This is a genomic window from Baaleninema simplex PCC 7105 (assembly GCF_000332355.1).
GTDB lineage: Bacteria > Cyanobacteriota > Cyanobacteriia > Cyanobacteriales > Geitlerinemataceae > Baaleninema > Baaleninema simplex.
In genome coordinates this window covers 41,918-91,023 of sequence record NZ_KB235961.1, presented here as the reverse complement: position 1 = coordinate 91,023, position 49,106 = coordinate 41,918, and the positions used below count along the sequence as shown (strand labels likewise).

General features: G+C 51.0%; 45 protein-coding genes and 3 pseudogenes. 23 read left to right on the top strand and 25 right to left on the bottom strand.

Going from position 1 to position 49,106, the window contains the following annotated elements; all coding sequences use genetic code 11:
* Positions 1-164: 164 nt before the first annotated feature.
* A complete protein-coding gene (locus tag GEI7105_RS0125210) occupies positions 165-416 on the bottom strand; it encodes a hypothetical protein (RefSeq protein ID WP_017663176.1) in 252 nt (83 codons plus the stop codon).
* Positions 417-1,706: 1,290 nt separating this feature from the next.
* Between GEI7105_RS0125210 and GEI7105_RS37910 the strand changes: the two are divergent.
* Positions 1,707-1,829 (top strand): annotated as a pseudogene (locus GEI7105_RS37910) (IS5/IS1182 family transposase); the annotation flags it as partial.
* Between the two features lie 299 nt (positions 1,830-2,128).
* Here GEI7105_RS37910 and GEI7105_RS0125200 read toward each other — a convergent pair.
* The gene (locus GEI7105_RS0125200) at positions 2,129-2,731 is read right to left on the bottom strand and encodes a manganese efflux pump MntP (RefSeq protein WP_017663174.1); all 603 of its coding nucleotides are present in this window, start codon (positions 2,729-2,731) and stop codon (positions 2,129-2,131) included.
* Positions 2,732-3,273: 542 nt separating this feature from the next.
* Here GEI7105_RS0125200 and GEI7105_RS0125185 point away from each other — a divergent pair.
* The 5 genes from GEI7105_RS0125185 (at position 3,274) to GEI7105_RS0125165 (ending at position 7,352) form a co-directional block, all read left to right on the top strand.
* Positions 3,274-3,867 carry a cytochrome b/b6 domain-containing protein gene (locus GEI7105_RS0125185; protein WP_017663171.1) on the top strand — a complete coding sequence of 198 codons (594 nt, stop codon included), beginning with the start codon at positions 3,274-3,276 and terminating at the stop codon, positions 3,865-3,867.
* Positions 3,868-4,068 carry a hypothetical protein gene (locus GEI7105_RS0125180; protein ID WP_017663170.1) on the top strand — a complete coding sequence of 67 codons (201 nt, stop codon included), beginning with the start codon at positions 3,868-3,870 and terminating at the stop codon, positions 4,066-4,068. It begins immediately after the preceding gene.
* A complete protein-coding gene (locus GEI7105_RS0125175; protein ID WP_017663169.1) occupies positions 4,061-5,011 on the top strand; it encodes a DMT family transporter in 951 nt (316 codons plus the stop codon). The genes GEI7105_RS0125180 and GEI7105_RS0125175 overlap by 8 nt, the downstream gene beginning before the upstream one ends.
* A gap of 172 nt (positions 5,012-5,183) precedes the next feature.
* On the top strand, positions 5,184-6,356 hold the full coding sequence (locus GEI7105_RS0125170; protein WP_017663168.1) for a D-alanine--D-alanine ligase family protein: 1,173 nt from the start codon (positions 5,184-5,186) through the stop codon (positions 6,354-6,356).
* A 252-nt stretch (positions 6,357-6,608) separates the two neighbouring features.
* The gene (locus tag GEI7105_RS0125165) at positions 6,609-7,352 is read left to right on the top strand and encodes a hypothetical protein (protein ID WP_017663167.1); all 744 of its coding nucleotides are present in this window, start codon (positions 6,609-6,611) and stop codon (positions 7,350-7,352) included.
* A gap of 133 nt (positions 7,353-7,485) precedes the next feature.
* Here GEI7105_RS0125165 and GEI7105_RS33960 read toward each other — a convergent pair whose 3' ends face one another.
* Positions 7,486-8,649 (bottom strand): GAF domain-containing protein, encoded by a 1,164-nt coding sequence (locus GEI7105_RS33960; RefSeq protein WP_051044237.1) that lies wholly within the window; start codon positions 8,647-8,649, stop codon positions 7,486-7,488.
* 68 nt (positions 8,650-8,717) lie between these two features.
* Here GEI7105_RS33960 and GEI7105_RS38845 point away from each other — a divergent pair, with 68 nt between their 5' ends.
* A complete protein-coding gene (locus GEI7105_RS38845) occupies positions 8,718-8,888 on the top strand; it encodes a hypothetical protein (protein WP_158413268.1) in 171 nt (56 codons plus the stop codon).
* Positions 8,889-9,185: 297 nt separating this feature from the next.
* A complete protein-coding gene (locus GEI7105_RS0125145; RefSeq protein WP_017663164.1) occupies positions 9,186-9,650 on the top strand; it encodes a hypothetical protein in 465 nt (154 codons plus the stop codon).
* Between the two features lie 6 nt (positions 9,651-9,656).
* Here GEI7105_RS0125145 and GEI7105_RS0125140 read toward each other — a convergent pair whose 3' ends face one another.
* Positions 9,657-10,610 carry a ribonuclease Z gene (locus GEI7105_RS0125140; RefSeq protein ID WP_026097956.1) on the bottom strand — a complete coding sequence of 318 codons (954 nt, stop codon included), beginning with the start codon at positions 10,608-10,610 and terminating at the stop codon, positions 9,657-9,659.
* Between the two features lie 159 nt (positions 10,611-10,769).
* Between GEI7105_RS0125140 and GEI7105_RS0125135 the strand changes: the two genes are divergently transcribed.
* Positions 10,770-11,993 carry a SpoIID/LytB domain-containing protein gene (locus GEI7105_RS0125135; RefSeq protein ID WP_017663162.1) on the top strand — a complete coding sequence of 408 codons (1,224 nt, stop codon included), beginning with the start codon at positions 10,770-10,772 and terminating at the stop codon, positions 11,991-11,993.
* 323 nt (positions 11,994-12,316) lie between these two features.
* On the opposite strand, the gene GEI7105_RS0125130 is transcribed toward GEI7105_RS0125135, so the two are convergent.
* Positions 12,317-13,441, bottom strand: a complete 1,125-nt coding sequence (locus GEI7105_RS0125130; RefSeq protein WP_017663161.1) for a THUMP domain-containing class I SAM-dependent RNA methyltransferase — start codon at positions 13,439-13,441, stop codon at positions 12,317-12,319.
* Positions 13,442-13,564: 123 nt separating this feature from the next.
* Between GEI7105_RS0125130 and GEI7105_RS0125125 the strand changes: the two genes are divergently transcribed.
* Both GEI7105_RS0125125 and ahcY read left to right on the top strand, forming a co-directional pair.
* Positions 13,565-13,984, top strand: a complete 420-nt coding sequence (locus GEI7105_RS0125125) for a peptidylprolyl isomerase (RefSeq protein ID WP_026097954.1) — start codon at positions 13,565-13,567, stop codon at positions 13,982-13,984.
* A 175-nt stretch (positions 13,985-14,159) separates the two neighbouring features.
* Positions 14,160-15,431 carry an adenosylhomocysteinase gene (gene ahcY / locus GEI7105_RS0125120; RefSeq protein WP_017663159.1) on the top strand — a complete coding sequence of 424 codons (1,272 nt, stop codon included), beginning with the start codon at positions 14,160-14,162 and terminating at the stop codon, positions 15,429-15,431.
* Between the two features lie 418 nt (positions 15,432-15,849).
* Here ahcY and GEI7105_RS0125115 read toward each other — a convergent pair whose 3' ends face one another.
* The 3 genes and pseudogenes from GEI7105_RS0125115 to GEI7105_RS0125105 form a co-directional block, all read right to left on the bottom strand.
* The gene (locus GEI7105_RS0125115; protein ID WP_017663158.1) at positions 15,850-16,875 is read right to left on the bottom strand and encodes an IS5 family transposase; all 1,026 of its coding nucleotides are present in this window, start codon (positions 16,873-16,875) and stop codon (positions 15,850-15,852) included.
* A 251-nt stretch (positions 16,876-17,126) separates the two neighbouring features.
* A pseudogene (locus GEI7105_RS32445) lies at positions 17,127-17,588 on the bottom strand (ABC transporter ATP-binding protein); the annotation flags it as partial.
* A 192-nt stretch (positions 17,589-17,780) separates the two neighbouring features.
* Positions 17,781-18,128, bottom strand: coding sequence for a hypothetical protein (locus tag GEI7105_RS0125105; protein ID WP_017663156.1), 348 nt, complete (start codon positions 18,126-18,128; stop codon positions 17,781-17,783).
* A gap of 86 nt (positions 18,129-18,214) precedes the next feature.
* Between GEI7105_RS0125105 and GEI7105_RS0125100 the strand changes: the two genes are divergently transcribed.
* Positions 18,215-18,610, top strand: coding sequence for a YccF domain-containing protein (locus tag GEI7105_RS0125100; RefSeq protein WP_017663155.1), 396 nt, complete (start codon positions 18,215-18,217; stop codon positions 18,608-18,610).
* A gap of 166 nt (positions 18,611-18,776) precedes the next feature.
* Here GEI7105_RS0125100 and GEI7105_RS0125090 read toward each other — a convergent pair whose 3' ends face one another.
* From GEI7105_RS0125090 to GEI7105_RS0125080, 3 genes are read right to left on the bottom strand one after another with little or no spacing between them, the layout of a single operon-like run.
* On the bottom strand, positions 18,777-20,810 hold the full coding sequence (locus GEI7105_RS0125090) for an ATP-binding protein (RefSeq protein ID WP_017663153.1): 2,034 nt from the start codon (positions 20,808-20,810) through the stop codon (positions 18,777-18,779).
* Positions 20,811-20,847: 37 nt separating this feature from the next.
* Positions 20,848-22,920 carry an ATP-binding protein gene (locus tag GEI7105_RS0125085; protein ID WP_017663152.1) on the bottom strand — a complete coding sequence of 691 codons (2,073 nt, stop codon included), beginning with the start codon at positions 22,918-22,920 and terminating at the stop codon, positions 20,848-20,850.
* A gap of 28 nt (positions 22,921-22,948) precedes the next feature.
* Positions 22,949-23,800, bottom strand: coding sequence for a hypothetical protein (locus GEI7105_RS0125080; RefSeq protein WP_017663151.1), 852 nt, complete (start codon positions 23,798-23,800; stop codon positions 22,949-22,951).
* A gap of 233 nt (positions 23,801-24,033) precedes the next feature.
* Between GEI7105_RS0125080 and GEI7105_RS0125075 the strand changes: the two genes are divergently transcribed.
* Positions 24,034-24,993 carry an Npun_F2552 family protein gene (locus GEI7105_RS0125075; RefSeq protein ID WP_017663150.1) on the top strand — a complete coding sequence of 320 codons (960 nt, stop codon included), beginning with the start codon at positions 24,034-24,036 and terminating at the stop codon, positions 24,991-24,993.
* A 597-nt stretch (positions 24,994-25,590) separates the two neighbouring features.
* Complete coding sequence (aroF, locus tag GEI7105_RS0125070) at positions 25,591-26,649, top strand: 3-deoxy-7-phosphoheptulonate synthase (RefSeq protein ID WP_017663149.1); 1,059 nt, start codon at positions 25,591-25,593, stop codon at positions 26,647-26,649.
* Positions 26,650-26,670: 21 nt separating this feature from the next.
* On the opposite strand, the gene GEI7105_RS0125065 is transcribed toward aroF, so the two are convergent.
* From GEI7105_RS0125065 to bcmE, 3 genes are all read right to left on the bottom strand, one after another.
* The gene (locus GEI7105_RS0125065) at positions 26,671-27,129 is read right to left on the bottom strand and encodes a DM13 domain-containing protein (RefSeq protein ID WP_017663148.1); all 459 of its coding nucleotides are present in this window, start codon (positions 27,127-27,129) and stop codon (positions 26,671-26,673) included.
* Between the two features lie 393 nt (positions 27,130-27,522).
* Complete coding sequence (locus tag GEI7105_RS40635) at positions 27,523-27,657, bottom strand: hypothetical protein (protein ID WP_281167037.1); 135 nt, start codon at positions 27,655-27,657, stop codon at positions 27,523-27,525.
* Positions 27,658-27,862: 205 nt separating this feature from the next.
* The gene (bcmE, locus tag GEI7105_RS0125060; RefSeq protein WP_026097952.1) at positions 27,863-29,257 is read right to left on the bottom strand and encodes a thiamine pyridinylase; all 1,395 of its coding nucleotides are present in this window, start codon (positions 29,255-29,257) and stop codon (positions 27,863-27,865) included.
* Between the two features lie 1,451 nt (positions 29,258-30,708).
* On the opposite strand from bcmE, the pseudogene GEI7105_RS0125055 reads away from it, so the two are divergent.
* Positions 30,709-31,033, top strand: a pseudogene (locus GEI7105_RS0125055) (3-deoxy-7-phosphoheptulonate synthase); the annotation flags it as partial.
* A gap of 3 nt (positions 31,034-31,036) precedes the next feature.
* On the opposite strand, the gene GEI7105_RS0125050 reads toward GEI7105_RS0125055, so the two are convergent.
* Positions 31,037-31,228 (bottom strand): DUF2949 domain-containing protein, encoded by a 192-nt coding sequence (locus GEI7105_RS0125050; protein WP_017663145.1) that lies wholly within the window; start codon positions 31,226-31,228, stop codon positions 31,037-31,039.
* Positions 31,229-31,460: 232 nt separating this feature from the next.
* Here GEI7105_RS0125050 and GEI7105_RS0125045 point away from each other — a divergent pair, with 232 nt between their 5' ends.
* On the top strand, positions 31,461-31,943 hold the full coding sequence (locus GEI7105_RS0125045) for a hypothetical protein (protein ID WP_017663144.1): 483 nt from the start codon (positions 31,461-31,463) through the stop codon (positions 31,941-31,943).
* Between the two features lie 231 nt (positions 31,944-32,174).
* Here GEI7105_RS0125045 and GEI7105_RS0125040 read toward each other — a convergent pair whose 3' ends face one another.
* Positions 32,175-34,127 (bottom strand): hypothetical protein, encoded by a 1,953-nt coding sequence (locus tag GEI7105_RS0125040; RefSeq protein ID WP_017663143.1) that lies wholly within the window; start codon positions 34,125-34,127, stop codon positions 32,175-32,177.
* Positions 34,128-34,577: 450 nt separating this feature from the next.
* Here GEI7105_RS0125040 and GEI7105_RS0125035 point away from each other — a divergent pair, with 450 nt between their 5' ends.
* Together GEI7105_RS0125035 and GEI7105_RS41310 are read left to right on the top strand one after the other, a co-directional pair.
* Positions 34,578-34,946 carry a response regulator transcription factor gene (locus tag GEI7105_RS0125035; protein ID WP_017663142.1) on the top strand — a complete coding sequence of 123 codons (369 nt, stop codon included), beginning with the start codon at positions 34,578-34,580 and terminating at the stop codon, positions 34,944-34,946.
* Positions 34,947-34,992: 46 nt separating this feature from the next.
* Positions 34,993-35,094 (top strand): IS1/IS1595 family N-terminal zinc-binding domain-containing protein, encoded by a 102-nt coding sequence (locus GEI7105_RS41310; protein ID WP_445958326.1) that lies wholly within the window; start codon positions 34,993-34,995, stop codon positions 35,092-35,094.
* A 219-nt stretch (positions 35,095-35,313) separates the two neighbouring features.
* Here GEI7105_RS41310 and aspS read toward each other — a convergent pair whose 3' ends face one another.
* Positions 35,314-37,113: an aspartate--tRNA ligase gene (gene aspS / locus GEI7105_RS0125030; RefSeq protein ID WP_026097950.1), complete on the bottom strand. Its 1,800-nt coding sequence runs from the start codon at positions 37,111-37,113 to the stop codon at positions 35,314-35,316.
* 323 nt (positions 37,114-37,436) lie between these two features.
* Between aspS and GEI7105_RS0125025 the strand changes: the two genes are divergently transcribed.
* Together GEI7105_RS0125025 and GEI7105_RS32440 are read left to right on the top strand one after the other, a co-directional pair.
* Positions 37,437-38,825 (top strand): PQQ-dependent sugar dehydrogenase, encoded by a 1,389-nt coding sequence (locus tag GEI7105_RS0125025; protein ID WP_017663140.1) that lies wholly within the window; start codon positions 37,437-37,439, stop codon positions 38,823-38,825.
* Positions 38,826-39,041: 216 nt separating this feature from the next.
* A complete protein-coding gene (locus GEI7105_RS32440; protein ID WP_017663139.1) occupies positions 39,042-39,869 on the top strand; it encodes a hypothetical protein in 828 nt (275 codons plus the stop codon).
* A 7-nt stretch (positions 39,870-39,876) separates the two neighbouring features.
* On the opposite strand, the gene GEI7105_RS0125015 is transcribed toward GEI7105_RS32440, so the two are convergent.
* The 5 genes from GEI7105_RS0125015 to GEI7105_RS0124990 form a co-directional block, all read right to left on the bottom strand.
* On the bottom strand, positions 39,877-41,712 hold the full coding sequence (locus GEI7105_RS0125015) for a Gldg family protein (RefSeq protein WP_017663138.1): 1,836 nt from the start codon (positions 41,710-41,712) through the stop codon (positions 39,877-39,879).
* Between the two features lie 23 nt (positions 41,713-41,735).
* Positions 41,736-42,551 carry an ABC transporter permease gene (locus GEI7105_RS0125010; RefSeq protein ID WP_017663137.1) on the bottom strand — a complete coding sequence of 272 codons (816 nt, stop codon included), beginning with the start codon at positions 42,549-42,551 and terminating at the stop codon, positions 41,736-41,738.
* Positions 42,552-42,644: 93 nt separating this feature from the next.
* Positions 42,645-43,829 carry an ABC transporter ATP-binding protein gene (locus GEI7105_RS0125005; RefSeq protein WP_017663136.1) on the bottom strand — a complete coding sequence of 395 codons (1,185 nt, stop codon included), beginning with the start codon at positions 43,827-43,829 and terminating at the stop codon, positions 42,645-42,647.
* Between the two features lie 206 nt (positions 43,830-44,035).
* On the bottom strand, positions 44,036-44,605 hold the full coding sequence (locus GEI7105_RS0125000) for an AAA family ATPase (protein ID WP_245555501.1): 570 nt from the start codon (positions 44,603-44,605) through the stop codon (positions 44,036-44,038).
* A 357-nt stretch (positions 44,606-44,962) separates the two neighbouring features.
* Positions 44,963-45,157 carry a hypothetical protein gene (locus tag GEI7105_RS0124990; protein ID WP_017663133.1) on the bottom strand — a complete coding sequence of 65 codons (195 nt, stop codon included), beginning with the start codon at positions 45,155-45,157 and terminating at the stop codon, positions 44,963-44,965.
* 338 nt (positions 45,158-45,495) lie between these two features.
* Between GEI7105_RS0124990 and GEI7105_RS0124980 the strand changes: the two genes are divergently transcribed.
* Positions 45,496-45,831 carry an STAS domain-containing protein gene (locus GEI7105_RS0124980; RefSeq protein ID WP_017663131.1) on the top strand — a complete coding sequence of 112 codons (336 nt, stop codon included), beginning with the start codon at positions 45,496-45,498 and terminating at the stop codon, positions 45,829-45,831.
* A gap of 399 nt (positions 45,832-46,230) precedes the next feature.
* On the opposite strand, the gene GEI7105_RS0124975 is transcribed toward GEI7105_RS0124980, so the two are convergent.
* Together GEI7105_RS0124975 and GEI7105_RS0124970 are read right to left on the bottom strand one after the other, a co-directional pair.
* Entirely contained in the window at positions 46,231-46,689 is a 459-nt protein-coding gene (locus GEI7105_RS0124975; protein ID WP_245555500.1) for a pentapeptide repeat-containing protein, read from the bottom strand.
* Between the two features lie 41 nt (positions 46,690-46,730).
* Positions 46,731-47,102, bottom strand: a complete 372-nt coding sequence (locus GEI7105_RS0124970; protein WP_017663129.1) for a winged helix-turn-helix transcriptional regulator — start codon at positions 47,100-47,102, stop codon at positions 46,731-46,733.
* 103 nt (positions 47,103-47,205) lie between these two features.
* Here GEI7105_RS0124970 and GEI7105_RS35490 point away from each other — a divergent pair, with 103 nt between their 5' ends.
* Together GEI7105_RS35490 and GEI7105_RS0124965 are read left to right on the top strand one after the other, a co-directional pair.
* A complete protein-coding gene (locus GEI7105_RS35490) occupies positions 47,206-47,451 on the top strand; it encodes a CDGSH iron-sulfur domain-containing protein (RefSeq protein ID WP_071592138.1) in 246 nt (81 codons plus the stop codon).
* Between the two features lie 46 nt (positions 47,452-47,497).
* Complete coding sequence (locus tag GEI7105_RS0124965) at positions 47,498-48,196, top strand: pirin family protein (protein ID WP_026097948.1); 699 nt, start codon at positions 47,498-47,500, stop codon at positions 48,194-48,196.
* A gap of 8 nt (positions 48,197-48,204) precedes the next feature.
* On the opposite strand, the gene GEI7105_RS0124960 is transcribed toward GEI7105_RS0124965, so the two are convergent.
* Positions 48,205-49,106, bottom strand: a 902-nt coding sequence (locus GEI7105_RS0124960) for a DUF362 domain-containing protein (protein WP_342662865.1), incomplete at its 5' end; no start/stop codon positions are given.

Below are 49,106 nucleotides of genomic sequence, written 5' to 3'. Positions count from 1 at the left end.
GCGCGGGGTTGACTGGCAGATGAAGGTAGAGGACGCACGCTGCAAGCTGGCCTCGGTCTACCCTAAAATTAAGTTTTGACGCTGCACTAGATTAGCTGTGGAGATCGCAGGTTAAAACGCGCCCAGCTTAAGCGGGCAGGGAACCCGCGTTGTACCGCTTGCGGTCAGCGTCGGGAGGAATGCCCGCACGGGTTGATGCCGTATTCATAACCATCCTGTTTGTGAATTACATGAATTTGCGTTTTAGCGGTTAAATCGAGCTGCTTTCCTCCGAAGGGACGCAGGGCGGGAGGGCGTTTTTCTCTCACTCTGGCGATCGCTCCGGTCCACTGTCCGCGATATTTCCCGTTCGGCACGGTCGCTTGCACGATGTCGCCTGCCTGTAAGCCGTTGACTCGTGCCTTCGTTTTTTTCACGGTGCGGGGGAATCCGTAACGGTCGATGAGAGTGCAAAATCTCGTGCTGTGACCTTTGCTCGCGATCGCTATTGGAGTTTCAGTTGCCAAATGTAACGATGGCGTCTTATACGGAATCCGAATTTCAAACACTGGTTTTTTCGGCTCTTCCGAACTTAAGATGCAGAATTAATCTGAAAAAATCATAGAAAGCTGATTCCTAAGCTCAAAGTTGCAGAAATCACGAAATCAATACGCTTTGCGTTTAATTTTAAGGGTGCATCTCAATTTCGTAGAACGACCCCTCCGCGCCTCGACTGAGCGCTCGCCGAACGTCCTTCGGCACCTCCCCGATCTCGCGGGGAGGATGGGTGGGGTTCCGGGTGCAAAAGTGAGATGCACCCCATAGGTTGTAGCTTGAGTAACTAGAGAAACTACACCATCAGGGTCAGGTGGAATAATCGCATAGTGTTGTAATAGATCCTCAGAGGCATTACTACCTAGCCTAAAGGTAACTTGTCCAGGCCATGTTTCTGCCCGTAAATTTGAAGCTTCAGTTTGGGTGCATCTCACTTTCGCAAACACACAAGTTCGGCAATTTGTCAATATCTTCCTCAAGGACTGCTAGAAGGGGATTTACTCCTTTAAGTATTTATACTTATCGAAGAATTGAGATGCACCCTTCAGTTTCCTGTGGAATCGATTTAGTATCGGAAATTTCGTCTCTCACCCGTCCCGCCTCAGCTTGCTCGCGAGTCAGAGGCAGATCGGAACGCTCGGGAAAAGATAACCCTTCCATCGAAGGTTGGTTCAAAGCGTCCTTTTGAGATGACTTGGAATTCGATCGAGAGCTTTGGGGGACGTGAGCGTCGGAGGTTTTAGACGATGGGGGAACACGCTGAAACTCAGACATACTTGTTGGACTCCATAACTCAACGGATCTATAGCAATCCTAAATGGTTTGCGGAAACAGATCGGCTGAAAACCCCATTCCGTAACGATCTATCCTGAAAACAATTCGCAAACGACGTCGTACTGCTATATATAACCTCAATGCGATAAGTAAAAATTATTTTAAATTATCGCGAACCTGATATCAGCTTATCTTCTTGCAAGTCTCTCAATTATAGTAATTTTCTTCAAATCGAGACAAATATAATATTAAATTTTTTAAGCAGTTATTTTTTTATAATTTACATATTTTAAACCTTAGCTAAGCTTACTAGGGCGTGTCATCAATTAACAGGGTTGACAAAGAGGGGGTGATGTGGATAATCTGCTGTCCGTCCACTCCAGCTTCACGAAAACACCATGACTCGGCGCTACGCTCTTCGTGATGACCAATGGGAACGTATCAAAGACCTGCTACCCGGTCGCCCCGGTACAGTCGGAGTGACCGCCGGTGATAACCGCTTGTTTGTCGAAGCGGTTGTAATTTGGTTGCTCTGATGTAATTTGGTTGCTCTGAATCCCCCTCTTACACATCACGGTGATTTAGTCAAGTTTCCTAATTGATGACACCCCCTAAATACATATTTTATGTTTTTTGTCAATTCCCGATCTCGAAAGAGTCTTCGGGAATTGCGGTGTAATTTGTTATTTTGAATGCGAAATTGGGCGGGGGAGGCATTGCCATGACGTCCCTACAGTAAGGGTTTTACTTATCATAAAATTAGCTTATCGCCTTAAACCCAGAAGACCCTCTCAAAAAGCTTTCTGCACCACTTAGGCGGTCAACCTACACTTTGAAATACCTCGACGCTGAGATGTTCCCACAGGATTTTACTGCCAATTCCCATTAAAATTAGCCCACCGACAATCTCAACTTTGCTTTGGAACCAATCGCCAAAATAGTGACCGATGTAAACACCGAGAACGCACAGACTAAAGGTCACGCTTCCCACGATCGAAATCGCCAGTAGGATTGGCATTTTTAACACCGAAAATCCCAACCCCGCAGCTAAGGCATCGAGACTCGTCGCAACGGATAGCACTAACAACGTTTCGATTCTGAGAGGGTTAAACGGTTTGTCGTCGTCCGTATCTTGCCAAGCTTCGTAAATCGTGCGTCCGCCGAGAAATACCAACAGCACAAAGACGATCCAATGGTCGATGCTGGCGATCGCCTGACGGAATCCCAACCCCATCCCCCAACCCAGTAAGGGCATGAATGCCTGAAACCCACCGAAAAACAGAGCAATTTTAAGGGCTTTGTTGAGTTTGATGTGGCGAATCGCTAAGCCGCTGGTCAGCGAAACGGCGAAGGCATCGGCTGCCAACCCGATCGCCACTAACGTTATTGTGGTGAGTTCTAGGCTTAAGAGGGTCAGTTCCATGATAGATTCGGACGTTTTTAAAAGTCTTACTGTTTTTAATCTTATCAAAAAAAATGAATTTCACAAAAATATAAAAAATATCATTTTTGATTCATTTTTACATCATAAATTATTTAAAATTTGATTTTTGAATTTTAAAAGTTATTGCGAATCAAAATTTTGATGTTATCCTAAAATTAGTTGTTTTACGAAATCAATTATTTACATTATTAAATTAATTTCAATCGTGTAGAACGCCATTTCTAACTTTGGCGCCTCTCCGTGAGTTCGGGGAAGATGGGTGGAATTCCGATCGCAAAAGTGAGATGCGCCCTTTTGGTTTTACCGTTCGATCGCATCGAAGCCGCGATTTAAACAACCGAACCAACCCAAAATCGCGATCGCTCATATTTTTAAAATATAAATATTTCAATTTTTTTGAATTTTTCTAAAAAAACTCAAGCTCGAACGTTCGGCGATCGCCCATAGAGACGAACCCAATCGAGACTTGTGCTATAAACAAATCTATCGCTCGAAAACCCGTCTGAATTTCTACATTTGCCATGTCGCGATCGCAGCCCTACCAACCTTCACTTTTGCGTCTGCTCCACGGTCTCACCGCTGTTGTTATCCTGCTGGCTTTACTCAGTGCCGCTTGGGTGTATCTGACCTACGACAGACGCTTACTGCAACTGTCCGTACCGACAATTCCCGATATCATCGGCATTCACGGAACCTTTGGCGTAGCGTTACTATTCTGTTTACCCCTCTTTGCCCTGTACAGCTTCCATTTAGGGCAAAATCGGCTCGTCGGAGCTAACACGTTGCGCCAACTCCGACAACTCCATCGTCCCGCCGGACGTAACGCCCTGCATCGCCTCGTCAATACCGTGATGCTATTGGCCGCCACCTTTGCCCTCATCACCGGGCGTATGATGAAAGAAGCGTGGTTGCCCGCCGGAGAACTATACGAAACCTGGTATACCCTACATTTGTGGGCTTGGGTAACAATGGCGATCGCCGCGATCGTTCACCTCGTAACCGCCTTTTGGGTCGGGGGTCTCTCCTTGCTGCGATCGATGTGGACGTGGCACACTCGCGATAACGACACGCCTCGCCAGTGGTGGCCGCAAATCCAGTCAATTTGGAAACCGTAAATGTCGAACCCTCCCTCTCGTCTCCTCGCGATCGCCGAAATACTCGTCTTCGGCGGCATCCTTTTCGCCCTCATCGCCCCTCTGTTTTCCTCCGACTCCGAATCTTCCCAACGTTCCTCGATCGCCGCTCCCTCGCGTTCCCCACTCGCGAGCCTACAAACGCCAAACGCTTCGATCGCAGTTCACCCACACTATGACTGACAATCTGGAACTTCACCAGAAACCCTTCTCTCTCTCCGCTTTTTCCGCTAACCTCCTCCCTCTTCTCACCCTCGCGATCGCCCTCGTCGCCGTTTCCTGTGCGGCGATTTTCATTCGATTGGCAGAACGGGAAATCGGCCCCAACGCCACGATTTTCAACCGACTCATTATCGCCACCGTGGTATTTTGGATGCTCGACGTCCTGCGACAGTGGCGAGACGATCGCGACTTTTCCCTCACACCACCCAACACCCCTTACACCACCTCAGACATTCTGCGGTTAGTGGCCGTAGCTGCTGTCGCCTCGACTTCCGTGGCATTGTGGGCGTGGTCTCTGACTCAAACGAGCGTCGCCAACTCCACCGTCTTACGGAACCTGACCCCAATTTTTACCAGTTTGGGCGGGTGGTGGCTGTTGGGACAGCAGTTCGATCGCCGCTTCGTTATCGGAACGGGTGTCGCCGTCATCGGAGCGACGTTTATCGGTTTCGACGACTTACAAATTTCGGCCGAACATCTTCTCGGCGATGCGATCGCCCTAGTTTCAGCGATGCTGTACGGGGCGAACTTGCTCCTCGTCGAGAGCTTGCGAACCAAGTATCCAGCCACGACGATTTTACTGTGGCGGTGTAGCGTGGGGGCGATGCTGGTATTTCCCGTTGCGTGGCTGTCCGAAGCTCGCCTGTTTCCCCAAACCTGGGAAGGTTGGTTTGCTGTTGCTGCTTTAGCGGTTATCTGTCAGGCTTTAGGACAAGGGTTACTCGTTTACAGCCTCAAACAGTTTTCCTCGGGATTCGTCGCGATTTTGCTGCTACTCGAACCAATTTTGACCGCGATATTCGCCTGGGCGATTTTCGGAGAAGTCTTGAATTGGACGAACTGGATCGCCTTTTTCGTTGTACTAATCGGAATCTACTTCGCTCGATCGAGCCATTCTCACTAAAAATGAGGAGATGATGAGGCTTTGTACAGTCACCAGTCACCAGTCACCAGTCACCAGTGAAGACAGCGAACAGATAACAGTTTCTCCCCCTCTCCCCCTCTCCCCGGCTCCCCCTCTCCCCGGCTCCCCCTCTCCCCCTCTCCCTTGTAGCCTTCTGAACTTTGGAATGTCGATGACGCTTGACTTAACAGAACTACATTTCACCTATTCGTTCGATCGCTTTCCAGACTATCTCGATCGCCTGCGATCGAAGCTGCGGATTGCTGTCATTCATGGCGGCGATAAGGATCGCGACGGGGCGGTCATCTACAAAACCCATAACCCGCGATCGACTAAAACTTACGAAAAAGTTGCCTGGGATATCGCCGAAGCTTTAAAAAACTTGGGGTTCGAGTACGTCAGCGTCATGCCGGACGATATGACGCTACCCCAACGCCTCAAAGAAGAAAACATTCATTTTGCGTGGCTGAACACGGGAGGCGTCCAGGGATACGATCCAGTCTGTCACACCCCTGCCATCTTAGAAATGTTAGGGGTTCCTTACGTGGGACACGATCCGCTCAACAGCTCGACTCTCGACAACAAGCACGTCTTCAAGCGAGAACTCCAGGCGTTCGGGGTGAGAACCGCACCGTTTATGACCTGGCATCCCTCCCAAGGTATTCTCAATCCTCGCACGAACCCTCGTTTTTTGACGACGTTCGGACACTATCGCGGGGCGTTCGTAGTCAAACCCGTTTCCGGGCGAGCGTCGTTAAATATTTTCGTGGTAGACGACGCCGCAGATTTACCGGATGCTGTGGCGGAGGTTCACCGGTTAACGCGCAATACCGCTTCGATCGAAACCTATTTATCGGGGCGGGAGTTTTGCGTGTCGGTGTGCGGTTACATCACCTGTGCGGGCGGAACGTTACGAAAAAACCCCGAACCCTTTGCCTTTTCGACGATCGAACGCGTCTTAGAAGCCAACGAACGGATCTTTACGTCGATGGATCGCAGGGCAATTACAGAACACCGACTGCGATTGCTCGGAAACGAGGATGCCGATATGTCTCGAGCGTTAATTTCCTTAGCCAAACAGGTATATTGGGATTTTAATTTGAATGCCTTGGTGCGAATCGATTTACGCACGGATGCCGACGGCAAACTTTACGTTCTCGAGGCCAATCCCAAACCCGATCTCAAACGTCCGACTGAAGCAGAAACGAGTTTGGTGGTTCAGGGATTGCGGGAATACGGGATGGAATACGAGGATTTAATTTTAAGTTTGTTGGTCGATCGCCTCGATTATCTGTTGACTTATCACGCCCCGATCGTCCGACATCTCGTTGCGTTGCTCGTGTGAGGCGATCGCGACTCATCGCATTCAAAGTGTTTGGGTATTTTTTTGAGCCGCTCCTCGGTCTTACGCGGAGAGCGATCGGTGTTTTTCGGTAGGAGCGATTGTCAAAATCGATATAACTTAAGTGAAATTACTGAGTTTTAGGATAGTGTAAACTTTGAGGCAAAGACAGGTACAAACACCGATCCCGTCTTTGCCGAATATTAGATAAATTATAAGTAAAGTTAACGGACGCGGTAAACCGGAGTTGGCGAAATGACTCAAGCTCAAGCTCTTCAGCTCGCGAAACGTGGGAATCCCACGGCGATCGCCGCGATCATGAACCACCAACTCCAATGGCAACACGTCCGAGTGACAGCGAGCCGCCAAGAGTACTGTTTGCAGGTTGAAATCAGCGCCAAAGGCAGCCTTCCCGACCGCACGATCCTGGAGCAATGGGTGCGCGTCGGACTGATGCAGTTGAACCCGAAAGCGATCTCGCAGGTTTGCGTGTCGGCCAAACTAGAGGGTGCGAGCAAACCGCTTTGGAAAGAAGAGTTTGAGTTGCCGAGCGTTTTCGGTGACGCGAACGCCATCGCCGCTCTCGAAACCCGAGTGAAGGCCCTAATTCCCTCGAGCGTGTGGGAAAAAGCTAAAGGCGGCGACTCAGAGGCTCTCTCGCAACTGCTGGACGTTGCCGTCTGGCAAAACGACGCTCGGGTGACGGCGGCAGTTGAGGAACGCCAACTTCAGGTCACGGTAGATGCAGAGGCGTTACCAGACGAAGCGGTGACTGTAACTTCGATCGTGATGGTATTGCAAGGATTGGATATCCCGTGGCTGACATCGGCGGTGGTGTTGGGGCGATCGCGGCGAAATGCTTTGGCCGTGTGGAAGCGCGTTCTCGATGCCGAACTCGATCCGAGGGATAAAATGCGTCATTCTATTGCTTCTATTGTAAATTTTTACGAACGGTCGGTCAATCCACGCATTCTCGAACGTTCGGTAACTCAAATGTAAAGAAACTGAAGTGGGCTTTTGGGTAGTTATGCACAGTAATGATGCTGCTCCGTAAAAAATCTTCCGTAGTAAGAATTTAAAAAATCCAAATAGCATTACTTATCAATTCAATTCTATCGATCGCGCGAACGTTTCACACCTCGAGCTTTCGCAGCGCGCCAACCATCACCGGCTTTCCGTAAAACTGCGTGCGAACGCCATAGATTTCTACGTCGATCGTCGTTGCGTCTTTACATTTTCCCAGAAACTGACAAGAAAGATACTTCGTTTGACCGCGAACGCACTTATAAATTTTCTCAGACACGATATCGTAATGGGAATCGGCAATCAAATAAAACATCGTTTTGAGAGAAGCTAACTCGTGAGTTCTATACCCAAAAATTCGGGCGAGTTGCCGATTGGCGTAGAGAAACTTACCGTCCCACACCACGATGTACAACCCGAGTTTCGATAACCGACTCAACGGAACGTCTAACGGCGGACGCGAAGAAATCGGGGGCTGAGTGCGGGGGGGAGGCGGCGGAACTTTCGAGCGAATCGGTAGGGTTTTGGGCGGACGGTCGCTCGTATCGGGCGTTGGAGATTTCACGGGAGACGGCGTGGGACGCGATAACTCCGGCTGCGGCGATCGAGGTAGGGGAGAGGGTGGAGTCGGAGGTCGAGGGGGAGACGATGGAGAGACGGGAGGTTGTCCGTCGTCTGCGTACGACCAAACGAGGTCGAGAACCAACGCCAAACGATGGGACAGTTCCTGCATGACGTTCGCCGTTTCAGCGTGGAAATAGGCGGTTTGGGGATGGGTGAGCGTGAGAATTCCCAAAATTCGTTGTTTGCGGCAAATCGGCACGCACAACGCCGAACCAACCTGATAGGGGGTGTTCCGAAGCGGCATCCAGCGATCGTCGGCGGCCGTGTCGGTGACGATCGCGATCTGACGTTCTCGGTAGACCCATCCTGCCAAACCGCTATCTAAAACCTGTCCGACGATGGACTGTTTGCGATCGCGAATCGTCGCGCCTCGCGCTAAGATACTTTCAACGACGACGCCGGACTCGTCGAGCAGAAACAAACTGCTTTCGGAGATGTTGGCAATTTGGTTAACCGATTTCAAAATTTGCTGGGCGATCGATTTCAGGGCCAGCGATCGCGTCGGTTTTTCCCCGAAGGCTAACAAGGTTCGCAGTAACTCCGTTTGAACGTCGCTGAGGGTGCGATCGACCCGCAGTCGTTCGAGTTCCTCTCTCGCTAGCTCGAGTTCTCGGTACAGTCGGTCTGTCTTTGGCTCGTGTTCTTCCACGCTCGATAACCCTTCAAAGAAACCGTTGCGAACCCCAAAGATTGCCTGCTCGTCCCCTATATACTGACATGGCAGCGGAAGATCGTCGGCAAAATTGCTGCGATCGCCTTATCCGAGCGCGATCGCAGTGGCACGCGACCTGTGAGTTTGAAACTCGATCGTCCCGTCCGTCTGGCGTGTCAGTCGGCGTTCTCGATATCCCGAGGATTCAAACTCGACCACACCCCGCCTACCCCTGAAATCTTCTGAAATTTTATCGAAAAATACAGAATTTAATTGTTTTCAAACTGACCGATCGCTAAATTTACTTCGCCCGAATATAGGACTTGGGGGGTGTTTCTCCCAATTTTTTCAGTTGGAAATACAGCGATCTCCGAGTCCCTTTTCCTCACGCGATCTCCACGATCTCCGATTTTGTCTGTCTCGGCACTGCCAACAGGAACCTTAATCTTATATACAACTTTAGACAGAGTGAATTTCACCGATCGGATCTAGCATAGGAATACAGACCCACGACTTTTACACCTCGAGCAAGTATGGCTTCCGAAACCCAAGTCAAACAATATTTAGCCTATTGGTTTCAACTCGGCAAAAAGCTCGTCGTTGAAAAGTCGGGAGAGACCCTATTGCCCGAACCCATTTTTCACGGCGATCGCTACAGCCAAGCCTTTAACGACTGCTGGGAACTCTGCGTATCGCCCGATTCGGGCGATTGCTATCTCGAAGGCACGCAACAAACCGTTCGCCAACTTCTCGAACCTCAGTGGGACATCGACCCCTGCGCTCGCTGTCAAATGCCCGTTCCCATCCTACTGCACGGGACGCCCTCCTGCGCCACCTGTCCCTGTCACGATCTTTCCTTCTGGCCGAACGACGAACTCCCGAAACCTCGTTTGCAGGTCAACACGCAAGTTAGCCTCCGCGAACTTTGTCGTCGCATCGCCGAAACCGGGGATGGTCCATCGTCGTCCTCCCATTCCCGCAGCAACCTCAACAGCTGACGCAGTTTACGCGGTCGCCGCGACATTATCTCGCACCTTGGGAACGTCGTAAGTCATAAAGTCGTAAGCCAGATCGGTATTGGGGAAAATCGCCCGAGCTTCTGCCAACAAATCCTCTAACTGGATATCGTTTCCCGGTGCGTAACGGGGACTGAAATGGGTCATAAGCAACTGTTTGACGCCGGCCGCCAGAGCGACCTGTGCTGCCATCGTCGAGGTCGAGTGCAGGCGTTGCTCGGCCATGGAAGCATCCAGGTGAGAAAAAGTCGCTTCGTGAACCAACACATCGGCATCGCGAGAGAGTTTCACCGCGTTGTCGCAGTAAATCGTATCGGTGCAATACACCACTTTACGACCCGGTTGTGGCGGTCCGCACAGATGTTTCCCATCGATTTTGCGACCGTCGGCGAGCATCACGCGATCGCCCCGTTTGAGCCGTCCGTAAACTGGACCGGGGGGAATTCCCAGCGACTTCGCTTTTTCCACATCGAAGCGGCCGGGACGTTCCTTTTCTTCGACCGCATAGCCGTAAGCCGTCACCCGATGGTCGAGTCGCTCGCAGGTAACGCGATAGTCCTCATCTTCAAACAGGAGACCCGGCCGGTGCTTGTGAACCCGAATCGGGTAAGACAAATGGGTGTGAGAATAACGAGTACAAGCGTGCAAGTAGTCTTCGAGTTGCGGCGGTCCGTAAAGATCCAAGCGATCGGGATTTCCGGCCAAGCCAATGCTGGCCAGCAACCCCATCAACCCGAAAACGTGGTCGCCGTGCATATGGGTAATAAAAATACGGCGAATGCGTCCGACCTTTAAATCGCTCCGTAGCAGTTGGTGTTGCGTTCCCTCGCCACAATCGAACAGCCAAATTTCCCCCCGCTCTGTCAAGCGCAGGGCTAAGCTGGAAACGTTACGCGACCGAGTTGGGACGCCCGAACTCGTTCCTAAAAACGTAATTTGCACGCGATCGAATCTCGTGAAAGTCTGCGTCGAGCCGTAAGGCACGGGAGGGCGACCGTCGATCCGCAGCGCTGGGATCGGGGTTTTCAAACTCCTATGCTATTCTAGCATCGACGAGGTCTGTGCTTCTGTGCTTTGACAATTGTGAGGAGAAAGTAACGGATGCTGCGCTCGAATTCTACAGTATCTCTAACGCCTCAAACGAGGCGATCTCGACTGAGGGGATCGCGTCCGACGCCCAAAAAACCCCTCGATCGCCACTCTAAAAAACCGTCTCGACAAATTTCGAGAACGTTTCTCAAAAGTTGGTGGATTTCGCTAGTCTGGTGGGCGTTCGTCTGGACGCCTGGTTCCGCTTTAGAATTGCGGGTTGCCGTTCGACAAGACGTCAGCGAACTGACGGTTGGTAGTTCGACCCCCGCCCGAATTCGCGATAGTTCGGGCAACGTTTTAGGCAACCTAACCGGAATGCACGCCCATCTCGCACGCAGTTCCGAGGGAAGCGTCGCCCTGTCTCAGTGGCAAGCGGGGCGGTTGTGGATCGAACCGAGCGATCGTGGTTACGTTTACATCGGCGATCGCTGGTATCGAGGCAAAGTGCTGTTAGTCCCTCGGGGTTACGGCATGACCGCCGTGAACTACGTCGATATTGAGTCTTACATCTACAGCGTTCTCGGGGCGGAAATGAGTCCCAACTGGCCGCGAGAAGCCCTCAAAGCTCAAGCCGTCGCCGCTCGGTCTTACGTCCTCTACCAACGACAGCGGTACGGAAACGACGTTTACGATGTGGGAGACGATACCTTTTGGCAAGTGTATCGAGGCATGGAAGAAGAAGCCGCCGCCACCCACGCCGCCACTCACGCCACCCGAGGACAAGTCCTCAGCCACGACGGAAAAGTCATCGAAGCGGTGTTTCATTCCTCTTCGGGAGGACATACCGAAGACGCCGAAGCGATTTGGGACGAAGCGAAACCCTATCTGCGGGGCGTTCCTGATTTCGATCGCCAATCCCCCAACTATCAATGGACGGAAACCCTGTCCCAGTGGGACGTTACCCACAGCTTATCGGGTGTCGGTAATGTATACGACATGAAGCCCGAACGGACGACTCCCAACGGCCGCATCGTGATGATGAAAGTCATTGGTGACGGGGGAACGGCGATGGTGGACGGCGACAGCATTCGCTCGGCTTTAGGACTGCGAAGTTCGCTGTTTACCGTCACTTCCTACGGCGGATATTTTACGATTTCCGGTCGCGGCTTCGGCCACGGCGTCGGGATGAGTCAATGGGGGGCGAAATATCTCGCCGAACAGGGGTACGATTACCGTCAAATTCTCTCCCACTACTATCGCGATACGTATTTGGCACAAATTCGCGTTCCGTGAACAGGGAACAGGAAACAGGGAACAGGCAGTAGGTTGAATTTCGGTTTTCTCAACTCCAAAAATGTTAATCTCAAAGTTTTTTTGGCATTAGCGTCGATTTTTTGAGATTGTTTTTTCAGAGAAAAAACTATCAATTTAAATTCAATTCCTAAGATATATTTTTGGGTCTTCGGAGTTTGTGGTTATAAATGTATAGCATGATACAAAAAATTGAAGATTCGAGAGCCAAAACCCTTGAAATCTCGTGAAGTTAGTTTTTCTGTCACCCTAAACTCCGAAGAGCCATATTTTTGAAGTTTTTTCTCAGTAAAGACACCAAAAAATCAATATAATTCGTATTCCAAAAGGGTGCAATCTAACCCCCCGTTCGAGACGGGAACGCGGCGAGACGCTCGCAATCCGACTTGTTTGGCAAGGTCTTTACTTCCCGTGAGAACGTACGCCGTCCAGCCTTTAAATCGCTGTTTGAACGTATCGCCGAGTTGTTTGTAAAACGCCCCGAGTTGCTGACGATCGCCTAAGCGTTCTCCGTAAGGTGGGTTGCACATCAAAATTCCGAGATCGCAGGGTGCTTCAATTTCGCGCACGTCGGCGCACTGAAACGCAATCTTTCCCCCCAACCCACACCGTTCGGCGTTCGTTTTCGCCTGTTGGAGAACGTCCGCATCGCGATCGCTTCCCCCCACAAACGCCGGAAGTTCCAGTTTTCTCGCCGCCTTCGCCTCCTGTTTTAACTGCGCCCAAACTCCCGCGTCGAAATCTCGCCAAGTTTCAAACCCAAAGCGATCGCGAAACAACCCCGGTGCCACGTTCGCCGCTTTCATCGCCGCCTCTAGCGGAAGCGTTCCCGAACCGCACAGCGGGTCTAAAAACGGGATTTCAGGAGAATAATTCGCCATCTCCAACAACGCCGCCGCCAGAGTTTCCTTTAACGGTGCAGCTCCCACAGCCGGGCGAGTGCCGCGACGGTGTAAACTGCTGCCGGAACTGTCGAGACTCAACACGGCGCGATCGCGGTGAATGTGAAGGTTGAGGCGCAAATCGGGAGTTGCCACATCCACACTCGATCGCACCCCAAACTGGTCTCGCTGGCGGTCTACAATGGCATTTTTGACCTGGAGGGCGCTAAAGTGCGTGTGGTTGAGCTGTTTGTTTTTCCCCGTACAATCGACCGCTAACGTATTTTCGGGACTGAGATAATTTTCCCAGTCGATATCGCGAACCTCTCGATACAGCATTTGCACCGAAGTACAGCGAAACGCCGCGATCGGGACTAGAACCCGAAACAGCGTTCTTCCCCACAGATTGACGCGATATAACAGCGTGCGATCGCCTTCAAACGCCACCCCAGCAAACTCCGGCCGCACCGACTGCGCCCCCAAACTCTCCAATTCCCGCGCCGCGATCGCTTCCAAACCTCGCGCCACCGTTGCAAAATACTGTGCCATCCTAATTTCGATCGAATTCTCGTAAACCGCTCGCTATTCTACCGAAGCCCAGCTCGAACCCGCAGCAACAGTGCGTTAATATAGGTCAGTTTGCAAATAACCCGCACCTAAAACGAGAACGCCATGACCCGAGCCATAATGGAAACAGACAAGGGAACGATTAACCTCGAACTCTTCGACGAAGACGCGCCCAGCACTGTAAAAAACTTCGTCGAACTGTCAGAAAAAGGATTTTACGACGGTCTGATCTTTCACCGCGTCATCCCCGGTTTCGTGATTCAAGGCGGCTGTCCCAACGGAAACGGAACCGGCGGCCCCGGCTACACCATCAAGTGCGAAATCAACAAGAACAAGCACGTCGCCGGAACCCTGTCGATGGCACACGCCGGACGAGACACGGGTGGAAGCCAATTCTTCATCTGTCACGAACCCCAACCCCACCTCGACGGCGTTCATACCGTCTTCGGCCAAACAGACGACATGGACGTAGTTCTCTCGATCGCTCAAGGCGACAAGATTCAATCGGTCAAAATCGAAAAATAGATCGAGATGAGGCGATGATGAGATGAGGAGGAAAAACAATTGGCTATTTCTCCCCCTCTCCCCCTCTCCCCGGCTCCTCCTCTCCCCCTCTCCCCCTCTCCCCTGCCCTGTTCGTTCTCAGTAGGACGGAGTACCCTAGATAAGATTGTCTTTTTGTAAAGGAAGTCACTGACATATGACCGCAACGGCTATCAAGCACGAAATTAAAGATCCCGCTCTGGCGCCCCAGGGTAAACAACGTATCGATTGGGCAGGTCGGGAAATGCCCGTGTTGGCGCAAATCCGCGATCGCTTCGAGCAAGAAAAGCCCCTTGCGGGCATTAAATTAGTGGCTTGCTGCCACGTCACCACGGAAACGGCACATTTGGCGATCGCCTTAAAAGCAGGCGGTGCGGACGCTCTGCTCATTGCCAGCAATCCCCTCTCGACTCAAGACGACGTGGCGGCGAGTTTGGTTGTAGACCACAACATCCCTGTTTTCGCCATTAAAGGGGAAGACGCCGAAACTTACGAGCGCCACGTTCAAATCGCTCTCGACCACCACCCCAACATCATCATCGACGACGGGTCGGACGTGGTAGCGACGCTGGTGAAAGAGCGTCAAGACCAACTCCCCGAACTCATCGGGACGAACGAAGAAACCACCACCGGAATCGTGCGCCTGCGTGCCATGTTCAACGATGGCGTGCTGACCTTCCCGGCGATGAACGTCAACGATGCCGATACGAAGCATTTCTTCGATAACCGTTACGGAACCGGTCAATCGACCCTCGACGGCATCATTCGCGCCACCAATATGCTGCTGGCGGGTAAAACCCTGGTGGTCGCCGGTTACGGCTGGTGCGGTAAAGGCGTCGCCTTGCGCGGTCGCGGCATGGGCGCTAACGTGATCGTGACGGAAATCGACCCAGTTCGCGCTATCGAAGCGGTCATGGACGGCTTCCGCGTGATGCCGATGGAAGAAGCAGCACCGTTGGGGAACTTGTTCGTAACGGTGACGGGGAACAAGCACGTGATTCGCCGCGAACACTTCGAGGCGATGAAAGACGGCGCGATCGTCTGTAACTCCGGTCACTTCGACATCGAAATCGACCTGAAATCTCTCAAGGAGATGACGAGCGAAGTGAAAACGGTGCGGCCGTTTACGGAACAGTACAAGCTCAACAGTGGAAAATCGGTCATCGTGTTGGGTGAAGGTCGCCTGGTGAACTTAGCGGCGGCGGAAGGTCATCCCAGTGCGGTGATGGATATGAGTTTCGCCAACCAAGCCTTAGCTTGTGAGTATTTGGTGAAGAATAAAGGAAAGCTCGAAGCCGGTCTTCACTCGATTCCTGAAGAGATCGATCGTGAAATTGCCAGCCTGAAGTTGAAGGCGATGGGCATCGAGATGGATACGCTAACCCCCGAACAGATCGAATATATCAATTCCTGGCAGTCGGGAACGTAAGTCAGTTAAGGATGAAGAGTGTAGCGTGAAGAGTGTTCGATCGAATTCTGCACTCTGCAAAACCCGGTATCTTCATCAAAGATACCGGGTTTCTCGTGGGCGAAGGGTGGTTAGTTACGGAATCCGTTACCCGATAGGCTAGGTTTCAAGAAGCCTTCACCACAGAGACACAGAGGACACAGAGAGGGACTTGTCAGGTTAGGCAAAACCAGTATTTGAAATTCGGATTCCGTATCAAACAGCGGTTTTACCCACTCAGACAAGTGGGAACCTCGAAAAATTCATTATTTGAGTTCAAAATAAAAAAATAAAATGGTCTTTCACATCTCGAAGACCATCTTTTTTATTCTTCTATATTAAGAGGTATTTTCTTGAGAAAAATCATCTATTTTAGAAGTTTTAGAACGAGAATATTCTGTTATTCTTTTTGAGTTTCCCAGAATATATATCGACGGATATTGTAGGCTAGATTTTTCAAGCCAATGTTGGCGTTAGCTCTAATCTTTCCAATTGAACGTAGAAGTTTTCCGCCCATGCTCATCACCCAAGCCCCAAAGACGTGTTCGACCTTAGCCCGGATTTTTGATTTTTGACGATTATTTGACTTTTGCTCTTCACTTAAAGGCTTATTTCTGTAAGCTCTTTCGTGAATTTTACTGTCAAATTCAAGCTGCTCTAAAACCCATTCAATATCTTCACTTCGATAAGCACTATCACCCCAAATTCGATCGTCTAAATTCTCACCATCGATAATTTTACCTAATGCTTTTGAGTCATGAACTGATGCATCTGTTACATGATAACTTCGGACAAAACCAAATTTTACATCGATGCTAATATGATTTTTATATCCATAGTAACTTTGTCCATTCTTTTTAGTCCAACGAGCGTCAAGGTCTTTTTGGGAAAGGCGATGGGGATTTTTTTCCCATCCTTCTGGAGTTTCTCCTTGGCGAATTTTATCATTCTCTTCCTGGCTATTTCTTTGTTTAGGGACTGGCACGAGAGTCGCATCCACAATTTGCCCTTCCTCAGCTTCATATCCTCGATCTCGCAGATAGTCGTCAAATCGATTAAATAGCTCTTCAATTAATCCGTGTTGGGTGAGTTGTTCTCGAAAAAGCCAAACCGTTTTTGCATCCGGAATTGAGTCTTCAAGACCGAGATGTAGAAATTTCATAAAGGATAATCGATCGTTGGCTTGATATTCTAATTCATCATCGCCAAGATTAAAGAGTTTTTGTAACACAATTAATTTGAACATTAAGATCGTATCCAAGGGTTTACGACCTGCATTACTGAGGCGAGGCTTTTGATGAATTACTTTGAGGATTGGACGAAATTCTTCCCAGGGTATCAATTCATCAATCTGGTCAAGCAAGATTTTTTTATTGCTTAGCTTAGCATGGCGATTTTCCCAATCCCAAAAACCTTTTTGACCCATGGCATTATCCTTGATTTGTACTGTTTAATTATCTCATGATTTAAGTCCAATAGTCAATTAATAGAGATGCCCAAGTCCCTCCATCCCCGCAACCCCCCTCTCCTTTGGGGGGCTAATGGGGGATGTGGTGAAGACTTTTTGGGTAGTGTTAAAATAGCGGTTTGCTCCCAAATTTCAGGCACAACATTAAAAATCTATACCCGCCATTAGCGGCTTGGTTTCAGACTGGCCGACTCGGTTGAGCTGGCGGGAATGACGGTTCGCGCCAAACTCAGCCGTTGTTTCATTCCTCTCGAAAGGGTGGAAATCAGGCTGTTGCGTTTGGGGACGAGTTGCACGAGTTCGAGTACGTCGAAGAGGCGGCGCGATCGCGTGGGTTCTCGCAGGTGGTACAGTCGCGCGAAGTATTCGAGATAGTCCCAAACGGTGAGGTCGTCGTAGAGGGGAAAGTCGTCGGGAAGGTAGCCGAGATGTCGTTGGAGATTGGGGTTAGGGCGATCGGGTCGCAGCCGTTCCCCGTTGAAGTAAATTTCTCCGGTGGTGGGTTCTTCGATCGCGGCTAACATCCGAATCAGGGTGGTTTTTCCCGCGCCGTTGGGTCCGATGAGACCGTACACTTCACCGTAATTGATGTTGAGGTCGACTTCGTTGACGGCGAGTTGGCGATCGAACTGTTTGCTGAGGTCGCGGGTTTCGATGGCGAGGTCAGTCATCGCAGTTGGGGAGGTTCGAGTGAGGATCGGTAGCGGTTTGGCTGTTTTACGGCTACAGGAGAGGCGATCGCCATTCCGCAGAGATGGCGATCGCGGGAGACACCCCAAGCCTAGCCTTAGCCTTCCCCAAACCTCTCCCGGCGATCGCTCACATCCGTGAAAGTTTCTCGAACGGTTTCACTACATCTGGTCTCAATCCTGCCATTTCCCGGTAAAAATGCTCGCCACGGCGCGTTCCAAGCGGTTCAAATCCTCCGCCAACAGCGGCGGCCAGGACACGCCGCAATTGCGACCTCGCTCGAACTGACGCTGACTTTCCAACACCAGCAGATGCAAGGCGTAAGTCAACTCGCGATCGATCTGGGATCGACCTTCGAGCGATCGATACAACACCTTCAACGCCAGCAAAATCGAGGTCATCTGACCGGGAATCGGTGCGTTTCCCCGTTCGAGGAGCATTAAGAACGCATCGGGATTGCGCCGTGTCTCTAACGTCATTCCTTGGTCGATGAGAAAGTTTCGTGCAGTTTTGTCGTCCATGAGAGAAATTGTGTTAGATCGATAGTGAGGCGAGGGTCGAGTCTGCGAGTCGCGTCTTCAAACTTTACCAAGACCGGGAGTTCCCAATGAGTTTACTTGGAAATATCATCTGGCTGATTTTCGGCGGGTTCCTGTCGGGACTCGGTTATATTATCGGAGGTTTGGCGTTGTGCGTCACCATTGTTGGCATTCCGTTCGGCTTGCAAACCATTAAATTGGGTTTTGCGACGATGACGCCCTTCGGTAAGGAAATCATTGAAGATAAGAGCGCCAACAGCACGCTTACCATTATTTTTAATATCGTTTGGATCGTGTTGTTTGGCTGGGAAATTGCAATTTCTCATTTGACCCATGCGGCAATTTTGGCGATTACTATTGTGGGATTGCCCTTTGCGAAGCAACATATTAAATTGATTCCCATGTCGCTATTTCCCTTCGGTCGTTCGTTGAAAGAACCGGAACAAATGGAAGCATTTCAGTAGTCTTTGAGTTTCGATCGCCGCAGGTTGGGTTGAGCGAAGCCGAAACCCAACCTTACTATTTTCGGAATTCCAATTGATTTTAAATTGAGTTTTTTGTTTGCAAACACCAATTTCGGTTAATTCCAGAAATTTCAGTTTCGATTGGATATTTGACAGTGAGGCTACGTTACGACGATATGACGTAACCGATCAGGTGTTCTTCCGGGTTAGAATCGGGGTTGAGGATAGCGATACGATTTTCTTGGCAAAGAGTTGAAATGGCTCGATCGATGTCATCTTTTTGGAAATCGGGAAATTGCGCGTTGGTACTTTCGACTAATACCGTTCGTCCGATGAGTTGTTGAGTTTTGACGAGGGCGAAAATATATTCTTTAACGCGATCGAAGGGATCGCGTTCTTCAATTTCGAGCAAACTTCCCAAATCGTGACTGAAGACATCGAGTTTTTGTAACAATCGACAATCTTGTAACACTTCAGCTCGTACCGTTAACGCTTTCAACTCTTCAAAATCGATCGCGCGATCGCCGAGGACGAAATCTCCCGATTTTGCAGAATTTACGAAGTTGTGATAAGTCTCCAAAATATGAAGCGAGTCGAGATCGGGAATGATGTGACGGTGGATCGAATCGACAAACAACTCTTTATAACGGCGATATCCTTGATTCCTGGGAACTCCTAAATTTTCAGCCCGAATGAGATATAGAAACTGACAGGTGTTTTTCTCCAAAGCCTCTTGAGCTGCTTTCATCACCCGACAAAAACTGACTAAATTCGGCTCTTCAATCCAAATAACCCCGACGCGACCGAATTTGAACGACCAATAAAAACTTAAAGAATAACGTCCGTAAGTGGGACTTTCAAGAAGTTTGGGGCGAACGCCCGTCACGCCTAAAACTTCCAGAACTTGACGCAACATTTGCATGAGTTCCGGTGCTGAAAACTGGCGGATGTGGCGAACTTTCGACTGGACTTGTACCAGTTCGGTTTCCCAGGTGAGTTTGAAGGCGGCCAGTTCGTCAGTGGGGCGATCGCCTCCGTCTTCAACCTCCGACATCACAGGCGTCTCGAAGTGGGGAGATCCCCCGTTGGCGACGCCGATTTTCGCCTGTTGAAAGAGCGATCGCCCTAACATCAACACCGATCGGGGAAGGGCGCGATCGCCGGGAAATTTCTGTTCGAGAGCCTCCCGAGACAGGGGATACAGGGAAGAAGGGGGCGGACTGTCCGCTTGGCGGTGAAGCGGGGCTAAACGGGTTTCCCAAAGCTGCTGAGCGCGATCGATATCGATGGGGCGCAGGTGCAGTTCGGTATCGATGCGGGCGAGATCGGCCGGTTGGACGTGTCGCGCGTTTTCGTTCCAGGTATTAGTGACGATGCTGACGATGACGAGGAAGTTTTTCAGCTTTTGGTTGTGGACGATGGAGTTGACATTAAACAACGCCTGTAAGTCGATATAGCCGCGATCGCTGCGATCGACGTTATCGAGGTTGTCGAAACACAACACGATCGGCTGAGTTGCGGTGGCGATGCGTCCGAAGTTTCCTAAAATACTCTGGGCTTTGTGTTCGGTATCGATGGAACTGCTGACGTGTAACGCCTTCAAACTTTCGTCGTCGAGATCGTCCCCTTTGAGCCAATCGCACGCCAGAGAATAGAGTTGTGGATCGGTGAGGTGGTAGAGAACGCTAAAAAACTCGTTGGCGTTGTAAATTCCCGTGGGATAGGTCGATTTGAAGTTGTGGACGAAGAGATGGCGTTCGCCGATGAGACGTTTGAGAAAGCCGCGATCGCGAAAGGCCGAGAGACTCTTCAACCACAGCAACAGTTGCGATTCCTGCGCTCCCTCGGGAACGTAAGTCAGACTGTCGATGGTGTGGCGTAGGGTGTGACGCCAAATATAATCGCTTTCAGGCCAGGGGCCGATATACGTGAAAAAAGCTTGGGGATTCAACCGCTGTTTGAGGCGACTCAGCAGAAAACTTTTCCCCGATCCCGAGTCCCCCGACAGTAAAATCGTGCGACTGCGGCGATCGCCTGCGACGGTCTCGAGAATCCGTTCGATTTCTGCGACGATCTCCTGGTGGATCGATTCGATCGTAGCGTGGGTTGGGCGGTCTTCGTGCCAAAAATTCCCCGGCCGGAAGGTCGTCGAGTCGAACGGATTGACGGCGCGTTGGACGAGCTGCTCGATAGAAGCCATAGTTATCAGTCTCCAGTCACCAGTCTCGGGTCACCATTTACGTTTGGGCGATAACGAGCTGTTCTTCGAGGGGAAGGTCGGGATCGAGAATTCGTACGGGGCGATCGCTGAGGGAAAGGGTTTCGATAAGTTGGTGAACCTGTTGTTTGCTGACGCCGCCGAATTGGGCGATCGCTTCTTCGATGAGTTGTTCGATCGCCATACACTGTTGGTTGACGACGCGGTTGATGATGAAATCCTCGATGGCTTGAAGGGAGGCTTCAGCTTCCTCGCGGGCGACGGTGGTTTCAAAAAAGCCCAGTTGTTGCAACAGCGGACAGTCTGTCAAAACCTCCGTTTGACGAGTCAGAGATTCGAGGCGATCGAGGTCGGGGGTTTCTTCTCCCACCACCAGTTCTCCAGACAGGGCGTCGTTGACGAGGGTGTGATAGGTCGAAAGATAGCGCACCGACACCAAATCTGACATGAAATGGTTGTTGCGATCGTCGCTGAAAATCTCTGTATAGAGTTGATAGCCGCGATTGCTCGGCGAGCCGACTCCTTCGGCGCGAACCAGTTGCAGCGTGTGACAGAGCTTGCGATCGAGGGCTTCGCGACAGGCTTTGAGGAGGTTGAAAAACTTCACCATATTGGCATCTTCCGACCACACCACCCCCACGCGATCGGGGGTTCCGGGGGCGCGATAGCTTAACGAATAACTGGCGTAAGTCCGACTCGGAAGCAGGCGCGATCGCACATCTTCGACTTTCAAGACGCTGAGGGCTTCAGCCAGCATTTGCATCAACTCGGGAGCGGCATACTGACGCAGGCGGTTGACCCGTTCTTCCGTTTGCTTGAATTTTTTCAACCACACCAGTTTGAACGCCGCAGCGGGGTCGCTCGTGGCGTCTGTGGGAACTTTTGGCGGGAGCGAAGGACTCGACCCGTTGTGAGAAAACTCGGTTCCACCATTGCGAACGATCCCCGATTGCAGTCGGTCGAGTTTCGATTCCTGATACAGTCGCCGCCCCAAAATCAGCGTGTTGCGGGGTCGCGTTTTTCCCCCCGGAAATTTATCGTCGAGATATTGGCGAGCCAGAGGATAAATGGGAGATTCCGGTTGGGGGTAGGTTTGGCGGTGCAACAGGTAGAGGCGACTGGCCCAGAGGGCTTCGGCTTGATCGAGGGTGATTTGTTTGAGGCGAATCGTCGTATCGATGCGATCGCGATCGGTGGCGGGAATGCGAGCCTGGTTTTGTCTCCAAGTATCGGTAATGATGCTGATGACGAACAGAAAGTTTTTGACTTTCTGCGTGTGGAGCATGGCGTTGACGCGAAACAGCGATTGTAAATCCAGGCTTCCGTCGCTGTTGCGAGCGATGTTGTCGAGTTGGTCGAAACAAAGGACGATCGGCTGTGTTGCGTCGGCGATGCGTCCGAAGTTGGCTAGGGTTTTTTGAGCGGCGTCTTCCGTGTCGATGGTCGATTGCACGCCCAACTTTCGCAGCGAGTCTTCGTCGAGGTCGTCGCCGCGCAACCACTCGCAGGCGATGGGGTATAACTCGGGGTTGGTGAGGTGGTAGAGAGCGCCGAAAAACTCCTGTGCGTTGTAGATTCCCGAGGGATAGGCTTCGAGGAGTTTGCGGACGAAAATCTGACGGACGCCCCCCCGCAGCCAATCGATGAATCCTCCTTGTTGAACGTCTGAGAGGTCTTCGAGCCAGAGGAGAATTTGCGATTTGTCTTGGCCTTCGGGTTTTTCGAGGAGACTGTCGACGGTGTAGCGGAGGATATGTCGCCAAATGTAATCGCTGGCGGTGAAGGGTTCGACGTAAACGAAAAAGGCGCGAGGACTGGCGGAGTCCGCGTTACCGGTTTGAATCGATCGCTTGAGGCGTCCGAGAAGATAGGTTTTTCCCGATCCCGTTTCTCCTTCGAGGAGAATGGTACGCGATCGCCGGTCGTCCGCCACGCGATCGAGAACCGCTTCGATTTCGTCGAGGGCGTCTTGGTGGATAGAATCGACGGTGAGATCGGGATTTTGGACTTCTTGCCAAAAATTCCCCGACCAAAAGGTTTCCGTGTCGAACGGGTTCGGCTCCCGTTGGATAATGCGATCGATCGCGGTCATAGTTCACCTCGGCGACAAAGCGATACGTCTAGGTACGGATGATAAAGAACAGCGGACCTCCGATATCTTGAGGAATCCCGGCTTCGATTTGTTCGCTCGTGTAGTGAGCGGCCTCTTGCAGAGAACTTAACTCGATGCGATCGCCTCGTTGTAAGCGATATAAGGCCAGATCGAGTTCTTCCCGCGTTAGGGGAGGCTGTAGCCGTTCGCGCAAGTAGAAGATCGGTAAGTAGTTATCGGTTCCGAGCAGTCGGTCGAGTTCTTCGACGGCGTACCAAATATCGGTGTCGTTGGGCTTTTCTGTCAAACGCCGCTGGGGATTGACCGGTTTGGGGACGGGTTTCGACGGGGGTTTGGCTTCGGTATCGGTTTGGGAACTGTCGAATTTGCGGAGAAACTGAAGGTAGCAGGCGAGGTGGTTCAAATTCAGTTCCAGGGCGCTTCCGCTGGGGATGTATTCGTGACGCAGGTAGTCGAGGCCGCGAGGTGTCAGCCAAACCTCTTGAATTATGGTTTTTTCGGCTTTAATCAAGCCCCGTTCGACCAGTTTGCGAATCACGACTTGGCGGTGTTCCGTATCGAGATCGGTGTCTTTGGGGGAAATACTCTCTTCCGCGCAAGCTTTCAAGACTTTAATTTCATCTTCCGTCACGGGAAGCCGACTCGTATCGAGACGTAGCAGCGCGTTTCCCGGCGGTGCGATGCGAAACTGAACGATTTCTTCGTTACAATCGACGAAACCGCGATCGCACAAGGTATGGCAGAGGCGATCGCGCTCGGCCGCTTTGGTGCGATTGTTGGGCTTGACTTGGGAAATTGGCGCTCGGTAGTCCGGCATCCCCAACAGTTTCAATAAAAATTTCAGTTCCCGCGTATCCATTCGGTTCGACTGCTATACGACGATCGCCCTATATTACCGTGTCGGTGTGGTCGGAGGGGGAGCAAGGGAGCTTCCGGCTCGAGGGAAAGGAGAAGTAGTGCTGTATGGCCTCTTGTCTTTTGCCTCTCGACCTTTTGCCTTTTGCCTCACCTTTAAGCATAGAAGGTGTTTGGCGAGATAGGACAGAGGGACTGTGTTAACGTACCGAAAAAACGCTTGACGAGGAAATCACTGTGTCAGTTGTCAGTTTAATACGATCGCGCTACTACGAAACCGATGCGCTGCGGGCGTCTCTCGAGCCGTTACTCGAACCGCTGGGAGGAATGGGGGCGATCGTCAAACCGGGCGATCGCGTACTGCTCAAACCCAATCTTCTCACGGGTTCCCGTCCGACGAAGGAATGCGTCACTCGCCCCGAGGTGGTGTACGCGGTGGCGCAGATGGTGAAGGAGGTCGGCGGAAAACCGTTTCTTGGCGACAGTCCAGCGTTTGGGAGTGCTAAAGGTGTTGCTAAAGCCAACGGCTATCTTCCCCTCATGGACGCCTTGAATTTGCCAATTGTGGAATTTCGCGGAAAACGCTATAACACTGAAAACGGCAACTTTAACCATCTGCGGTTGGGGAAAGAGGCGATGGACGCCGATGTGGTTATTAACCTGCCTAAAGTTAAATCTCACGTCCAGTTGACGATGACGATGGGGGTCAAGAACCTCTTCGGTTGCGTTCCGGGGAAAATGAAAGCCTGGTGGCACGTCGAAGCGGGAAAGGATGTCGATCGCTTTGCAGAAATGTTGGTGGAAACGGCGCGATCGATCGCCCCCAATTTAACGATTCTCGACGGTATTATCGGTCACGAAGGCAACGGCCCGAGTGGCGGCGAACCCCGCGAACTCGGCGTGTTGGCGGCTTCGACGGACGTATTCGCCTTGGATTTGGCGCTGCTGCATCTCCTCAACGTCGATCCGGCGATCGTTCCCACAGTCGTCGCCTCGCAGCGGTTGGGGGTTTGTCCGAAGTTCGAGACTCTGGAATTTCCCCTCGCGAAACCGGCCGATTTAGCCGTAGCGGATTGGAAACTTCCCGAGGCGTTGATGCCGATCGATTTTGGATTGCCCCGAGTGTTGCGATCGACCTTCAAACATCTTTATATTCGTTTCGTCCACGAACCGATGGAGAGTGGGAAGCGCTCTTAATAGGGGTTTTGGCGATTCCCGATCGATGGGATAGTGGGATGGAATTTATCAGGTTGGCGATCGCTTGAAATTTATCAAAAAATTTGGTTCGGCTTCGCTCACCGAGCGCAGTCGAGGTGAACGCTTCTGGAGATTTGACCGCTACTTTGGCTGGTGCAAACCTGTCAGAGCAAGTCGGATCGTTGAAGGAAGAATCCCCACGCCGTGATAGCTGGGGAGTGTCAACAAACTGGGGTCGAGTCCGATTAGAAAAAGATCCTGAAGCTCGTAACGTGCTTGAACTTGGGAGATTGTATTCGCCAAAAGTCTACCAGTTGTAGAATTCAAGTCGAAATATTTTTCAAACTCTCTCCTCGACAAGCATTAAACGGCTGCGATCGCAATTTTTATTCCGAAAATGACAAAAGAGGGATAAGACCAAAGGAAGGTCGGATTCGTTCGATGCTCCCGGAGGCGATCCCCTTTGAAGCTGGAAGCCACTAATCTGTCGCGTCGCGATGATGAGTGGCAGTTCACTCGAATTCACTACAATTAGAAAAGAAAGTAAAACCCGAGCTGGCATCGCTGGCTGACAACGATCGTGGGAGAGCAGTTCGTATGATTATCGTGATGAAACCCGGTACTCCTCAGGCGGAGATCGATCGCCTCAACCGAGAAATGGAGAACTGGGGACTCACACCCGAAAACATTGTCGGACGTTACAAAGTCGTCATCGGCTTGGTAGGTGACACCGCCGCTCTCGATCCCCTGCAACTCCAAGAAATCAGCCCTTGGATCGAACAGGTGTTACGGGTCGAAGAACCCTTCAAACGCGCCAGCCGACAGTTCCGTCACGGCGAACCGAGTGCAGTGAGCGTCGCGACTCCAGAGGGAAACGTGATGTTCGGCGAACACCATCCCGTCGTCACGATCGCCGGCCCTTGTTCGGTCGAAAGCGAAGAGGCGATCGTCGAAACTGCCCTGCGCGTTAAAGAAGCCGGGGCGAAGTTCCTTCGGGGGGGAGCCTACAAACCCCGTACCTCTCCCTACGCCTTCCAAGGCCACGGCGAAAGCGCCCTAGAGCTATTGGCGAAAGCCCGCGAAGCCTCTGGATTGGGCGTGATAACCGAGGTGATGGACGCCGAAGATATTGAGAAAATCGCTGAAGTGGCCGATGTATTGCAAGTTGGCGCTCGCAATATGCAAAACTTCGCCCTATTGAAAAAAGTTGGGGCGCAGGAAAAACCGGTTCTCTTGAAACGGGGAATGTCCGCCACCATCGAAGAATGGTTGATGGCGGCAGAATATGTCCTGGCAGCGGGAAATCCCAACGTGATTCTCTGCGAACGGGGAATTCGTACTTTCGATCGCCGTTACACTCGCAACACCCTCGATCTGTCCGTGTTACCGGTGTTGCGATCGCTGACACACCTTCCCATTACCATCGATCCCAGTCACGGGACGGGTTGGGCGCCGTTCGTTCCCGCCATGGCCAAAGCAGCGATCGCCGCCGGGACGGATGCGTTGATGATCGAAGTTCACCCGAACCCGGCGAAAGCCCTCTCAGACGGGCCGCAATCGCTGACCCCCGAACAGTTCCGTCAGTTGATGGACGAACTCGCCGTCATTGGTAAAGCCATCGGACGTTGGGAAAAACAACCCGCGCTTCTACCGTGAAGCGTCAAGAGTGGGGACAATTCACATCACCGAGTTGAGGGTGGCAGCGCCGAAGGTGGCGTTGAACTGACGACACCAGACGGCGGCTGAGTTGTAATCAGACAGATTGACGTTATTCGGGATTTCGTAGCGCTGTACGCCCATCGTACTTTGAAGGGCTCCGAGAGTCAGATAGTCGCCTTCGTTGAAGTGCAGGCCGGGAGAGGTCGATCGATGGAGGACGACGAACAGATCGGGGCCCTCATCTGTGCGAAAATCTTGACTGATTTCTAGGTAACGCCGTCCGTTTTCGACGATAATGCGAGCGCTGCCTTGGGTGGGGTGTTCGACTGCCTCGAAGGTTCCGGATCTGAGGGTCGATCGATTGGCTTGCTTGTGCGAAACGGGTTCGGGAATCGAAGTTTTAGCTAAGACCGGAAGAGAAACAGGGGCTGCGATGACGATAAAAGCAGAAATGGCGGAAAATACTAGAGATTTCATGGCGAGTCAGATTTCCTGAAGAATTTTGCTCTCTTGACTATTGTTCGTTTGCCCGGAGCGATTGGATTTATTTTTTTGAAACAAAATTAGCCCGCATTCAACCACATAGGAACAGGTGGGCGACGAATTGCCAACGAACCTATGCTAGAATTGCCCTATCCTGAGCGGTACGGCAAAGGGTGCAATGAGATTGCGAACCACCTGGAGGCACGACCTCTCAGCGAAAGGGAAACCCAACCTATAAGTCCCCTGAGTCGGTTCGTACAGGTCGGACTCTAGGCGAAAAAAATTAACCAAAAGCCCCACAGCGGAAACGACTTGGGGGAGCAGTCCAGCCAAAGTTCTGGCGGTTCGGCGAGAATACCGCCTGTCGGGAGGGATAAGCCCTTCTAATCAAGACACCGCCACCTCGCAGGACGCAGGTGGAAGAGTATTCATACGAAGCGTCGTTCCACTGCGATCGAGCAAGCCAACTCCCTTCAACCGACATACCGCATTGTTAAATGGTTTGCGGCAAAATCCTATCAAGAACAGCTCAGTACTCTATGAAATCCCCGGCATCTTGGAGATGCCGGGGATCTGACAAACCAGACGGGCTTCGAGAATTCTGTTGCGACTCTCTTGGCGAACCGTGAGATTCACCTCAACGTGTTCGGTTTTGACACTCCCCGAGACCCAACAGGAAAAGGGGTTGAGGAGTTTTTAACCTCACTGAGATCCGCCGTCAGACTCATCAGAAAGAACAGGCGTTGCAACCGCAAACAGAGGTTCCTGGTTTTTCCGCCGCCGGGTATGCATTCGTCCACTGACCGCTCCAGCCACCACGATCGCTACAGGTCGCCTCGCAAATTGCCGCCGCCGCACTGTTGTTAGGAATCAATTGGCTCGAGCTATAATCGCACCCGCAAGAATAATCCTCCCTCGCGTCAGTCCGAATCTCGCTGGCCATTTCGCCGAGCCAGGTACGAGACTGCTCGTTCACCTTGAACATAATGGGATTGTTATCCGTAATGAGGCTAAACATATCTCCATACAGTGGGAACGATTGTTTCAGGGTGTTGAAGACGCTGGGACGAGTGGCCATCAAATACTGAGGATAGGAATTGCTGGCATCTGCACCAATACTGGCGACCATCGTGGTGGAGGCTGCCATTGTATTGGCTAACTGAACCGCTAAGTCGCGGGTTCCCCGCTGTTCGGTGGTCGTATTCACCCCAATGACATCAGCATAGAAGACTCCGGGATAGGATTCGTCTTCATTGGAAAGCGGCATGACTTTAAAGCCAATGTTTTGCCGCGTCTTCTCACTCATGTTTGACATGGCTTCGGTATAGCCCATGAGTGCGCGTCCCCAACCGTCACTAAACCATGCGGCTCGTTCGTAGGCTTTAATCGAACCGTCTGGATCGGTTGCATTCTCATAGCTTGACATGGCGAGCAACTCTTGCATATTGTCGATCGCCTCGGCGTTCAATTGCGATTGGTTCCAAGGTAATGGAAAGGGATATTGTCCGGTCAAGCTATGGGCAATGTCGATATAAAGAGAAGCGTTGGTCGTGCTACCCACCATATCGAGCATGATACCTCGACGATCGGGCGGAATCTCGCTGGTATAGCTACAAGAGCACAACTCATTTTTAATTTCACTGAGGTTCGTTGCCTTGGCAATTGCAGTATCCCCTTTTTGATAAAACAGGATATTCGCACAGCCGAGTTGGGGAATGGCGTAATAGGTTCCATTGACTTGAACTCCATCGATCGCGTAGGAAACGAAGTCGTTCAAATTGTTGATTTCACTCGCCTGTATGGGTTCGAGCAAGTTTTTATTGCGAAAGTAGTCAAAAAACATGGCATCGAACACATACACATCCGCGTCTGGGGAAGGGTCGGTATGATACCCTCCATCCCATGATAGGCTCGGATCGGAACTCGAAGAAATGAACTCTAAATCAACATCAGGTCGAACGTTTGCCCATTCGGCTTTGATGGCAGTTTCAAATTGGTCGATCCGAGGAACCCACGGATACAGTTCGACTTTTAATGTGGTTGCTGAGGCATCTCCAATGCCTAAAAGACTAATAGACAACGCTAAAATTAGCGTCATGCTAAAATTAATTAGTTTTTTCATTTTTGTGTGAATTGTCTTGGTTTACACAACTAATTACATTCCATTCCCTAAATTCCCTGATTTTGAGGGTAGGAGTGTTGAATAGGGTGCATCTCAAAAATGTAAATTTATCAGATCGGAGTCTCTGCACTGAATTGAGCTGTTGTTGGGTTTCGCGATCGCTCCATCCATGGATGGCAGCGTTGCCGAAGTCCAACCTACCTTCAAACTCATATTTTTACATCCATTGAGATGGGTGCATCTCAAAAATGTAAATTCATCGAATTGGGCGCACTCAATTTCCAGATCCCCGGCATCTTGGAGATGCCGGGGATCTTATACCGGAAGTGCTAATCGGGAATTTTGCCACCCCAAACTGATGTTTTTGCAAAAGTGAGATGCACCCCATTGAGATGCACCCGTTAAAGAGATTAATGAAATTGGATTCACGAAACCCAATTTTCGGATTTACTGGCTATTAGCAAACCAGAAGGTAGGAGCAGTTTTACTGTAAATATGACAAAAATTACCACCCCGACTTTTGTTATGTACCGATCGAAGCTCTAATATTCTTACCTTTATAAAGATACATCTCAATTTTGCAGAATTATCCCTCCGCGCCTCGACTTAGGCTTCGACAATGAGTGCTCAGCGACTCGACAGTTCTATCGAATTCACCGAACGTCCGAACTGCGCTCGTCGAAGGTCTTTCGGAACCTCCCCTAACTCTCGCAAAGGAGGGGTGGGTTTTCAATTGCAAAACTGGAATTTGGCCTTTTGACTAAATGCAATAAAGGCTCTTCGGAGTTTAGGGTGACAGAAAAACTAACTTCACGAGATTTCAAGGGTTTTGGCTCTCGAATCTTCAATTTTTTGTATCATGCTATACATTTATAACCACAAACTCCGAAGACCCCAATAAACCACTATATCTAGTTGCTTATTGTAAAACCAATACATTCTCAATAACGTATTTTTTGAATTAGCCAAAACTCCAGCGGTATGTATCTCTTGGTAAAGGATTTGCACTTTGTTTCAGATTGTTACGACATTCTTTATTTTCCGTACGTATCTATCTATATAACCGATCTGTTTTATTCGATCTATAGTTAATTGTTTTTGGGAGGTTTGCATGGCACTCTTAAGGATTGACGTACTTTACCAATGTGGTATAACTAAAGAGCTGAAAGTGACGTGTTACAGCAGTTTCAAGCTTTTCGCTAAAACCTAAAGTTCGAGCAGCTCGGAATACACCCTGCCTTTTATCGCACTGTTTTCACTCTGTCATTCCACATATTACTACACACTACAGATGTATTGGGTGCATCTCAATTCTGCAATAAGTATAAATACTGAAATGAGTAAATCCCCTTCTAGCAGTCCTTGAGGAATATATTGACAAATTTCCGAACTTGTGTATTTACGAAAGTGAGATGCACCCGATGTATTTGAGTACAATATCCCATAATTATTATTTTTTAATCTTTGCACGTGGGAACGTGAATCTTTGCCGTTACATCCGCAACACCCTCGATCTGGCCGTGTTACCGGTGTTGCGATCGCTGACGCACCTTCCCATTACCATCGATCCCAATTATGGGACGGGGTGGGTGTCGTTTTCCCACCCTGGCCAAAGCGGCGATCGACGCTGGGACGGATGCGTTGACGATCGAAGTTCGCCCAAACCCGGCCAAAGCCCTCTCTAACAGTCCGCAATCGCTTACCCCCGAACAGTTCCGTCAGTTGATGAAAGCCCGGACGTTGGGAAAAATGCGCCGCCTTAGTCTAAAAATGTAGTGTTTAGGCTTCGCTGCTTTCCCAGTCCCAAATGCGCTCTAACTCGCTCAAGCTTACCAAGCCGTATTGCCACAGTACCATCGGCAGGTGATGCCTGGTCGGAGCCTGACGAGTCGCCAGAGCGATCGCGTCTTCAGAAAGGTTTAAGTCCTGTCGCAAAAACTGCGTGAGGGGGTGAGTCGTGTTGGGTTTCATGGCAGTAATCGGCGTGATAGTGGATGTATGGAGTCTCTCTCCCTTGGGAATTTTTCATTAGCGTACTCGTCAATTGTGACAACGCTGTGACAAAGCCTTGAAGATGAGAAGCGATTCGGGACGAGTTTCAGTATGCTCGATATTGAACAAAAAGTCAACACTATAAACTGGGGCGATCGCACAGTGGGAGAATTCGCTAAAATTAGCAATATTTGACAAAGCACTGGATTTTATGGAAAGTTGCGTTGGAATCTACAGCATTCCTATCGAAACCACTGCCGGAATCGCTCGTCATTACTATCTCAGCGAAAATGGGGACTTCAAGAATTCCGTGGGATGGGGTCCAGCAGGGGTTGAATGGCGAGGAACGGTGAAATTGACAGAAGCAGAGCGATCGCGAGCGAACGAGTACGGCGATCGCTTTGGAATGTACAATATTTGTACGAATAACTGTGAAATGTTCGCTTGGTACGTAAAAAGGGGAAAGCGCTATTCAGAACAAACTCAAAAGAGTGTTGTAAAAAGTTTGGGAGCCGCTGCAATTTCCGCAATTCAACCCGTCCATACAGTTCGCAGTCAAAAATATAAGGAAATAGAAAAAGGGATTGTCGATATTTTTAATAACAATTTAGAAGAAGCTCATCGTCAAAACTGGAAAGCACAACAAGCGGAAACAGATGAGTTTTGGCGTCGTCGAGATCGAGATTCAAAATAAACGCTCGAATCCCAGTACTTCAGGGCTAATGGAAAGTCTACTATAGCAATCCTAAATGGTTTGCGGAAACAGATCGGCTGAAAACCCCATACCGTAACGATCTATCCTGAAAACAAGCCGCAAACGAAGTCGTACTGCTATAGAAAATCGATCTAAAAAAATCCCCGTTTTTTGAGAAACGGGGACGGTTGCACTGAGGAACGAGGCAAACTTGAAAACCCAAAATCGAGGCTAGAAATCGATCGCGATCGCCTTTTCGACTTCACGGCGATAGATAAACTGGCGACCGTCGCGAATGTGGGGATACGCCACCAACCGAACCACGAACGCGCAAGTATGCGTCAAACCCGTAGTGAGTTTCGTTCCGGCGAAGGACGTATCGACGGGGGTAGAAATTCCTGTGGTTTCGCGACGCGCACTTCGTTCGTTGACGCCGGGAGTCGCCGGATTGTCGTCGGTCGCGTATTGGAAAGAATTCGTCGTTCCCTTGCTGTAAGTCAAACTCCAGCTATAAAGACGGTTGTATTTCTGAGAGACCTTCACACCAAAGGCGAGAGTGGGAATCTGCGAGGACGGAATCACGCCGCATGGGTTTTTCGCAGGGGTGTCTAACACCAGTTCCGGTGGATTGTTGTCTACCGTCAACACCAAATCGCAAGCGTCCGTCATCGTAGCGAGTTCGCTTCCCGGTGTCGTAGTTCCGTCGCGATAGTCTACCGTCGCCGAGGTGAGTTTGTTTCCACTGTCGTCGAACACCTCCAACCGCAGAGCGATCGCACCCGTATCGGGGATGTCGTCTGGCGTGTTCCAATATCCGATGAGATCGGGATTGTACCAGTAATAATCCTCGAAGTTGCGGACTTCGTACAACCCCGCTTCGCTTCCCACGACAGTCGGACCGAGGGTGTAAGTTTCGCCGACGAGGGTGGTTTTATCGACTCGCGTATCCGAGAGAACCCGAGGTTTAATCGGCTTGAAGTTGCTGCTTCCCTTAGCGGCGTAGGATAAACGATAGTAGCGTTTCGGCGAACCGTCGCTTAAGTTATCGCCAAACTGCGCGTAAATTCGCAGAAAACCACCATAGACCACGTTTTGATAGGGAGCTTTTTCGTACGATCCCGAAGTTTGGTCGATGTCGTACACCTCATCGTCGCCGATGCGAGTAAAGAACACCTGGTTTCCCGGCGGACGTTGGGGAGTTCCACCTTCTCCACAGTCGAGATCGTCGTCTTCGAGATAGAGATCGATGTGCGCGTTGGTTTCGTTCCAACGGGTGTTGCTATAGGGGTCGAGGTACAGTACCCGCTCGATTCCGTCGATAATTTGCGTCACGCGCACGATAATATCGGGTTTGGCGTCGTACCGCAGGCGTCCGCGACGAATCGAGAAGGGGAACCAGCGGAAACAGCATTGGAAAAAGCCGTTTTCGTCGGTACGGGTTTCGCAGAGTTTTTGTTTGCTGTAGAAGCAACGGGGGAAAAGATACCAAGGTGCGAGTCGGGACGTCAGGGTCAGTTGGGGAAGTTGCGCGACTTGCGTGGGTAAGGGTTCGGCGATCGCTCTCGAGAAGGCGGCCAGCGGTGGCGGATCGATGGGGTCGATGGGTTCGGGAACGCGTTCGAGGAGTTCGGGAACGGGAATCGTCAGGCGATCGCGCAGAACGTCCCGCAGGCGATCGAGATAAGGGAACCAACAGGCTTCGCGATCGACATCGAACACCTCGACTTTGACGTAGGGAACGGAACACCCGATGGGGAAATTCCCAATTTTCCCGAGAAGTTTGCGAACGTGACCGGACACGCAAACGTAACGCGGCCACCAAGGACGCCAGACGAGGGGGGGGATGTCTAAAACGGGTTTGAGTCGATATCCCGTATTGTCCTGAATCCACTCTTTGGCTCGGAAGGTTTGACGGTAAGCGGAGGACTGGCGAATTTTTTTCGGGTCGGTTTCCGGGCCGACGTACAGATCGATGTCGCTGGGTTCGGGAAGTTTCACCGCTATGCTGAAACTTCCGCTGGCTTCGACGTTGTCGGAACTAAGAAACCGACCTTGTGGGGTGAAGGCGTAGGCGACAAGCGGTAAGTTGTCGGGAGGACAATCGCTATCTTTGAGGAGTTGTACTTGTCCTTCGATGAGGAGTTCGGTACTGAAACGGTTGGGGAGTTGACTGCTACTTTGCATGGTTGCGTTGTCGGTGAGGGTAACTTGGGTTGCTTGACTTGCTTACCGTTGTAACGATCGCCTGCACCCATCGTTCAGTCCCATTTTTAAGCGACACTCGATCGAGGGATAGGAATCTCAAGCCGATCGGCGATCGGACGATGACGCGATCGTCTGACAAGATTTGACATTTTTACGATTTTGTGGTAGCAAACGCAAACACAATCCGAGCGAGCGATCGCGCTGTCAGACCGCATCGAACGGGTCGAACCCCCCACCCCCAACAAGTCACCTCCTCTATAACCGCCTGTAAAAGCGACACAGCTCTACGTGTTTTTACGTAGACCGACGTTAGTTTAGAAACACATCGGGGTTGCAATGTGGGTTGAGTGTTCTTCTAGAGTTTTATCTCTTAGAAATTCTTTAAGACTGCTCGATCGGGTATCGAACGCACTCCCTGAGATCAATACCATGATGGTTCAAACTTTATTACAACGTCTCGTCCAGCAAATTGAGACGACCTCCTCGAAAAAGGTTTTACATTGCGATCGAAACACAGTTCACGAAGTGATTTTTGAATCGGATATCGACGGAACGCCTTATTATGTGGTTCGGTGTCTTTTGAAGAATCCTGAAACGTTTCACCACATCCATTTGAGTCCTCGAGAAAAGTCGATCGTTGAGTTAGTGGCGGCGGGTTTACCGAACAAGTGCATCGCCAAACAGTTGAATATTAGTCCTTGGACGGTGGCTACGCATTTACGGCGAGTTTATCAAAAACTGGGGGTTAACTCAAAAGTAGAGGCGATCGCGAAATTATCTCAAGCCAACTTGCTGTAAATCGGTGATATTATACAGTAATGATGAAAAGATTTTTCTGTGGTTTATGCTTATGATTTGTCCCCAATGCGGCAGTGAAGATCGCGTCAAAAATGGTCACACCTATTATGGAAAGCAGAGATTTAAGGGTCTTCCGGGTTTAAGGTGAAAAGGGGTGCATCTCAGAAGACAACTTCAGATTGGTGAATTCTGTAACCTTTGGGGTGGATGAATTCCACCCCACAACAGGCGATTACGACGGGTGCATCTCACTTTTGCAAAAACATCAGTTTTGGGTGGAAAAATTCCCGATTAGCACTTCCGGTATAAGATCCCCGGCATCTTGGAGATGCCGGGGATCTGGAGAATTTCACCCCACAACAGGCGATTACGACTCCTTCTTCTCCTTCGGTTTGAACGTCGAAGAAACGTAGAGTTCCTTCAACTGCTTCTTATCCACAGGCGAGGGCGCATCGGTTAACAAACAGCGGGCTTGTTGCGTTTTCGGGAAGGCAATGACATCGCGAATCGACTCTTCTCCGGCTAACAACATCACCAGACGATCTAACCCATACGCAATTCCAGCGTGGGGCGGCGTTCCGTATTCAAAGGCTTCCATCAAGAAACCAAACTTCTCGTTGGCTTCTTCCTGAGACAAGCCAATGGCTTCAAATACCTTTTCTTGAATTTCTCGCTGGTAAATCCGCAGGCTTCCCCCGCCGATTTCGTTTCCGTTCAAAACCAAATCGTAAGCTAACGCACGCGCTGTTTTGAGGTCGTTCAAATCCTCGGGATTGGGGGCTGTGAAAGGGTGGTGTAAGGCTTCGAGACGCTTCTCGTCGGCGTTCCACTCGAACATGGGGAAATCGGTAATCCACAGCAGGTTAATTTTGCTGTCGTCTACCATGTTTAACTCGCGGGCGATGACTTGACGCAAGCGATCGAGGGTTTTATTGACCGTATCTGCATCTCCCGCCCCGAACAACAGCAAATGTCCGGCTTCGGCGTCGGTTCGCGTTAACAACTCTTGGCGTTGTTCGTCGCTGAGGTTGTCTTTAATCGCGCCGATGGTGTCGATTTCTCCACCCTCTTTGACGCGGATGTACGCCAACCCTTTTGCTCCGGCTTCAGCGGCTTCTTTAAACAAGTCACCACCGGGTTTGATGCGGACGTTAGAAATGAGTTTGCTGGCGTTGGGAATTGGTAAAGCTTTGACGATTCCGCCGGATTTGACCGCACCGGAAAAGACTTTGAAGCCGGAATCTTTCATCAAATCCGACAAGTCTACCAGTTCCAATCCGTAACGGGTATCGGGGCGATCGCTTCCGTAGCGATCGAGCGCGTCTTGATAGGTCATCCGGGGGAACGGACGGGGAAGATCGATCCCTTTCACCGCCTTATAAATATGGGCGACGAGTTTTTCGTTCAGGTCGATGACTTCATCGTAGGACATGAAACTCATTTCCATGTCCAACTGCGTAAATTCCGGTTGTCGGTCGGCGCGAAGGTCTTCGTCGCGGAAACAACGGGCGATTTGATAGTAGCGATCGCACCCCGACACCATCAACAACTGTTTGAACAATTGTGGCGACTGGGGAAGTGCAAACCAGTCCCCCGGATTGACGCGACTCGGTACCAAATAATCCCGCGCCCCTTCCGGCGTCGATTTCGTCAAAATTGGCGTTTCGACTTCCAGAAATCCTTCTTCATCTTCCAAAAAACGGCGCATGGCTTTAATCGTTTCGTGGCGAAGTTTGATGTTATTCGCCATGCGATCGCGCCGCAAGTCCAGATAGCGGTATTTCAACCGTAACTCTTCCCGCACGTTTTCCGCTTCGGCGGTACTGACTTGGAACGGAAGCTGTTTGCGGACGCTGTTGAGAAGTTCGATCGTCTCAGCGTAAACTTCCACCTCTCCCGTGGGGAGTTTCGGGTTGAGGGACTCTTCGGGACGTTCGTAAACCGTTCCCGTGACGCGAACGACGTACTCGTTGCGAAGGGCGTCCGCTTGTTTGTATGCTTCAGGGGTACGTTCCGGGTCGCCGACGATCTGAACGACGCCAGTGCGATCGCGCAAATCCACAAAAATCACGCCCCCGTGATCGCGGCGACGATCGACCCAACCGCAGAATGTTACTGTTTTGCCGATGTGTTCTTTTCGGACAGTGCCGCAATAGTGGGTTCGCATAGTGGAAACAGTGGGATTAACGCGCTAGGACAAAACTGGAAAACTTTACCATTATGCAGCATGGAGGCGTTATCAGTGAAGCGTGGAGAGTGGAGAGTGGTAGGGTGCGTGACTTGAAAAACTGGGTGTCGATCGCGAGACCGATCGACCGTCACGCACCGCCAATGTACACCGCCAACAGACAAGGATGCGTGACACGGCCGCAAAATCTTGAGTGTAGACCCGAAATTGACAACTTTCTGCGTCACGCCCCAACGCCTCGTCTCATTCGCCCATCATCTCATTCGCTAACAATGGTTTCGCACAGCGGAGGGTCTCGATCGATGCCAGCCAAAATTGTTTCTATTGTACTGCTTTCAATATTCCTCGCTACGGGGTGCGCCTCAGACGAAGCTGTCGAAACCCCAAGTTCTACGTCGTCCCCAACGGATTCGCCAAATTTACCAAATTCACAAAACTCGTCTGAGACGACACCGAGTCCCGCTTCAGTCGCAAAAGTCATTTCGACGGCGAAATTATCTCCCGAAGCGATCGCGATTCAAGTTTCCGACCTTCCCGAACCCTACCACACCGAAAGCGCCTCCAATCCGCCGCGAGTGGTTCCGATTCCCGAAAATCCCGTTTTGAACGTTCCCCCCGGATTTCAAGTCAACGTCTTCGCGGAGAATTTAGAGAGTCCGCGATGGTTGGCGTTGACGCCGACGGGGGAAGTGTTGGTGACAGAAACCCCCGAAACGCGAATTCGTTGGCTGAAGGATACCGACAGCGATGGCGTCGCGGACGAAACGGGAATTTTCGCCGATGCAGACGACGGACTGTATATTCCCTTCGGGATGGCGTTTGCGGGGGACTCTTTTTATGTCGGAAACACCGATGCGGTCATTCGCTTTCCCTATACCGAGGGTCAAAGGGAAATTTCAGGAGACTTCGAGAAAATCGCCGACCTCCCCGGACAGGGATATCGCCAGCATTGGACGCGAAACGTGGTGGTTTCCCCAGAAGGCGATAAATTGTATGTTTCGGTTGGGTCGCGATCGAACGTCAGCGAAGAACCCCTTCCTCGCGCCTCAGTCATGGAGATGAATTTAGACGGGTCCAACGCGCAGGTATTTGCGTCAGGGTTGCGAAATCCCGTCGGATTGGACCTTCACCCCCAAACCGGAGAACTCTACACCGCCGTCAACGAACGGGATGGGTTGGGGGACGACCTGGTTCCTGACTATCTGACACGAATTCGCGAGGGAGAATTTTACGGCTGGCCTTACGCGTATTTGTCGCCGAATTTCCTCGATCCCCGACATACCCAAGCCAACGGAGAAAGCACCAACCCAGATTTAGCGGCGCAAACTCAAACCCCAGACGTACTGTTTCAGTCCCATTCGGCGGCGTTGGGGTTACAGTTTTACGATGGCGAAACCTTCCCCGAGAGATATCGTAACGGCGCGTTTGTGGCGTTTCGGGGAAGTTGGAATCGCGATCGCGGAACGGGATACAAACTCGTATTCGTCCCCTTCGACGAATCCGGTCGTCCCCTGGGGACTTACGAAGATTTCCTGACGGGATTTCTCCTCGACCCCAGCGTTCCCACAACTTGGGGTCGTCCGGTGGGGGTGTTAGTGTTACCGGATGGGAGTTTGTTATTTACCGAAGAAGCCAACAACCGCATTTACCGAATTCAGTACGTTGGGGAAGCGGTGTCTGAAGTGCGGTAAGGGAAACGCGATCGAATTTTTAGGAATTCGCCCCGATCGCCTGACAAATCTCACGTACATCGCATAAGATTGCCTTAGAACTGAAGGATTGAGAGCCGTTTTCCAACGCACTTTCTTAAATAGTTCGCGATGGAACGACAATCGCACTCAATTCAAACTAGACTTTGATTCAGTTCGAGTTAATTTTGCGATCGCGCTGAGAGGTCGAGTGCCTTCATGAACAGTTTGAAACGAACGACTTATCGTTTGGGATCGTCGCTGAGAAAATTCAGGGCGAGCTTGGGATATCCAATTAACGAAAAGTTGTTTCAATTTTGTGGACTACAACGCTCTGGAAATCACGCCGTTATTAATTGGATTATCTCCCAAAAACCTCTCAAAACTTGCTTCATTAATGGCATTTTTCCTCAACAGAATCCCTGGTATAAAAACTGGGGGCTTTTTTATCGCAATTTTGAATACTGGCCGAGCGATCGCGATAAGTCAGGAGCGCTAGTTGCCAAAGAACTCTTGCTTTGTTCTTACGAAAATCGATCGCTTGAAGAAATATTCAAAAATCAAGACTACTTAAATTCCCATGTCGGGAAAAGCCAAGATCTCTACTCGCTGTTAATCCTGCGAGATCCCTACAATACCTTTGCAAGTTGGTTAAAAGCCGATTGGGAAATCACGCCGGAGATTATCGAGCTATGGAAATCTTACGCGAGAGAGTTCCTTGGAGAAACGCAATATTTACCCGATCGCAAAGTCATTATCAATTTTAACCACTGGTTTCTCGATCGAGAATACCGTCATCAACTCGCCCGAAAGCTCGATTTGCAATTCACAGATAATGGATTAAATACCATTACTCACCACGGAGGAGGAAGTTCCTTTGACAAGCAAAGTTTGGACGGAAAGGCGAGGAATTTGAAAGTTTTAGAACGGTTTCAAAACTTTATCCACGACCCGACTTATCTCGAAATTTTCAAAGATCGAGAACTGCACGAGTTGTCCACAGAAATTTTTGGGGAAATCGCAGGAACGGAAACGATCTCCCGCTAAATGGATGTTATCGTCGCGTCCACCACAAAATCGCACTGGCGGCGAACCCGATAACTGGAAACGTGACTAACGCCGTCCACCCGAGAAGTCGCGCTTGTCGGGGCGTCATGGCGATGGTGCGATCGACATCTTCTCGCGGACGAACCGACAGCGTTTCTTCCGTCTCGGGATTCAGCCATTCCACCGCGTTGAGGAAAAAGTCGCCGTTGAGTTGTCCGTCGAAAAACGCATCGGTCGTAAAGTCGGAGTCGCCGACGACCACCAATCGCGCCTCGGGAACGGTTTCTTCAGAGTCTTCCGTTTCAGAGTCTTCCGTTTCAGCCGCCTCGGTATCGGGAGACGCAGTCGGTTCGGGAGTTGCTTCAGTTTCGGGGGGTTCTGCATCCGCCTCGGCGTTCTCCTCAACCGTTTCTTCCGTTGTCGCTTCCGGCGTTTCTGTTTCGGCCTCGGCGTTTTCATCGGCCGGTTCTTCGACAGGTTCTTCAGCGTTAGTCTCTTCAGACGTTTCCGCTTCAGCGTCCGTTTCGGTTTCTGAATTCTCTTCCCCTTCCGTTGTGGGTTCGGGGGTTTCTTGAGGTTCCGGCGTTTCCAGTTTTCGACTCGACGCCACCGCCAACACCAGCGGTCCGGGGCGGTCTTCTTCAGGATTCAATTCCCAATCGGGGCCTTCGTCGATATTCTGTTCGGCCCAACTCGCATTACTGGTAAACAGCAGCGGCGAGGTGTCGATTCCCTCCACGTCGTCGTATTGCATCGGACGCACGACGGGAAACAGGGAGTAATTGCGCCCGAAATCTGTCGTAATCGGATGGGTTCCGTAGTCGATGACGAGGGGGGCTGCGGGGCCGAAACCTTGAACCCAGCGTTCGGGGTCGATGGCGATGCGATCGTCTAAGGTTACGCCCCAAGCCTCGAGAAAGTCCGTCAAACCGGGGTCGGTATTGGGATCGATGAGGAGTAACACGCCGCCGCCGTTGTCGAGATAAGCTTGTAAGGCTTGAATTTCTGGGTCGAAGAGTTCCTCAGTCGGGCCGGCGACGATAACGACAGACGCATCGTCGGGAACGCTTCCGGCTTCGATGAGGTTGAGGGGTTCGACGAGGGCGTTTTGGTCTTCGAGGGCGCGAACGGCTTTAGACAGGGAATCTTCGCCACCGGGGACGATGGGAAGTTCGCCGTGACCCTGAAGAAAATAGACGGTGAAGCGATCGCCGCTATAGAGTTGGGCGAGACGGTTCGTCAGTTTGGCTTCGGAGAGCGGTTCGACACCGACGGTTTGCACGTACTGGCGTCGTTCGCCTGCGGTGAGGTAGACATCGCCGATTTGTCCGACGTTAAACTCCCGTACTAAGCCGGGATTGGTTTGCGGATCGACGTATTCGTACTCGAACTGTTGGGGGGCTAACCGTTCGTAGTTCTCGAGAAGGGCGGTATCCGTGGCGCTAGGTTGGTTACCGAACACCCACACTTTCACGGGTTCGTCCAGATTTCGCAGGATTTCTTGGGTTTGGGGGGCGAGGGTAAACCGTTGGGTTTCGGTCAAGTCGAAACGGGCGGAGGTGCGAACGGCCAGAACGTTGACGATTCCTAAGATAACGAACACGGAGAGGGTGGCGAAGAGGGCGTTCGTTCCCGCTTCGGTCGATCGCCGCTTCCAAAAACCCTGACTAAACTGTCCTTGGTAAATCAGCCAAATTCCCAACAGAACGATTCCCACGATTAGCAATATGGCGGGAACGGGAACCCAAACGCCAGATACGCCCCCGGCGGACAATCCGGCGACGCCGAGAAACAAGCCCAGCCAGAGTAAGGCGTTCCAGTATTTTTGAAGGAAATCGCGCATAGGAAAAGTCGTTCGCCTGTGAATTAGCTACGTTGGAAGCGCAGGGCTTCGATCGACTGTGCGGTGAGAAAGATCCCCAGAAAGATGTAACTCGCAAACAGAATTATACTACTGGTATCGACGATTCCTTGGACGAGCGTGTTGTAGTTTTCTAGAAGTGAAAGATGTCCCAAGGCTTCGCCAAACGCACCGCCGATGTTTTCCGCGATGAGGTTTATCACCCATAAAAAGAGAATTAGGGCAAAGGTGAGAACGGCCGAGAGAATGGTGCTATCGGTTAGGGAGGAGACGAACATTCCCAAGGACAGCACGCTGGCCGCCAGTAGAATTAATCCCAAGTGTCCGAGAAGGGGAATCGTCGGTGGAAACGGCGGTTCTGCACTGCTGAAAGTTATGGCTTCGTAGAGGAGTAACGGGGCGGTCAGCGTGGCGTAAAAGGTGACGACGCCGAGTAGTTTGCCTGTGGCGACAGTCCAGTTATAAAGTGGAGAGGTGGCGAGCAGTTCTAGCGTTCCTCGTTTTCGTTCTTCGGCGTAGAGTCCCATCGATAAAATGGGAAGAATAAATAAGGAAAGTGATGCGATCGTGCTGAGAAAAAATTGCATGAATTGATAGGGAACGTCGATGGGTGGGGCTTCGACTCCCATTTGACTTTCCATTGCAGTTTGGGCGGCGACTTGTGCGAGAATTCCTCGCTGGGGATCGAGGAGGATGGTAGTAAAAAAGAAGCCTGCAATGAGCCAGAAAATTCCAGCAATTGCCATTGCTAGGGGAGACACGAAATAGCTTTGAAGCTCCTTTCGATAGATTGCGATAATGTTCGAGAGGACTTGTTTCATGATTTCAAATGTTTTTAAAAATCCACGATCGCTCGATTGAATTAAACAATTTAATATCGAAAGCTTGAGTCGATCTTAAATTCAATTCAAGCATTAAGCCTCAGATTTTGAGGTGTCGTTTTCATCTTCATCGGAGAAGTCGTCAGCGTCGCCGTCGTTACTCGTTTCGCTGTGGGTTGTGTCGGAGATTTGGGACGGTTCGCCTTCTGGGGCGATCGCGATCGTAGATGTCGCATCCGACAAGTCAGTGTCCGACGATTCAGAACCAACCACGGAGACCTCTTCAGAGGTTTCTCGAGATACCTCTTCTAACATTTCTTCAGACTTCTCTTCAGTGGTGAGTTGCAAGAAAATCTCTTCGAGACTGGCTCGAGTTCGTCGCATCTCAAACAATTTTAAGTTTCCATGAAGGACGGCGGCGGCGATCTCGCTTCCTGGTTCGCAACCCGGCTCGGCTTTCACGCGGAAACGGAAACGGTACTCGGGGAGTTCGGCGTTCGATAACGGTTCGACAGACTGCACCTCGGGAAGATTTCCCAAGTAGGACTGAATCGCCGACTCGACGCCATCTACGTCGCCACCGACTTCAATGTCGTAGGTGGTTCCTCCCGTCAGTTGTCCCATCAGGTTGTCGAGGGTATCGGTGGTGACGAGTTTTCCTCGGTTGATAATGGCGACCTGAGAGCAAGTCATGCTTACTTCGGGGAGAATGTGGGTAGACAGGATAATAGTGCGATCGCCCGCTAAACTTTTGATGAGATGGCGGACTTCGATGATTTGTCGGGGGTCGAGGCCGACGGTGGGTTCGTCGAGAACGATAACGGGAGGATCGTGAACGATCGCCTGGGCGATTCCCACCCGTTGGCGATAGCCTTTGGAAAGCTTGCGAACAAGCGTTTTACGGTATTCAACGAGGCCGCAGCGAGAGATGGCGATGTTTACGCGGTTCGTGCGATCGCCTGCGGAAACGCCTTTAATACGAGCGACGAAGTGTAAAAACCCCTCAACGGTCATTTCGGGATAAAGAGGCGGATTTTCGGGAAGGTAGCCGATGCGCTGGCGAACTTCCATGGATCGATCGTGAACGTCGAACCCCGCAATCCGAGCGGTTCCCGAAGTGGCGGGAAGAAACCCGGTGAGAATTCGCATCGTCGTCGTTTTTCCCGCACCGTTGGGTCCAAGAAATCCCAAGATTTCGCCATCGGCGACGGAGAACGATAAATCGCGGACGGCGTGTAGGTTTCCGTAGCTTTTGCTGAGGTGTTCGACTTCGATCATGGCGTAGCTGTTTTGGGACGATGGAATGGGAAGGTGAGGTGATGAAGAGGTGAGACCTGTCGGTTTCCGTAGCTTTTGCTGAGGTGTTCGACTTCGATCGTGGACTAGCTGAGTTGAGTGAAGGAGAAGAGGTGAAGAGACGATGAGGCGATTTTACATCCCCTTGGCTCCCCCTCTCCCTTGCTCCCCCTCTCCCCCTCTCCATTTCAAACGATGCGGTTGACGATTCGCCAGACAGCACCGTCGGAGCGCACGTCGGGAACGGTGATGCGCTTGAATCCGGTGATGAAGGGTTTTCCTTCGTATTGCCAATATAAAGGGCTGAGATCGTCGGCGATCGCTTTGAGGGCGCGAATTTCGTCAGTGAGTTCGATCGCCAGCTCGTTGATGCGATCGGCGTGGCGTTCGGCTTCGGTTTTCGCTCGTTCGATTTCTTCGCGGACGGGATCGCGTCGGTGTTCGCGATAGCGGCCGATGAGGGCTTTCGTTTCTCGCAGTCTGTCTTTTAAGGCGGTGATGGCGTCGTCGATCCCTTTAATTTCGGCGGCCTGTCGAGCCGTCGCTCGTGCGTGGGAACGGTAGGCTTCGACGATCGCTTCGGGGGCGTCGCTCTCGGGAAGGACGGGACGAACGGCTAAAGCAGCCCGTTCTTTCTCTAGGGTGTCGATAGTAGCTTGAAGGGTTGAGATCTGCTCTTGGAGGTCTGGCGTCATCTGCGATGTCTCTTCGATCGATGCTTCGGCTGCACGATCTCGATCGTAACGGGTACATCTCACTTTTGCGATCGGAACCCCACCCATCCTCCCCTTAGTAAGGGGAGGCGCCGAAGGACGTTCGGCGAGCGCTCAGTCGAGGCGCGGAGGGGTCGTTCTACGAAATTGAGATGCACTCGATCGTAACCGCTTGTGGCTCGCGATCGCGAGTGGATTTCAAGCGATCGCCCCTCTGAAACCCGCTACAACTGTTCCCGTCTCCGAAACATTGATTTCGACATCGTTAATTTTTATATCGATACAAAGCTTTATGTCGCTCGAGTCAAACAATTTGAGAGTTTATGAAACTCGAAGTGTGCTTAGAAAACTTAAGGGTTAAAACTGTTTTTGAGAACGATGGAAATCGGGCGATCGAACCCTCTATGGACTCGCGACGAGTTGAATGCGGCCGCGATCCATCTCGTCCATCAATAGCTCTAAAGCCTCGTAATCGACATCAGAAATGTATCCCATCCGAGTTAGCTCGGCATTGATCTGGTTTTCGAGATCGGGCGTTAAGCGTTTAATGTACAGCGCTTTTTCGACGAGATGACGGATTGCCGCTGACGCTTTCATGGGTATTAAAAGAATGCGATATCCATCATTTTCGGTCGAAGTGCCTTCAACTCATGCGATCGCGTCATGCCTAAAAACGTGATCTCGATCGCTGCAAAATTACACCGGTTCGACGTGGGGAACTTTTATGTCAATTTGCCGTCCAACCCTAACATAAAGATTTCAGATGGTATTTAGAGATACTTTTTCGAAACGAGCCTTTCTGAAATCTTTACATAACGGGGTCGTAAAACAAAGATTCCGCAAACCCAAAGGGGTTGGGTAGCCGATTCCGAGAGGGATAGCATATCGTCGTAACATGACACGCAACAGTTCAGTTTAAGTATAAGGATAAAGTTATGCAGACCGCTACGACTCACCCGAACGTAACCGTTGTTTGCCTTGAAGGTCATCTCAACGCTGCTAACGCCGAGCAAGTGCGCCAACAACTGACCTCTGCTGTCTCGGCTCGCAAAACGCCTGTGGTGTTGGTCGATATGGCAAAAACGGAATCCCTCGATAGTGCGGGATTGATGGCATTAGTGTCGGCCTTAAAACTGGCACACCGGATCGACATCAAATTTGGTTTGTGTTCGGTATCTCCCGCAATCCGCATTATTTTCGAGTTAACCCAACTCGATCGCGTTTTCGAGATGTTTGACAGTCACAGCGCCTTCGAGACCGCTGTTGCTTAGATGGTGAGTCCCGACCTCACTCGTTTGCGTTCGAACACTACGCTCTCTTTCTCGTGTTTTTCAGTCGGGTGCATCCTATACCATCAGTTCTTGAGATTTGTTATTTGCGTTCGCGATTGTGAGCCGTTTCAATTCCAACCTTGCCTGAATTTACTTATTCCAAAATCTTCTCTCTCTCCGGGGTGGGTCTGTGTTTACAGCCAGAAGTGCGATGCAGTATCGCTCTGGCGAAACCGAACCCACCCTCAACAGTTAAGAGTCGAGAGCTGAAAGAACCAGAACTGACCGTTCCTCTCGTAGAGAGGGCGATCGGCCCGCACTAACCCTTCCATTGCGCGTCGCTGAGCTTCATGTCAGTGACAACCGCCGACGCTCGAGCGTTTCTACACCGACCCCAAATTATGGCATCGCCAGCTTGAGAAGACCGCCTCGACGTTTCAAACTGGCAGATTGTTTCAGCGTCAATCCGATACTGCGATCGAAACGACATCCCATCACCTTCGCCCCGATCCACACGGTTTGGTAAAGAGTTGCCCCTCGCAAGTCGGCATCGGCGAGATTGGCACCGGATAGGTTGGCGAAACGTAAATCGGCTTTCATCAAACGAGTGCCTTGTAAGTTCGCACCAGACAGGTTGGCACGAACCAAGTGAGTTCCGTCGAGAACTAAACCCGATAAGTCCGCTTCTGCAAGATCGAGAAACTGGGAGGTCGGATCGGTGTTTGGGGAACTCTCCAGCAGGTGCGCGACGCATCGGACGTTGTTTGCCGTTAGCGGCATCTGCGTCAGAACATCGGCATATCCAGCCCAACCGAGCTGTTGTAAGTCGTACAAACGCTCTTGCGGGGACTTGTTCAAAAACTCAACGTACTGCGGATTAAGTGTCAACGGGTCAAACATCATCTCGATTCGGCTGAGGTCGAGCGAGTAGGTAGAGAGTGGCGACGCTCGAAAAACTGTTCGCCCCAATCGTGCATGGCATCGAGAATCGGCTTGAGACTCCTTCCCAGTTCGGTGAGAGAATATTCGACTTTCGGTGGAACTTGAGGATATACCGTTCGCAGTACCAGTCCGTCAGCTTCCATTTCCCGCAATTGCTGGGTCAGCATTTTTTGGGTAATACCGTCGAGGGCGCGGTGGAGTTGGTTGAACCGCTTGACCTCTTGAAACAGTTCTCGCAGGATGAGAACCTTCCAGCGGCCGCCAATGGCGCGGAGGGTGGTCTCAACCGGACAGGTCGGCCGTTCTGGGTTGACGTGGGCAAGTCCCATAGTTTCTTTTTGGGTACTGGCTTACTTTAAAGTGCATACTTTACAGTATATCTTTTGGGTTGCTACAGTAAATATAGTTGTTATAAATTGTGGTAGAACGATTATGGAATCTCCGAAAGTTGCAGATTTAAATCCTTGGGTCTCGACGCTAGAACCGGGAAGTTATTACTGGTGTTCTTGTGGTCTTTCTACCGGACAACCATTCTGCGACGGCTCTCACCAAGGGACGCAGTTTACACCTGTCAGCTTTGAAGTGTCAGACTCTAAAAAGGTGGCACTGTGTCAGTGTAAAGCGACACAAAATCCACCGTTTTGTGATGGGAGTCACAACAATTTAGAAACGAGCTAGACTAAATTGAAATGCAAGGCGATCGCTGAGTTTGGGAGGACAAATCGTGTTAGCAGTTCGCAAATCTGAAGCACGTGGAACAGCAAATTACGGATGGCTAAAATCGTACCATTCTTTTTCGTTTGCGAATTATTACGACCCAAATTTTATGGGATTTCGCAGTTTGCGGGTCGTGAACGAAGACACAGTGGCGGGTGGAACGGGGTTCGGCACGCACCCTCACCGGGAAATGGAAATTATTTCGTATGTCCTCGAAGGGGTGTTGGAACACGAAGACAGTACGGGAGGGCGATCGCGAATTCGAGCCGGAGAAGTGCAACGGATGACGGCGGGAAGGGGAATCGCTCACAGTGAATTCAACGGTTCGCAGCAGCATCCGGTTCGGTTGTTGCAAATCTGGATTCTCCCCAACCAACGGGGACTCCCGCCGAGTTACGAACAGAAAACCTATTCTGAAGCGGACAAACGGGGACGGTGGTGTCTCGTCGCCTCTCTCGACGGACGAGAGCGATCGCTGACGGTACATCAAGACGTACTGCTGTACGCCACAATTCTGTCGCCTGGAGAAACACTAACGTACGCACTTTCGCCGCAGCGTTACGCTTGGTTGCAGGTGGTACGCGGCGACATTGAAGTCAACGGAACGATCCTCAGCGGCGGAGATGCGGTGTCCGTGGAGAAAACGGAAGCGTTAGACGTTTCTGCTCTGTCTGAAGCAGAAGTGTTGTTGTTCGACTTGGCTTGATTTCTCCATTACACTTGACGTCCGCCAGTCCGAATTCGATCGATCTCGTCGAGATAGATCGGATTCGGTTCGTCAGCTATTTGACAGGCGGTGCGATCGACATCGATTAAATCGTTTCCCCAGACGATCTTTCCGATTGCGATCGCCTCGCCGCGATCGGGTTTCCAGTCGTGACTGACGAACTTCTGAGTCACATCGACCACACCGCCATCGAACAGATGTCCGATGGAAAAATAGACATCTTGCAACACCGAAGGAACGGAAGGACGGTGCAGTTGTCCGCGCGAGTTAGGACTTCTCGCTTTATATTTGGCGCGGGGAAACAAGCCGTAGAGATTTTTTAAGGACGCAGAAATTAACGGTTCCCCTTTAAGTTGCGTCCGTTTGAACGCACTGACACTAATCCGACAATCGACTGTTTGTAATAGCTTCGGTGCGAGCAGGGTTTGAAATCGCACGGGAGAGGGCGATCGGTTGGGATATTCACTGAGTGGTAAGGTGTCCGCGTCGAGGAGTTGCATTCCCTCGTCGAGAAGTTCGTAAACGCCGTGAAGACTGGCAATTTCAGCTAAAGATACAGCAGAACATACGCCCTCGACGATCGAAATTGTGGCGTTAGGGCTAGCGCGACGCAATCCTTGTAACACTGTGTTTAAAACAGGAATGCTGACGGTTACGGGAGCGGCGACGGGATAGCCGAGGTTGGGTTTGACGAGAACGTGTTTGGCGTCGAACGCGGTCTTCGGGGGGAAGTAAGTAAATTTAGAACTGGTCGTTACGTTGGGCGTTTCGTTGGATTCGATAGCGGGACTTAAACGGTAAAAAAGGTAAAATAAAAGCAAAACCCTTGACTGACAAGGATTTAAGGTGGAGAGTGTCCCCATGAGAGAGACCACCCCAGCCGCTATGC

Excerpts from the sequence above, each read along its gene's own strand:
- aroF (WP_017663149.1), top strand. The coding sequence starts at position 25,591 with ATGATTATCGTGATGAAACCCGGTACTCCTCAGGCGGAGATCGATCGC.
- GEI7105_RS0125045 (WP_017663144.1), top strand. The coding sequence starts at position 31,461 with ATGGAAAGTTGCGTTGGAATCTACAGCATTCCTATCGAAACCACTGCC.
- GEI7105_RS0125015 (WP_017663138.1), bottom strand. The coding sequence starts at position 41,712 with ATGCGCGATTTCCTTCAAAAATACTGGAACGCCTTACTCTGGCTGGGC.
- ahcY (WP_017663159.1), top strand. The coding sequence starts at position 14,160 with ATGACCGCAACGGCTATCAAGCACGAAATTAAAGATCCCGCTCTGGCG.
- GEI7105_RS0125005 (WP_017663136.1), bottom strand. The coding sequence starts at position 43,829 with ATGATCGAAGTCGAACACCTCAGCAAAAGCTACGGAAACCTACACGCC.
- GEI7105_RS0125115 (WP_017663158.1), bottom strand. The coding sequence starts at position 16,875 with ATGGGTCAAAAAGGTTTTTGGGATTGGGAAAATCGCCATGCTAAGCTA.
- GEI7105_RS0125130 (WP_017663161.1), bottom strand. The coding sequence starts at position 13,441 with ATGGCACAGTATTTTGCAACGGTGGCGCGAGGTTTGGAAGCGATCGCG.
- GEI7105_RS0125165 (WP_017663167.1), top strand. The coding sequence starts at position 6,609 with ATGACTCAAGCTCAAGCTCTTCAGCTCGCGAAACGTGGGAATCCCACG.
- GEI7105_RS0125185 (WP_017663171.1), top strand. The coding sequence starts at position 3,274 with ATGTCGCGATCGCAGCCCTACCAACCTTCACTTTTGCGTCTGCTCCAC.
- GEI7105_RS0125010 (WP_017663137.1), bottom strand. The coding sequence starts at position 42,551 with ATGAAACAAGTCCTCTCGAACATTATCGCAATCTATCGAAAGGAGCTT.
- GEI7105_RS38845 (WP_158413268.1), top strand. The coding sequence starts at position 8,718 with ATGGCAGCGGAAGATCGTCGGCAAAATTGCTGCGATCGCCTTATCCGA.
- GEI7105_RS0124980 (WP_017663131.1), top strand. The coding sequence starts at position 45,496 with ATGCAGACCGCTACGACTCACCCGAACGTAACCGTTGTTTGCCTTGAA.
- GEI7105_RS0124970 (WP_017663129.1), bottom strand. The coding sequence starts at position 47,102 with ATGGGACTTGCCCACGTCAACCCAGAACGGCCGACCTGTCCGGTTGAG.
- GEI7105_RS0125170 (WP_017663168.1), top strand. The coding sequence starts at position 5,184 with ATGACGCTTGACTTAACAGAACTACATTTCACCTATTCGTTCGATCGC.
- GEI7105_RS0125145 (WP_017663164.1), top strand. The coding sequence starts at position 9,186 with ATGGCTTCCGAAACCCAAGTCAAACAATATTTAGCCTATTGGTTTCAA.
- GEI7105_RS0125025 (WP_017663140.1), top strand. The coding sequence starts at position 37,437 with ATGCCAGCCAAAATTGTTTCTATTGTACTGCTTTCAATATTCCTCGCT.
- bcmE (WP_026097952.1), bottom strand. The coding sequence starts at position 29,257 with ATGAAAAAACTAATTAATTTTAGCATGACGCTAATTTTAGCGTTGTCT.
- GEI7105_RS0125200 (WP_017663174.1), bottom strand. The coding sequence starts at position 2,731 with ATGGAACTGACCCTCTTAAGCCTAGAACTCACCACAATAACGTTAGTG.
- GEI7105_RS0125040 (WP_017663143.1), bottom strand. The coding sequence starts at position 34,127 with ATGCAAAGTAGCAGTCAACTCCCCAACCGTTTCAGTACCGAACTCCTC.
- GEI7105_RS0125085 (WP_017663152.1), bottom strand. The coding sequence starts at position 22,920 with ATGACCGCGATCGATCGCATTATCCAACGGGAGCCGAACCCGTTCGAC.
- GEI7105_RS0124990 (WP_017663133.1), bottom strand. The coding sequence starts at position 45,157 with ATGAAAGCGTCAGCGGCAATCCGTCATCTCGTCGAAAAAGCGCTGTAC.
- GEI7105_RS41310 (WP_445958326.1), top strand. The coding sequence starts at position 34,993 with ATGCTTATGATTTGTCCCCAATGCGGCAGTGAAGATCGCGTCAAAAAT.
- GEI7105_RS0125100 (WP_017663155.1), top strand. The coding sequence starts at position 18,215 with ATGAGTTTACTTGGAAATATCATCTGGCTGATTTTCGGCGGGTTCCTG.
- GEI7105_RS0125180 (WP_017663170.1), top strand. The coding sequence starts at position 3,868 with ATGTCGAACCCTCCCTCTCGTCTCCTCGCGATCGCCGAAATACTCGTC.
- GEI7105_RS0125050 (WP_017663145.1), bottom strand. The coding sequence starts at position 31,228 with ATGAAACCCAACACGACTCACCCCCTCACGCAGTTTTTGCGACAGGAC.
- GEI7105_RS0125035 (WP_017663142.1), top strand. The coding sequence starts at position 34,578 with ATGATGGTTCAAACTTTATTACAACGTCTCGTCCAGCAAATTGAGACG.
- aspS (WP_026097950.1), bottom strand. The coding sequence starts at position 37,113 with ATGCGAACCCACTATTGCGGCACTGTCCGAAAAGAACACATCGGCAAA.
- GEI7105_RS0125090 (WP_017663153.1), bottom strand. The coding sequence starts at position 20,810 with ATGGCTTCTATCGAGCAGCTCGTCCAACGCGCCGTCAATCCGTTCGAC.
- GEI7105_RS0125105 (WP_017663156.1), bottom strand. The coding sequence starts at position 18,128 with ATGGACGACAAAACTGCACGAAACTTTCTCATCGACCAAGGAATGACG.
- GEI7105_RS32440 (WP_017663139.1), top strand. The coding sequence starts at position 39,042 with ATGAACAGTTTGAAACGAACGACTTATCGTTTGGGATCGTCGCTGAGA.
- GEI7105_RS0125135 (WP_017663162.1), top strand. The coding sequence starts at position 10,770 with ATGCTGCGCTCGAATTCTACAGTATCTCTAACGCCTCAAACGAGGCGA.
- GEI7105_RS0125065 (WP_017663148.1), bottom strand. The coding sequence starts at position 27,129 with ATGAAATCTCTAGTATTTTCCGCCATTTCTGCTTTTATCGTCATCGCA.
- GEI7105_RS35490 (WP_071592138.1), top strand. The coding sequence starts at position 47,206 with ATGGAATCTCCGAAAGTTGCAGATTTAAATCCTTGGGTCTCGACGCTA.
- GEI7105_RS0125080 (WP_017663151.1), bottom strand. The coding sequence starts at position 23,800 with ATGGATACGCGGGAACTGAAATTTTTATTGAAACTGTTGGGGATGCCG.
- GEI7105_RS0125175 (WP_017663169.1), top strand. The coding sequence starts at position 4,061 with ATGACTGACAATCTGGAACTTCACCAGAAACCCTTCTCTCTCTCCGCT.
- GEI7105_RS0125125 (WP_026097954.1), top strand. The coding sequence starts at position 13,565 with ATGACCCGAGCCATAATGGAAACAGACAAGGGAACGATTAACCTCGAA.